The 54,998-nt window shown below is 72.6% G+C and carries 58 protein-coding genes, 1 tRNA gene and 1 pseudogene (1 of these 60 running past the window's edge); 31 read left to right on the top strand and 29 right to left on the bottom strand.

What is annotated here, in order from left to right:
- The 5 genes from DVA86_RS13155 to DVA86_RS13135 form a co-directional block, all read left to right on the top strand.
- Nucleotides 1-430: the 3' portion of a DUF881 domain-containing protein gene (locus DVA86_RS13155; RefSeq protein ID WP_208878340.1), read on the top strand. Its footprint begins 308 nt before the window's first position; only the last 430 of its 738 coding nucleotides appear in the window; its start codon lies beyond the left edge, outside the window; its stop codon occupies nt 428-430.
- Between the two features lie 91 nt (nt 431-521).
- On the top strand, nt 522-701 hold the full coding sequence (locus DVA86_RS13150; RefSeq protein WP_208878339.1) for a hypothetical protein: 180 nt from the start codon (nt 522-524) through the stop codon (nt 699-701).
- Entirely contained in the window at nt 701-1,330 is a 630-nt protein-coding gene (locus tag DVA86_RS13145; RefSeq protein ID WP_208878337.1) for an aminodeoxychorismate/anthranilate synthase component II, read from the top strand. Before DVA86_RS13150 ends, DVA86_RS13145 begins: the two co-directional genes overlap by 1 nt.
- On the top strand, nt 1,327-3,021 hold the full coding sequence (locus DVA86_RS13140) for a class E sortase (RefSeq protein ID WP_208878336.1): 1,695 nt from the start codon (nt 1,327-1,329) through the stop codon (nt 3,019-3,021). Before DVA86_RS13145 ends, DVA86_RS13140 begins: the two co-directional genes overlap by 4 nt.
- Nucleotides 3,022-3,335: 314 nt before the next feature.
- Complete coding sequence (locus tag DVA86_RS13135) at nt 3,336-4,004, top strand: class E sortase (RefSeq protein WP_245997614.1); 669 nt, start codon at nt 3,336-3,338, stop codon at nt 4,002-4,004.
- A 174-nt stretch (nt 4,005-4,178) separates the two neighbouring features.
- On the opposite strand, the gene pknB is transcribed toward DVA86_RS13135, so the two are convergent.
- The 6 genes from pknB to DVA86_RS13105 form a co-directional block, all read right to left on the bottom strand.
- Nucleotides 4,179-6,182, bottom strand: a complete 2,004-nt coding sequence (pknB, locus tag DVA86_RS13130) for a Stk1 family PASTA domain-containing Ser/Thr kinase (protein ID WP_208878333.1) — start codon at nt 6,180-6,182, stop codon at nt 4,179-4,181.
- A 144-nt stretch (nt 6,183-6,326) separates the two neighbouring features.
- Nucleotides 6,327-7,799 (bottom strand): peptidoglycan D,D-transpeptidase FtsI family protein, encoded by a 1,473-nt coding sequence (locus tag DVA86_RS13125; protein WP_208878332.1) that lies wholly within the window; start codon nt 7,797-7,799, stop codon nt 6,327-6,329.
- The gene (locus tag DVA86_RS13120; RefSeq protein WP_208878330.1) at nt 7,796-9,211 is read right to left on the bottom strand and encodes an FtsW/RodA/SpoVE family cell cycle protein; all 1,416 of its coding nucleotides are present in this window, start codon (nt 9,209-9,211) and stop codon (nt 7,796-7,798) included. Before DVA86_RS13120 ends, DVA86_RS13125 begins: the two co-directional genes overlap by 4 nt.
- 15 nt (nt 9,212-9,226) lie before the next feature.
- Nucleotides 9,227-10,774 carry a Stp1/IreP family PP2C-type Ser/Thr phosphatase gene (locus DVA86_RS13115; RefSeq protein WP_245996536.1) on the bottom strand — a complete coding sequence of 516 codons (1,548 nt, stop codon included), beginning with the start codon at nt 10,772-10,774 and terminating at the stop codon, nt 9,227-9,229.
- A gap of 72 nt (nt 10,775-10,846) precedes the next feature.
- Nucleotides 10,847-11,356: an FHA domain-containing protein FhaB/FipA gene (locus DVA86_RS13110; RefSeq protein WP_208878328.1), complete on the bottom strand. Its 510-nt coding sequence runs from the start codon at nt 11,354-11,356 to the stop codon at nt 10,847-10,849.
- Nucleotides 11,357-11,366: 10 nt separating this feature from the next.
- Complete coding sequence (locus DVA86_RS13105) at nt 11,367-12,206, bottom strand: FHA domain-containing protein (protein ID WP_208878327.1); 840 nt, start codon at nt 12,204-12,206, stop codon at nt 11,367-11,369.
- Nucleotides 12,207-12,559: 353 nt separating this feature from the next.
- On the opposite strand from DVA86_RS13105, the gene DVA86_RS13100 reads away from it, so the two are divergent.
- Together DVA86_RS13100 and DVA86_RS13095 are read left to right on the top strand one after the other, a co-directional pair.
- A tRNA-Leu gene (locus DVA86_RS13100) sits at nt 12,560-12,643 on the top strand.
- A gap of 289 nt (nt 12,644-12,932) precedes the next feature.
- Nucleotides 12,933-13,598 carry a DUF2867 domain-containing protein gene (locus DVA86_RS13095; RefSeq protein WP_208878325.1) on the top strand — a complete coding sequence of 222 codons (666 nt, stop codon included), beginning with the start codon at nt 12,933-12,935 and terminating at the stop codon, nt 13,596-13,598.
- A 130-nt stretch (nt 13,599-13,728) separates the two neighbouring features.
- On the opposite strand, the gene DVA86_RS13090 is transcribed toward DVA86_RS13095, so the two are convergent.
- On the bottom strand, nt 13,729-14,379 hold the full coding sequence (locus tag DVA86_RS13090; protein WP_208878324.1) for an FMN-dependent NADH-azoreductase: 651 nt from the start codon (nt 14,377-14,379) through the stop codon (nt 13,729-13,731).
- A gap of 116 nt (nt 14,380-14,495) precedes the next feature.
- Between DVA86_RS13090 and DVA86_RS13085 the strand changes: the two genes are divergently transcribed.
- From DVA86_RS13085 to DVA86_RS13070, 4 genes are all read left to right on the top strand, one after another.
- Nucleotides 14,496-14,900, top strand: a complete 405-nt coding sequence (locus DVA86_RS13085) for a winged helix-turn-helix transcriptional regulator (protein WP_208878323.1) — start codon at nt 14,496-14,498, stop codon at nt 14,898-14,900.
- A gap of 231 nt (nt 14,901-15,131) precedes the next feature.
- Nucleotides 15,132-16,520, top strand: a complete 1,389-nt coding sequence (locus DVA86_RS13080) for a DUF2252 domain-containing protein (RefSeq protein ID WP_208878321.1) — start codon at nt 15,132-15,134, stop codon at nt 16,518-16,520.
- A gap of 24 nt (nt 16,521-16,544) precedes the next feature.
- Nucleotides 16,545-17,435: a J domain-containing protein gene (locus DVA86_RS13075; protein ID WP_208878319.1), complete on the top strand. Its 891-nt coding sequence runs from the start codon at nt 16,545-16,547 to the stop codon at nt 17,433-17,435.
- 20 nt (nt 17,436-17,455) lie between these two features.
- The gene (locus DVA86_RS13070; protein ID WP_208878318.1) at nt 17,456-17,800 is read left to right on the top strand and encodes a rhodanese-like domain-containing protein; all 345 of its coding nucleotides are present in this window, start codon (nt 17,456-17,458) and stop codon (nt 17,798-17,800) included.
- A 19-nt stretch (nt 17,801-17,819) separates the two neighbouring features.
- Here DVA86_RS13070 and DVA86_RS13065 read toward each other — a convergent pair whose 3' ends face one another.
- From DVA86_RS13065 to paaA, 5 genes are read right to left on the bottom strand one after another with little or no spacing between them, the layout of a single operon-like run.
- A complete protein-coding gene (locus DVA86_RS13065) occupies nt 17,820-18,896 on the bottom strand; it encodes a 2Fe-2S iron-sulfur cluster-binding protein (RefSeq protein WP_208878317.1) in 1,077 nt (358 codons plus the stop codon).
- Between the two features lie 3 nt (nt 18,897-18,899).
- Nucleotides 18,900-19,526: a 1,2-phenylacetyl-CoA epoxidase subunit PaaD gene (paaD, locus tag DVA86_RS13060; protein WP_208884661.1), complete on the bottom strand. Its 627-nt coding sequence runs from the start codon at nt 19,524-19,526 to the stop codon at nt 18,900-18,902.
- The gene (gene paaC, locus DVA86_RS13055; protein ID WP_208878315.1) at nt 19,523-20,233 is read right to left on the bottom strand and encodes a 1,2-phenylacetyl-CoA epoxidase subunit PaaC; all 711 of its coding nucleotides are present in this window, start codon (nt 20,231-20,233) and stop codon (nt 19,523-19,525) included. Before paaC ends, paaD begins: the two co-directional genes overlap by 4 nt.
- Entirely contained in the window at nt 20,230-20,523 is a 294-nt protein-coding gene (gene paaB / locus DVA86_RS13050; RefSeq protein WP_208878313.1) for a 1,2-phenylacetyl-CoA epoxidase subunit PaaB, read from the bottom strand. Before paaB ends, paaC begins: the two co-directional genes overlap by 4 nt.
- Nucleotides 20,520-21,599, bottom strand: coding sequence for a 1,2-phenylacetyl-CoA epoxidase subunit PaaA (paaA, locus tag DVA86_RS13045; RefSeq protein ID WP_245996535.1), 1,080 nt, complete (start codon nt 21,597-21,599; stop codon nt 20,520-20,522). The genes paaB and paaA overlap by 4 nt, the downstream gene beginning before the upstream one ends.
- A gap of 134 nt (nt 21,600-21,733) precedes the next feature.
- Here paaA and DVA86_RS13040 point away from each other — a divergent pair, with 134 nt between their 5' ends.
- The 3 genes from DVA86_RS13040 (at nt 21,734) to DVA86_RS13030 (ending at nt 24,661) form a co-directional block, all read left to right on the top strand.
- A complete protein-coding gene (locus tag DVA86_RS13040; RefSeq protein ID WP_208878311.1) occupies nt 21,734-22,393 on the top strand; it encodes a DUF5819 family protein in 660 nt (219 codons plus the stop codon).
- 29 nt (nt 22,394-22,422) lie between these two features.
- Nucleotides 22,423-23,790: an HTTM domain-containing protein gene (locus DVA86_RS13035; protein WP_245997612.1), complete on the top strand. Its 1,368-nt coding sequence runs from the start codon at nt 22,423-22,425 to the stop codon at nt 23,788-23,790.
- A 70-nt stretch (nt 23,791-23,860) separates the two neighbouring features.
- Nucleotides 23,861-24,661 carry a TrmH family RNA methyltransferase gene (locus DVA86_RS13030; RefSeq protein WP_208878310.1) on the top strand — a complete coding sequence of 267 codons (801 nt, stop codon included), beginning with the start codon at nt 23,861-23,863 and terminating at the stop codon, nt 24,659-24,661.
- Between the two features lie 89 nt (nt 24,662-24,750).
- On the opposite strand, the gene DVA86_RS13025 is transcribed toward DVA86_RS13030, so the two are convergent.
- Complete coding sequence (locus DVA86_RS13025; RefSeq protein ID WP_208878308.1) at nt 24,751-25,386, bottom strand: TetR/AcrR family transcriptional regulator; 636 nt, start codon at nt 25,384-25,386, stop codon at nt 24,751-24,753.
- 122 nt (nt 25,387-25,508) lie between these two features.
- On the opposite strand from DVA86_RS13025, the gene DVA86_RS13020 reads away from it, so the two are divergent.
- Both DVA86_RS13020 and DVA86_RS13015 read left to right on the top strand, forming a co-directional pair.
- Nucleotides 25,509-26,405, top strand: coding sequence for an SDR family oxidoreductase (locus DVA86_RS13020; protein WP_245996534.1), 897 nt, complete (start codon nt 25,509-25,511; stop codon nt 26,403-26,405).
- The gene (locus tag DVA86_RS13015; protein ID WP_208878307.1) at nt 26,402-26,983 is read left to right on the top strand and encodes a carboxymuconolactone decarboxylase family protein; all 582 of its coding nucleotides are present in this window, start codon (nt 26,402-26,404) and stop codon (nt 26,981-26,983) included. Before DVA86_RS13020 ends, DVA86_RS13015 begins: the two co-directional genes overlap by 4 nt.
- A gap of 156 nt (nt 26,984-27,139) precedes the next feature.
- On the opposite strand, the gene paaN is transcribed toward DVA86_RS13015, so the two are convergent.
- The gene (gene paaN, locus DVA86_RS13010; protein WP_245997609.1) at nt 27,140-28,819 is read right to left on the bottom strand and encodes a phenylacetic acid degradation protein PaaN; all 1,680 of its coding nucleotides are present in this window, start codon (nt 28,817-28,819) and stop codon (nt 27,140-27,142) included.
- 277 nt (nt 28,820-29,096) lie between these two features.
- Here paaN and DVA86_RS13005 point away from each other — a divergent pair, with 277 nt between their 5' ends.
- The 3 genes from DVA86_RS13005 to DVA86_RS12995 all read left to right on the top strand — a co-directional run bounded on the left by DVA86_RS13005 (nt 29,097) and on the right by DVA86_RS12995 (nt 30,868).
- A complete protein-coding gene (locus DVA86_RS13005; RefSeq protein ID WP_208878303.1) occupies nt 29,097-29,696 on the top strand; it encodes a TetR/AcrR family transcriptional regulator in 600 nt (199 codons plus the stop codon).
- Nucleotides 29,697-29,824: 128 nt separating this feature from the next.
- Nucleotides 29,825-30,241, top strand: a complete 417-nt coding sequence (locus tag DVA86_RS13000) for an SseB family protein (RefSeq protein WP_208878302.1) — start codon at nt 29,825-29,827, stop codon at nt 30,239-30,241.
- Between the two features lie 90 nt (nt 30,242-30,331).
- A complete protein-coding gene (locus DVA86_RS12995) occupies nt 30,332-30,868 on the top strand; it encodes a hypothetical protein (RefSeq protein ID WP_208878300.1) in 537 nt (178 codons plus the stop codon).
- Between the two features lie 15 nt (nt 30,869-30,883).
- Here the strand turns inward: DVA86_RS12995 and DVA86_RS12990 are convergent, their stop codons facing one another.
- Together DVA86_RS12990 and DVA86_RS12985 are read right to left on the bottom strand one after the other, a co-directional pair.
- Nucleotides 30,884-31,183, bottom strand: coding sequence for a DUF397 domain-containing protein (locus DVA86_RS12990; protein WP_208878298.1), 300 nt, complete (start codon nt 31,181-31,183; stop codon nt 30,884-30,886).
- A pseudogene (locus DVA86_RS12985) lies at nt 31,176-31,969 on the bottom strand (helix-turn-helix domain-containing protein). The gene DVA86_RS12990 and the pseudogene DVA86_RS12985 overlap by 8 nt, the downstream one beginning before the upstream one ends.
- A gap of 436 nt (nt 31,970-32,405) precedes the next feature.
- On the opposite strand from DVA86_RS12985, the gene DVA86_RS36440 reads away from it, so the two are divergent.
- From DVA86_RS36440 to DVA86_RS12975, 3 genes are all read left to right on the top strand, one after another.
- The gene (locus DVA86_RS36440) at nt 32,406-32,561 is read left to right on the top strand and encodes a DUF7848 domain-containing protein (RefSeq protein ID WP_484421924.1); all 156 of its coding nucleotides are present in this window, start codon (nt 32,406-32,408) and stop codon (nt 32,559-32,561) included.
- Between the two features lie 532 nt (nt 32,562-33,093).
- A complete protein-coding gene (locus DVA86_RS12980) occupies nt 33,094-33,963 on the top strand; it encodes an AraC family transcriptional regulator (RefSeq protein ID WP_208884658.1) in 870 nt (289 codons plus the stop codon).
- A gap of 152 nt (nt 33,964-34,115) precedes the next feature.
- Nucleotides 34,116-34,640, top strand: coding sequence for a GNAT family N-acetyltransferase (locus DVA86_RS12975; protein WP_208878297.1), 525 nt, complete (start codon nt 34,116-34,118; stop codon nt 34,638-34,640).
- 37 nt (nt 34,641-34,677) lie between these two features.
- Here the strand turns inward: DVA86_RS12975 and DVA86_RS12970 are convergent, their stop codons facing one another.
- Nucleotides 34,678-35,493: a class I SAM-dependent methyltransferase gene (locus DVA86_RS12970; RefSeq protein ID WP_208878295.1), complete on the bottom strand. Its 816-nt coding sequence runs from the start codon at nt 35,491-35,493 to the stop codon at nt 34,678-34,680.
- Nucleotides 35,494-36,097: 604 nt separating this feature from the next.
- Here DVA86_RS12970 and DVA86_RS12965 point away from each other — a divergent pair.
- Nucleotides 36,098-36,694 carry an SMI1/KNR4 family protein gene (locus tag DVA86_RS12965; RefSeq protein ID WP_245996532.1) on the top strand — a complete coding sequence of 199 codons (597 nt, stop codon included), beginning with the start codon at nt 36,098-36,100 and terminating at the stop codon, nt 36,692-36,694.
- 132 nt (nt 36,695-36,826) lie between these two features.
- On the opposite strand, the gene DVA86_RS12960 is transcribed toward DVA86_RS12965, so the two are convergent.
- Nucleotides 36,827-38,320 (bottom strand): M20/M25/M40 family metallo-hydrolase, encoded by a 1,494-nt coding sequence (locus DVA86_RS12960; protein WP_208878293.1) that lies wholly within the window; start codon nt 38,318-38,320, stop codon nt 36,827-36,829.
- Between the two features lie 128 nt (nt 38,321-38,448).
- The gene (locus tag DVA86_RS12955; protein WP_208878291.1) at nt 38,449-39,273 is read right to left on the bottom strand and encodes an alpha/beta fold hydrolase; all 825 of its coding nucleotides are present in this window, start codon (nt 39,271-39,273) and stop codon (nt 38,449-38,451) included.
- Between the two features lie 204 nt (nt 39,274-39,477).
- Between DVA86_RS12955 and DVA86_RS12950 the strand changes: the two genes are divergently transcribed.
- Entirely contained in the window at nt 39,478-40,302 is an 825-nt protein-coding gene (locus tag DVA86_RS12950; RefSeq protein ID WP_245996531.1) for a pentapeptide repeat-containing protein, read from the top strand.
- Nucleotides 40,303-40,374: 72 nt separating this feature from the next.
- Here DVA86_RS12950 and DVA86_RS12945 read toward each other — a convergent pair whose 3' ends face one another.
- Nucleotides 40,375-41,016 (bottom strand): helix-turn-helix domain-containing protein, encoded by a 642-nt coding sequence (locus DVA86_RS12945; protein ID WP_208878287.1) that lies wholly within the window; start codon nt 41,014-41,016, stop codon nt 40,375-40,377.
- A 66-nt stretch (nt 41,017-41,082) separates the two neighbouring features.
- Here DVA86_RS12945 and DVA86_RS12940 point away from each other — a divergent pair, with 66 nt between their 5' ends.
- Both DVA86_RS12940 and DVA86_RS12935 read left to right on the top strand, forming a co-directional pair.
- A complete protein-coding gene (locus tag DVA86_RS12940) occupies nt 41,083-41,907 on the top strand; it encodes an AzlC family ABC transporter permease (protein WP_208878286.1) in 825 nt (274 codons plus the stop codon).
- Nucleotides 41,904-42,230, top strand: coding sequence for an AzlD domain-containing protein (locus DVA86_RS12935; RefSeq protein WP_208878284.1), 327 nt, complete (start codon nt 41,904-41,906; stop codon nt 42,228-42,230). Before DVA86_RS12940 ends, DVA86_RS12935 begins: the two co-directional genes overlap by 4 nt.
- A gap of 39 nt (nt 42,231-42,269) precedes the next feature.
- On the opposite strand, the gene DVA86_RS12930 is transcribed toward DVA86_RS12935, so the two are convergent.
- The 8 genes from DVA86_RS12930 to DVA86_RS12895 form a co-directional block, all read right to left on the bottom strand.
- On the bottom strand, nt 42,270-43,172 hold the full coding sequence (locus DVA86_RS12930) for a hypothetical protein (protein WP_208878282.1): 903 nt from the start codon (nt 43,170-43,172) through the stop codon (nt 42,270-42,272).
- Between the two features lie 152 nt (nt 43,173-43,324).
- Nucleotides 43,325-43,753 (bottom strand): pyridoxamine 5'-phosphate oxidase family protein, encoded by a 429-nt coding sequence (locus DVA86_RS12925; protein WP_208878281.1) that lies wholly within the window; start codon nt 43,751-43,753, stop codon nt 43,325-43,327.
- Between the two features lie 179 nt (nt 43,754-43,932).
- Nucleotides 43,933-44,877, bottom strand: coding sequence for a hypothetical protein (locus DVA86_RS12920; RefSeq protein ID WP_208878280.1), 945 nt, complete (start codon nt 44,875-44,877; stop codon nt 43,933-43,935).
- 210 nt (nt 44,878-45,087) lie between these two features.
- Nucleotides 45,088-45,864: a DUF4097 family beta strand repeat-containing protein gene (locus DVA86_RS12915; protein ID WP_208878278.1), complete on the bottom strand. Its 777-nt coding sequence runs from the start codon at nt 45,862-45,864 to the stop codon at nt 45,088-45,090.
- A gap of 119 nt (nt 45,865-45,983) precedes the next feature.
- Complete coding sequence (locus DVA86_RS12910) at nt 45,984-47,918, bottom strand: putative PEP-binding protein (RefSeq protein WP_208878277.1); 1,935 nt, start codon at nt 47,916-47,918, stop codon at nt 45,984-45,986.
- On the bottom strand, nt 47,915-48,550 hold the full coding sequence (dhaL, locus tag DVA86_RS12905) for a dihydroxyacetone kinase subunit DhaL (RefSeq protein WP_208878275.1): 636 nt from the start codon (nt 48,548-48,550) through the stop codon (nt 47,915-47,917). Before dhaL ends, DVA86_RS12910 begins: the two co-directional genes overlap by 4 nt.
- Before the next feature lie 152 nt (nt 48,551-48,702).
- Nucleotides 48,703-49,698, bottom strand: coding sequence for a dihydroxyacetone kinase subunit DhaK (gene dhaK / locus DVA86_RS12900; protein WP_208878273.1), 996 nt, complete (start codon nt 49,696-49,698; stop codon nt 48,703-48,705).
- Between the two features lie 163 nt (nt 49,699-49,861).
- Complete coding sequence (locus DVA86_RS12895) at nt 49,862-50,662, bottom strand: IclR family transcriptional regulator (protein ID WP_208878272.1); 801 nt, start codon at nt 50,660-50,662, stop codon at nt 49,862-49,864.
- Between the two features lie 106 nt (nt 50,663-50,768).
- Here DVA86_RS12895 and dhaM point away from each other — a divergent pair, with 106 nt between their 5' ends.
- Both dhaM and DVA86_RS12885 read left to right on the top strand, forming a co-directional pair.
- On the top strand, nt 50,769-51,161 hold the full coding sequence (gene dhaM, locus DVA86_RS12890) for a dihydroxyacetone kinase phosphoryl donor subunit DhaM (RefSeq protein ID WP_208878270.1): 393 nt from the start codon (nt 50,769-50,771) through the stop codon (nt 51,159-51,161).
- Nucleotides 51,145-51,441 carry an HPr family phosphocarrier protein gene (locus DVA86_RS12885; protein ID WP_208878268.1) on the top strand — a complete coding sequence of 99 codons (297 nt, stop codon included), beginning with the start codon at nt 51,145-51,147 and terminating at the stop codon, nt 51,439-51,441. Before dhaM ends, DVA86_RS12885 begins: the two co-directional genes overlap by 17 nt.
- Before the next feature lie 39 nt (nt 51,442-51,480).
- On the opposite strand, the gene DVA86_RS12880 is transcribed toward DVA86_RS12885, so the two are convergent.
- Nucleotides 51,481-51,990, bottom strand: coding sequence for an Lrp/AsnC family transcriptional regulator (locus DVA86_RS12880; protein WP_208878267.1), 510 nt, complete (start codon nt 51,988-51,990; stop codon nt 51,481-51,483).
- A 181-nt stretch (nt 51,991-52,171) separates the two neighbouring features.
- On the opposite strand from DVA86_RS12880, the gene pdhA reads away from it, so the two are divergent.
- The 3 genes from pdhA to DVA86_RS12865 all read left to right on the top strand — a co-directional run.
- Entirely contained in the window at nt 52,172-53,350 is a 1,179-nt protein-coding gene (gene pdhA / locus DVA86_RS12875; RefSeq protein ID WP_208878266.1) for a pyruvate dehydrogenase (acetyl-transferring) E1 component subunit alpha, read from the top strand.
- Nucleotides 53,347-54,459, top strand: coding sequence for an alpha-ketoacid dehydrogenase subunit beta (locus DVA86_RS12870; protein WP_208878264.1), 1,113 nt, complete (start codon nt 53,347-53,349; stop codon nt 54,457-54,459). Before pdhA ends, DVA86_RS12870 begins: the two co-directional genes overlap by 4 nt.
- Nucleotides 54,459-54,998: biotin/lipoyl-containing protein (locus tag DVA86_RS12865; RefSeq protein ID WP_342776356.1), on the top strand; the 540-nt coding region annotated here is incomplete at its 3' end. The genes DVA86_RS12870 and DVA86_RS12865, both read left to right, overlap by 1 nt.

Here is a 54,998-nt window from a genome sequence, read left to right as displayed (position 1 = left end):
GGCGCTGACCGTCACCCTGACCGACGCCCCGCCGGACGCCACCCCGCTCGTCCCGGGCGTACCCGATCCGCAGCCCAACGACCTGGTGATCCACCAGCAGGACCTGCAGGCCGTCGTGAACGCCCTCTGGAAGGGCGGCGCCAAGGGCATCCGTGTCATGGACCAGCGGCTGATCAGCACCAGCGCCGTCCGCTGCGTCGGGAACACCCTGATCCTGCAGGGCCGCGTCTACTCGCCTCCGTACAAGGTGACCGCAGTCGGCGACCAGGACGCACTGCGCCGTGCCCTGGACACCGCGCCCGCCGTGCAGAACTACCTGCAGTACGTGGACGCGTACGGCCTCGGCTGGAAGGTCGACGAGCACGGCTCCACGACCCTCCCCGGGTACTCCGGAACGGTCGATCTCCAGCACGCGTCCCCCTTGGAGTGAGCCTCGGCGTGCGCCCCTCGCCGGACCCGGCGGCCGTTAGTCTGGAGGGCGCGCCGTAGGGGCGCGTGATCGGAAGGGACGGCATCAGGGGATGTACGGCTGGATCTGGCGGCACCTGCCGGGCAACGCGTACGTGCGGGCGCTGATCTCTCTCGTGCTGGCGCTCGGAGTGGTCTTCGTGCTGTTCCAGTACGTGTTCCCGTGGGCGGAGCCGCTGCTGCCGTTCAACGACGTGACCGTCGACGACGGCGGAGGAGCTGGGGCGGGCTGATGGGCGCGCGGATTCTGGTCGTTGACAATTACGACAGCTTTGTCTTCAACCTCGTCCAGTACCTGTACCAACTGGGCGCGGAGTGCGAGGTCGTACGGAACGACGAGGTGACGACCGGGCACGCGCGGGACGGCTTCGACGGTGTGCTGCTCTCGCCCGGCCCCGGTACGCCTGAACAGGCCGGTGTGTGCGTCGACATGGTGCGGCACTGTGCGGGCAGCGGGCTGCCGGTGTTCGGGGTGTGCCTGGGGATGCAGTCGATGGCGGTCGCGTACGGCGCGGTCGTGGACCGTGCCCCGGAGCTGCTGCACGGCAAGACGTCGCCGATGCTGCATGCCGGCGCGGGCGTCTTCGAGGGCCTGCCGTCCCCGTTCACGGCCACCCGCTATCACTCTCTGGGCGTGGAGCGTGCCACGGTGCCGGCCGAGCTGGAGATCACGGCCTGGACGGAGACGGGCGTGGTGATGGGGCTGCGGCACCGCGAACACCGGGTGGAGGGCGTGCAGTTCCACCCCGAGTCGGTGCTGACGGAGTGGGGTCACCGCATGCTGGCCAACTGGCTGGCGGAGTGCGGTGATCCGGACGCGGTGGGCCGGTCCGCGGGGCTGGCGCCGGTCGTTGGCACGTGAACCACGACCGCCCGGAGTACGACGGCGCCTACGGGGGCCCGTACAGCGACCCGTACAGCGACCCGTACGGGGCCGAGCCGTACGGGGGTGAGGCGTACGGCGGCGAGGTGGACCCGTACGGCGCGGACGGGGGCGCTGAGGCGTACGGGGCGGCGTACGGGGCGCGGGACGCGTACGAGGCGGCGGTGGGCGCGCTGGCGGACCCGCTGACGGATCCGCTGCCGGGGCAGCGGGACGCGGGGCCGACGGGCGGTACGGGCGGCACGGACGGTGCCGAGGGGGAGTTCGAGCCGCACACGTCACCCTGGTTCCGTCCGCACCAGCAACCGCAGGCACCGCAGGCACCGCAGGCACCGCAGACGCAGCAGGCACACCAGGCGCCGCAGCAGGCACAGCAGCCCGTGCAGCCCGCCCAGCCGGTGCAGCCCGTCGAGCCGTCGCGGGGCGGCATGCCGTACGAGGGCGCCGCCGCGCCCACCGCCCCCACCGGGCAGCGCGGGGCGCCGAGTTGGGCCGTGGACGAGCGTGCCGCCGTCGAGCCGCCGCGCGTCGAGTGGGGCCGTACGGCTGGGGACGCCCCGGCGGCCGGCGCCGCCGCGCCCGGCGTGCCGGAGGTGTCCGAGACTGCGGCGCTGCCGACGGTGGACGTCCCGGGCACTCCGGGCGCTCCGGACCGTACGGCCCGCACCGACCGTCCCGACACGTCGACCATGCCCGTACGCCGCCCCGCGGGAGCGGAGCGGCCGGGCTCGCGCAGGGCGCGTGCGGCGCGTCCGGCAGGCGCGGAGCGCTCCTCCGGTATGGACGGAGGCGCGGACGACGACCGCCGTACGGTCGGTCTGCGGCGCCCGGACGAGGCCGAGTTGGGCCGCGCCGCGCGGCGCAAGGCGGCGAAGGGCGGGCGGGGCAAGGGCGGTAAGGGCGGCAGCCGGGGCCGCAAGGCGCCGCCGCCCGCGCCGCCGGTGCGGGCGGGCACGCGGCTGGAGGCGCGGCGGGCGGCGCGGGCGGCGAAGGACGGTCCGGTGGTGATCCTCAGCCGGTTCATCGGTGAGGTGTTCATCACGTTGGGCGTGTTGATGCTGCTGTTCGTGGCGTACCAGCTGTGGTGGACGAACGTGCTGGCGCACCAGAAGGCGGACAAGGCGGCGGACGATCTCGCGGACCGCTGGAAGGAACATCCGGAGCGGAAGCCGGGCAAGTTCACGGCGGGGCAGGGCTTCGCGATCATGTACATTCCGAAGCTGGACATCCGGGTGCCGGTCGCCGAGGGCGTGAGCAAGAAGGACGTGCTCGACAAGGGCATGGTCGGGCATTACGACGCGGACTCGGGCCTGAAGACGGCGATGCCGTGGGACAAGCAGGGCAACTTCTCGGTGGCGGGGCATCGCAACACCCACGGGGAACCGTTCCGCTACATCAACAAGCTGGTCGCGGGCGACGAGATCATCGTCGAGACGGCGGACACGTACTACACGTACAAGATGCACAGCCGGCTGCCGTCGACGTCGCCGTCCAACACGACGGTGGTGGATCCGGTGCCGCGGCAGTCGGGCTTCGAGAAGCCGGGCCGGTACGTCACGCTCACCACGTGCACTCCCGAGTTCACGTCGAAGTACCGTCTGATCGTCTGGGGCAAAATGGTCGAGGAGCGTCCGCGGAGCAAGGGGAAGCCGGACGCGCTGGTCGGGTAGCGGTGTCGGCAGTGGGACGGGGGTAGACGGTGGCTGAGAACGCCAAGGGCGCTGCGGGTGACGGGACTTCGGAGAAGTCGCCGGAGACACCCGTAGACGACGCCGGGGAGCGGGGCGAGGACACCGAAGCGCCCGTTGACGAGCCCGGTGACGGCGGGGAGCCGGACGGTACGTCTCCCGCCGAGCCTGACTCCGAGTCTGAGCCTGACTCCGAGTCTGAGCCTGACTCCGAGTCTGAGCCCGAGCCTGAGCCCGAATCCGACTCTGAGCCCGAGCCCGCCGCCGCGCCCGCGCGGTCCCGTACGCGGGGCCGAATAGCCGCGACGGTCAGCGTGCTCGGCGAGCTGCTGATCACCGCGGGGGTGATCCTCGCGCTCTTCGTCGTCTACTCGCTGTGGTGGACGAACGTGGTCGCCAACCGCGAGGCCGACCGCAAGAGCGAGCGCGTACGGGACGACTGGGCCGCGGACCGGGGCCAGGACGGGCCGGGTGCGCGCGACCTGAAGGACGGCATCGGCTTTCTGCACGCTCCGTCCATGACGAAGGACGACGTGCTGGTGACCAAGGGCACCGACGCCGACGAGCTGAACCACGGCACGGCGGGCTACTACACGAAACCCGTCAAGTCGGCGCTGCCCTGGGACCAGTCGGGCAACTTCGCGCTCGCCGCGCACCGAGACGGGCACGGCGCGAAGTTCCACAACATCGACAAGATCGGCAAGGGCGACCCGCTGGTGTTCGAGACGAAGAGCACCTGGTACGTCTACAAGGTCTACGAGATCCTGCCGAAGACCTCGAAGTACAACGTCGACGTCCTGGACCCGGTGCCGAAGGAGTCGGGCCGGAAGGAAGACAGCCGGTACATCACGCTGACGACGTGCACGCCCGTCTTCACCTCGAAGCACCGCTACGTGGTGTGGGGCGAGCTCGTACGCACGCAGGACGTCGACGAGGAGCGGACGCCGCCGGAGGAGCTGCGCTGAGCCCGAACGCGCGGCGCGGCAGGCCCCGTTGACCCGACTGGGAACCGGCGGCAACGCACTCCAACGCCAACACCAACGGCAGACGCAAGCGGCCCGGCGCCTCAGCGCCGGGCCGTTGCCGTTCCGCTTCCGTTCGCGGGACCGAAGTCGCCCCTCAGCCGTCCCTCAGTCGCCTCAGTCGAATCCGCCGATGATCCCGCCGTCGCCGCTGCCCGGGCCGCCGTTGCCTCCGTTGCCGCCGCCCGGGTCGCCTCCCGGCGGGCCGGGCCGGGCAATGATGGTGACCGTGTCGCCCTTCTTGGCCTGGGTGTTGGCGGGCGGGTTGGTGGTGATGACGGTGGCGTTGTTCTCGTCGGGCGCGCCCTGCACCTGGACGGTGAAGCCGGCGCCTTCGAGGGTCTTGCGGGCGTCCTTGACGAGCTGGTTGCTGACGTCGGGGACGCTGGCGGGCTGGTCGGCGGGCGCCTTGGCGATGGTCAGGGTGACCTGCCCGCCGTCGGGCGCCTTGGCCGGGGGTGCCGGGTCCTGCTTGAGGACCTGGTTGGCGGGGGTGTCGGGGTCTTCCTGCTCGACCTTGGCGACGGTGAAGCCGAGACCTTCGAGCTGCTTCTTGGCCTCTTCGAAGTCCTTGCCGACGACGGGCGGCACCGAGGTCTCGCTCTGGGTGGCGACGGTCAGCGTGACCTTGGAGCCCTTGCGTGCCTTGTCGCCGCCCGCCGGGTCCTGGCCGATGACGCTGCCTTCCTCCTCGTCGGACTCCTCGTTGTTCCGGCCGACTTCGAAGCCGGCGTCCTCGAGTTCCTGCTTGGCGTCTTCGAAGTCGTCGCCCTCGACGTCGGGGACGTCGACGGGGGCGGCGCCCTTGGAGATGGTGACGGTGACGGAGTCGCCGCGGTCTATCTCCTTGCCCGCCGCGGGAGTCGAGTCGCAGATGGTGCTCTTCTTCTGGGCGCAGAACTTGGTCTGGCCCTTCTCGACCTCGAATCCGCCGTTCTCGCCGAGCTCCTCGGCTTCCTGGAGGGTCTTCCCGGCGAGTTCCGGTACAGCGACGCTGCCCTCGTTGCCGCTGTCGGAGCTCCACAGGGCCTTGCCGATGAAGATCGCGCCGACGAGGACCAGGATCAGCGCGATGATCAGCAGGATGGTGGAGGTGTTGCTCTTCTTCGGCGGACGGCGCCGGCCGCGCGGCTCGTCGTCGTAGTACCCGCCGTCCTCCTCGCGCATCGGCGGCAGCATGGAGGTGTGGTTCTGGTCCTGCGACCGGAGCGCGGTGGTGGGCTGGTCGTCGGGGTAGCCGCCGTAGCCGACGGCGCCGAGCGCGGCGGTGGCGGCGACGGGCTGGCCGTCGAGGCACGCCTCGATGTCGGCGCGCATCTCGTCGGCGCTCTGGTAGCGGTAGTCGGGGTCCTTGACCAGGGCCTTGAGGACGATGGCGTCCATCTCGGGCGTGATCTCGGGGTCGAACGCGCTGGGCGGCTGCGGCTCCTCCCGTACGTGCTGGTACGCGACGGCGACCGGTGAGTCGCCGATGAACGGTGGCCGTACGGTGAGGAGTTCGTACAGCAGGCAGCCGGTGGAGTACAAGTCGGAGCGCGCGTCGACGGACTCGCCCTTGGCCTGCTCCGGGGAGAGGTACTGGGCGGTGCCGATGACGGACGAGGTCTGCGTCATGGTCATGCCGGAGTCGCCCATCGCGCGGGCGATGCCGAAGTCCATGACCTTGACCTGGCTGCTGCGCGTCAGCATGACGTTCGCGGGCTTGATGTCGCGGTGGACGATGCCGTTGCGGTGGGAGTACTCGAGGGCCTGGAGGATGCCGACGCACATCTCCATGGAGCGTTCGGGCAGCAGCTTGCGGCCGCTGTGCAGCAGCTCACGGAGGGTGGAGCCGTCGACGTACTCCATCACGATGTACGGGATGGAGACCTGGTCGACGTAGTCTTCGCCGGTGTCGTAGACGGCGACGATCGCCGGGTGGTTGAGCGAGGCGGCCGACTGGGCCTCGCGGCGGAAGCGGGCCTGGAACGACGGGTCGCGGGCGAGGTCGACACGGAGGGTCTTCACCGCGACCGTGCGGCCGAGCCGGGTGTCGTGCGCGAGGTACACCTCGGCCATGCCACCGCGGCCGAGCACCGACCCCAGCTCGTACCGGCCGCCGAGGCGACGCGGCTCTTCCATAAGTCTCCAGCCCTCTCCGTACGTCCGGGCCGCACCATTCGTACGGGCCGGCGGTGTGCTGCTCGGCATACGGTACCCGGCCGTGGTTACGCGCCTGGCCCGGCCGGGGTGACCGTTGTCACCTCGTGTTCTGCTGGCGCCGGATCACTGCTTTCCGTCGAGGATGGCCTTCATCACGTCCTTGGCGACGGGTGCCGCGAGCTTGCTGCCCGCGATCTCGTCACGGGAGGTGTCGGAGCTCTCGATGACCACGGCGACGGCGACCGGGGAGGAGCCGTCCTCGCCCTTGGCGTAGGAGATGAACCACGCGTACGGGTTCTTCTCGTTGTTCTCGCCGTGCTGGGCGGTGCCGGTCTTCCCGCCGACTGTGACGCCCGGGATCTGTGCGGTGGTTCCCGTGCCTTCCTTGACGACCGTCTCCATGGCCTCCTGGAGCTTCTGCGCGTTGTCGGAGGAGACGGGCTCGCTGAGCTCCTTGGGCTTGGTCTGCTCGACGACGTTGAGGTTGGGGGCGACGAGCTTGTCGACCATGTACGGCTTCATGAGCGTGCCGTCGTTGGCGACGGCGGCGGCGACCATCGCCATCTGCAGCGGGGTGGCGCGGTTGCTGGCCTGGCCGATGCCCGCCATGGCGTTCTGCGGCCGGTTGTCCTCGGGGTAGACGCTCTCGGCGGCCCGTACGGGGATGTCCAGTTCGCCGTTCCCGTAACCGAACTTCTCGGACATCTCCCGCATTTTGTCGTTGCCGAGCTCATCGCTCATCTTGGCGAAGACGGTGTTGCACGACCACTGCATGGCGACGCGGATCGAGGCGTTCTTGCAGGCCGGATTGTCGCCGTCATTGCCCAGATCGGTCTGGCTCTGCGGCAGTTTGTACGGGTCGGGGGAGTCCGTCTTGCTGTCCAGGTCGAAGTCGCCGCTCTCCAGCCCGGCCGCGGCGGTGACGACCTTGTACGTGGAGCCCGGCGGGTAGGTCTGCCGCAGCGCCCGGTTGAGCATGGGCGTGTCCTCGTTCTGCTCCTTCTGCAGCTTCGACCACGCCTCCGAGTCCTTCTCGCCGTTCCCGGCGAAGCTGGAGGGGTCGTACGAGGGGGTGCTGGCGAGCGCGAGCACGGCGCCGCTCTGCGGGTCGATCGCCGCGACCGCGCCCTTCTTGTCGCCGAGCCTCTTGAACGCCGCCTGCTGCGCCTTGGCGTCGAGCGTCGTGACGACGTTCCCGCCCTTCTGCGGCTTCCCGGTGAGCATGTCGATGGTGCGGTTGAAGAACAGCCGGTCGTCGTCGCCGGTGAGGATGCCGTCGTTGAGCGCCTCGAGCTGCGTCGCGCCGAACGCCTGCGAGGCGTAGCCGGTCACGGGCGCCCAGAGCTCGCCGTTCTTGTACGTGCGCTTGTACTTGAAGTCCGTGTCCTCGGTCTCCGTGGAGCCGGTGATGGGCTTGCCGTCGCTGGTGAGGATGTTGCCGCGGGGCTGCGCGTAGCGCTCGATGGCGACGCGGCGGTTGTCCTCGTGCTCGGACAGCTCGTCGGCCTGGACGAACTGGACGTAGTTGACGCGGGCCAGGAGGGCGAGGACGAGCAGGCCGCAGAACACGGCCACGCGGCGTAGAGGCTTGTTCACGGTCGGACCACCTGGGTCATCTCGGCGTCAGGGGATGGGGCTGGGGCGGGCGCCGGCCTGCGCGCAGTGTCGCTGATGCGCAGCAGGATGGCGATAAGGGCCCAGTTGGCGATGACCGAGGAGCCGCCCTGGGCCAGGAAGGGCATCGTCATGCCGGTCAGCGGGATGAGGCCGGTGACGCCGCCGGCGACGACGAAGACCTGCAGCGCGAACGCCCCGGCGAGGCCGACGGCGAGGAGCTTGCCGAACGGGTCGCGGGCGGCGAGCGAGGTCCGCATGCCGCGTTCGATGAGCAGCGCGTAGAGCACCAGGATGGCCATCAGGCCGGTGAGCCCCAGCTCCTCGCCGACGGTGGCGAGGATGTAGTCGCTCTTGGGCGCGATGCCGCCGATGAGGCGGGAGTAGCCCTGGCCGAGGCCGGAGCCGAGGATGCCGCCGGAGCCGAACGAGTACATCGCCTGCGCGGTCTCGGTGACACCGCCGTTGGCGGCGCGGGCGAGCGGGTCGAGCCAGCCGTCGACGCGGCTCTGGACGTGTCCCGCGAACGACGCGACGGCGACGGCGCCCGCGGCGCTCAGCCCGAGGCCGAACACGACCCAGCTGGTGCGCTCCGTCGCCACGTACAGCATGATCACGAAGAGGCCGAAGAAGAGCAGCGAAGTGCCCAGGTCGGTCTCGAAGATGAGGATCATCAGGCTGAGCGCCCAGATGGCGAGGATCGGCCCGAGGTCGCGGCCGCGCGGCAGGTACAGGCCCATGAAGCGGCGGCTGGCGAGGGCGAGGGCGTCCCGCTTGACCATCAGGTAGCCGGCGAAGAACACCGCGATGATGATCTTGGCGAACTCGCCTGGCTGCAGCGAGCCGACGCCGGGAATGGTGATCCAGATCCGGGCGCCGTAGCGGGCGGGGAAGAACATCGGCAGGATCAGCAGGATCAGCGCGACGACCATCGAGATGTACGTGTAGCGCTGCAGGACGCGGTGGTCCTTCAGGAACACCAGCACACCGAGGAAGAGCGCGACCCCGAGCGTGGACCACATCAGCTGGCCGGGCGCGAGCGCGCCGCCCAGCGCGGGCGTGGTGATGCCCGGCTCCTGGTCCAGCCGCCAGATCAGCACCAGCCCGAGGCCGTTCAGCAGGGTCGAGATGGGCAGCATCAACGGGTCGGCGTACGGCGCCCAGCGGCGTACGACCAGATGGCAGACCGCCGCGAGAAGGCCGAGCCCGACGCCGTAGCCGAGCATGCCCGCGGGCAGCGAACCGTCCTTCGCGAGGCCGACGTTGGCGTAGGCGAAGACGGGGATGAGCACGGCGAAGATGAGCATCGCCAGCTCGGTGTTGCGACGGCTCGGCAGGCCCCCGGGGGAGACCGTGGTGTTGCTGCCGGTGTTGATGTTGAGATTACTGCTCATCGCTGCTGCGGCCCCCTACGGTGCGGTGCACGTCTTGGCGAGCTCGCGCTGTTTCTCCGAGAGGCTGGGGCCGCTGGGCGTCGGAGAGCTGGAACTCGTGCTGGCGTCTTTGTCGGCGGGAGCGCCGGCCTTGTCGCCGGCTCCGGCGCCGCCCGTGGCGCTGCCGTCCGGAGACTTGTCCTGGCCCTTGTCCTGCTGGCCGCCGGCGTCACCGCTCGGCGGCTGCTGTTCCTTCTGCTCCGCGACGATCTTGCACACGTCGGCCTGTGCCTTGAGCTCGGCGACCTTGTCCTCCGCCTGCCCGAGGCTGTCGGAGGCGATGGTCTCCTCGACGCGCTCACGCTGGTAGAGCGGGAGGTACTTGAGTTCGATCTTGGGGTAGCTCTCCCGGACCTCGCTGAGGCTGATGCCCGCCAACTCCTGGCTGATGCCCTGGTACAGCGCGACGTGCTCGCCCTCGGAGCCGACGTAGTACTGCGACTGCGTCCACTGGTACCCCCCGTACAGCCCGCCGCCGACGAGGATCAGCGCGAGGCCGATGAACAGCGAACGCTTCGCCCACTTGCCCCGGTTGGAGGGCTTGACGAAGTCGTCGTCCGAGTACGAGCCGAAGGAGCCCGCCGGAGGCGGCGCGACGGCCGGCGCGGCGCCGCTGCCGGGCGGCCCGAAGCCGCCCTCGGGCGCGGTGCCGCCGGACGGCTGCGGCGGGACCTGGCGGCCGAGTTCGGCGGCGCGGGCCGCGGGCGTCTGCGCGTCACCGCCCAACTGGTGCTGGTTCTCGGCGACGGCGCCGACGATCACCGGGGTGTCGTTCAGCTGCTCGGCGAGGGTGTCGTTGCCGTCGACGTCGAGGACGTCCGCGATGATGCACGTGATGTTGTCCGGGCCGCCGCCGCGCAGCGCGAGCTGGATCAGCTCCTGCACCGTCTCGTGCGGGCCCTGGTAGCTGGCGAGGGTGTCCTCCATCGTCTGGTGCGACACGACACCCGACAGCCCGTCGGAACACAGCAGATAGCGGTCGCCGGCGCGTACTTCACGGATCGACAGATCCGGTTCCACGTGGTCGCCGCTGCCCAGCGCGCGCATCAGCAGGGAGCGCTGCGGGTGGGTGGTGGCCTCCTCCTCGGTGATACGGCCCTCGTCCACCAGCCGCTGCACCCAGGTGTGGTCCTGGGTGATCTGCGTCAACTGTCCGTCCCGCAGCAGGTACGCGCGCGAGTCGCCGACGTGGACGAGGCCGAGCCGCTGGCCTGTCCACAGCAGCGCGGTGAGGGTCGTACCCATGCCCTCGAGCTGCGGGTCCTCCTCGACCATGACGCGCAGTTGGTCGTTGGCGCGCTGCACGGCGCTGCCGAGTGAGGTGAGGATGTCGGAGCCGGGGATGTCCTCGTCCAGCTGCACGATGGTCGAGATCACCTCCGAGCTGGCGACCTCACCGGCGGCCTGGCCGCCCATCCCGTCGGCGACCGCGAGCAGCCGCGGACCGGCGTAGCCCGAGTCCTCGTTGTGCTCGCGGATCATGCCGTCGTGCGATCCGGCGGCGAAGCGCAGTGACAGACTCATGCGCACCTCGCCCGTCGGCTCCGGGTACATCCGCACGGTGCCCACCCTCCGGTCGTCATGTCTTCGGCCTGTCTATTTCCGCAGCTCGATGACCGTCTTGCCGATACGGATCGGCGCTCCGGGCGGAATCGGCGTCGGTGTGGTCAGCCGGGTCCGGTCGAGATACGTGCCGTTGGTGGACCCGAGATCCTCGACGATCCACTGGCCGTCACGGTCCGGATAGATCCTGGCATGCCTGCTGGAGGCGTAGTCGTCATCCAGCACGATTGTGGAGTCATGGGCCCGGCCGAGGGAGATCGTCTGGCCCTGGAGTGCGACGGTCGTGCCGGTGAGCGAGCCCTCGGAGACCACCAGCTTCGTCGGGGCGCCCCGGCCGCCGCGGCCGCGCCGCGCGGCCTGCTGCGGCGGGCGCTGCGGTGCCTGCTGCTGCCGCTGCGGGCGCGCGTCGTTCCGCCGGGCGGCGCGCTGGGTCACCCTCGTACCGAACAGGTCGCTGCGGATGACCTGCACCGCCACGATGACGAACAGCCACAGCACGGCGAGAAAGCCCAACCGCATGACCGTCAGGGTCAGCTCTGACATTGCCCCCGCTTCACCCTTCGGCTTGCCGGTAAATGATCGTGGTGCTGCCCACGACGATGCGTGAGCCGTCGCGGAGCGTAGCGCGAGTGGTGTGCTGTCCGTCTACCACGATGCCGTTCGTCGATCCGAGATCCTGGATCGACGACGGGTTTCCGGCGCGGATTTCGCAGTGCCGGCGGGAGACTCCGGGGTCGTCGACGCGCACGTCGGCCTCGGTGCTGCGGCCCAGGACGAGGGTGGCGCGGGAGATCTGGTGGCGGTTGCCGTTGATCTCGATCCAGCGCCGTGTCTCGGCGCGCGGCAGCGGCCCGGCGGCGCCCGGCGCGTACGACGGCGCCGAGGGCGCACTGGCCGGCATCGGCGGCGCGCCGGCGGGCCGGGCCGGAAAGCCGCTCTGACCGCCGGGGCCCGCGGGGCCGCCCGTGGCGCCGCCCTGGGTGGGTGCGGCGGGGCCGGCGCCCTGCGGCTGGGAGGTGCTGGAGGCGAGTGTGCGACTGCGTACGCGGTAAAGACCGGTGTCGAGATCCTCGGCCTTCTCCAGGTGCACCTTGACGGGGCCCATGAAGGTGTAGCGCTGCTGCTTCGCGTAGTCCCGGACCATGCTCGACAGCTCGTCGCCCAGCTGCCCCGAATAAGGGCTGAGCCGCTCGTAGTCGGGGGCGCTGAGCTCGACGATGAAGTCGTTCGGCACGACCGTGCGCTCGCGGTTCCAGATCGTCGCGTTGTTGTCGCACTCGCGCTGAAGGGCCCCGGCGATCTCGACGGGCTGCACCTCGGACTTGAACACTTTGGCGAAGGTGCCGTTGACGAGACCCTCGAGTCGCTGCTCGAACCGCTTCAGAACTCCCACGGTGCACCTCCTTCCCAGATGGCCGTCGCCCTAGTGCGACGGCTGCCGCTCCAGTGTCCCTGAACGCGCGCATGCCGCATTGCCGGTAGTGCTTACTGATCGTATCCACGCGTGGGGAAATCAGGTGGTTCCCCACGGTGCCCCCCTAGTCGAGTGTCACCCCTCACACCCTTGCACGGAACGCGCCGGGCGCAGGGTGATGCCCCTCCCAGTGTCCCTCAGCGCGGGCCGCCGGTGCGGCGATACGGATGTGATGACAGCCCGGACAGCGTGCTAATCTTTCGGATGTCGGCGGAGAGACAACGAGCTCCGGCCGGCGGCGTCCTTCCCCACAGTGGTGGGGGAGCACCCATGCGCGGGTGGCGGAATAGGCAGACGCGCTGGATTCAGGTTCCAGTGCCCGAAAGGGCGTGGGGGTTCAACTCCCCCCTCGCGCACAGCGGGAACGGGCGGCACCGTAATCACGGTGCCGCCCGTTTCGTGTGCGCGCTTCTTTCCGCGCGGGCCGCGGGCGTGCGTGGGCGCGAGGGCGGCGCGGGAGGCGTCCGTACGGCGAACGCGGTTGCCCCGTACGGCGGTTGCGGGCGCGTGCGGCGGCGCGGTGTATGCGGCTTCGCGCGAGTGCCCCGGCGGTGTGTCTCTCCTCACGTGATCCCCTGTCTATACGGCGGCGTACAGCAGCGTTAGCCTGAATCTATACGGCAGCGTATAGACAGGGGTTCGGCCATGAGACTCCCCAGGACCGCGCACACCTCCCGCCCGTGGCGGATTCACGAGATCGCCGGCGACTTCCGGCTGGAGGACGTGTGGGCGCTGCCCACGCCGGGTGGCCCCGACGACCTCGGGCGGCTGGTGCGCCAGTTCGCGGAGCCCGACCGGGCGCACGTCTCGAAGCCCGTGCCGCGGCTGCTGTTCGCCGTCCGCTGGAAGATCGGCGCCCTGCTCGGCTGGGACAAGCCCGGCGCGGGCGTCGGCTCCCGGGTGCCGACGCTACGGGACCGGCTCCCCGCGGACCTTCGCGACGGCGAACGCGGGCCCGACCTGAGCGACGTCCCGTTCACCTCCGTCTACCTGACCCAAGACGAGTGGGTGACCGAGACGGCCAACCGCACCGTGCACGGCGTCATGCACATCAGCTGGGTCCCGGACGGCGCCGGCGGCCACCGCGGACAGATGGCGGTGCTGGTGAGGCCCAACGGGCGGCTGGGCGCCGCGTACATGGCGGCCATCAAGCCGTTCCGGTACGCGGCCGTCTACCCGGCGCTGATCCGGGCCATCGGGCGCAAGTGGGAGGCGGGCTCCGCCTCCGGTACGGGCTCCGGTGCCGATTCCGGTCCCGATTCCGGTTCCGGCTCGGACAAGGGCTCGGGCCCGGGTGAGCGGGCGGCGTAGCGGCGCCGGCTCCAACATGCCGCGCCTGAAGGTGCGTTGGGGCCCCTCCGGGCGACGGGGGTGCTCGGAGGGGCCCGGAGGACGCCCCGTGTGCGCGGTGCGGCTCGTACGTGCCATGTGCGCCGTACGGTTACGCCGCGAGGCGGCCCGCCAGCGCCTTCGCCTTCGTCTCGGCGTCCTCGAACGCCTTCGCGCGCGACGCCTCGTACTTCGGCACGAGCGCGGCCATCGCCGGGACCTGCGGGGCCAGCGTCAGCTCCGGCACGATGAAGTCGGTCTCCAGGCCGAGCTTGTCGCGCAGAAGCATCTGCAGATACGGCTGCGCGTGGTCGTTGCCCTCCTCGGGGGTGCCCGGCGCGTACGAGCCGCCGCGGCTGGTGACCACCGTCGCGTGCTTGCCCGCGAGGGAGGGCTTCTCGGCGCCCGCGGTGCGGCCCATGGCGATGACGTGGTCGAACCACGCCTTGAGGCTGGAGCTGATCGAGTAGTTGTACAGAGGGGCGCCGATCAGAATCGCGTCGGCCGCCTCGGCCTCCTCGATCAGCCGCTCGCGCAGCTCGACCGCGGCGGCCTGCTCCGGGGTGCGGTCGGCGGGGGCGACGAAGCCCGCGTAGTAGGTGGGGGCGGTCATGTGGGGAAGCGGGTCGGACGCGAGATCGCGGTAGACGACCTTGCCCTCCGGGTGCTCGGCCTCCCACGCCTTGCGGAACGCGGCGGTGACGGCACGGGAGTGGGACTGGTCGCCGTTCAGCGAGGAGTCGAGGTGCAGGAGGGTGGCCATGTCGAGCTCTCCAAGAGTGTGTGGACGGGACGGAGATGAACTTCCGTACGTCACTATTGATAGCACAGTCACTTACTTTTCTGCACCCCCTTGTCTGTTTCTAGTACCCTGGGGGCATGGCAGAGCGGCGGCAAGCAACGGTCGAGGACGCGTCCACCGGCACGTCGGACTGCGACTCCATCTGCACCGAGCCGGAACCGGCGATCACCAGGGTCTTCCAGATGCTGGGCAAGCGCTGGACAGGGCTGATCATCGCCGCGCTCATGAACGGGCCCGGCCACTTCGCCGAGCTGCGCCGCGCCGTCCCCGGCATCAGCGAACGCATGCTCTCCGACCGCCTCAGCGAACTGGCGGCGCTCGACCTCGTCACCCGCGAAGTGGACGCCGGACCCCCGCTGCGCGTCAGCTACCGCCTGACCGACGCCGGCGCCGCCCTGCGCCCCGCGATGGCGGAACTGACCCGCTGGGCCGTCGAGCACCTGCCGGCGGAGGAATCAGCGCAGTGCCCCGAGTTCGACTAGCCCCTGCCTCCCTGACTCCCTTGCCTTCCCCAAGGTTCCCAAGGCCGCGGCGAGTCGCCCGGCCGCGTACGGCCCGTCTGCCGGAAGCCGCTGACCTGCGCTTTCCTGAGTTATCCACAGGGGTCGCGGTGTGGACTTGCCGCGGGTACCGTCATGGCAGCCGAGGTCAGGCAGCCCGCGCACGCGCCGGACGTCCGACCTCGTTCGTGAACGAGTGGAGGGGGCGGCCGCATGGAGCGGATCCCGGAGGTACGCGGCTTCGCGGCCCGGCAGAGCACGGAATCGCCCAAGCAGGCGGGCAAGGCACTGCGGCGCAAGCTGCCGCGGGCCGCACACGCACGGCTCGGCACGGCGGACGGCCGCCCGGACGCCGTGACCGCCGTCGAGGAGTCCAACCGCGGCCGGATCGAGGAGCTGACCCCCATCCGCGTCGGCCGCATGGCCGCCACCCCCTTCGCGTTCCTGCGCGGCGCCGCCGGACTCATGGCGTACGACCTCGCGCACTCCACCCCGGTCACCGGCATCGCCGCCCAGATCTGCGGCGACGCCCACGCCGCGAACTTCGGCCTGTACGGCGACGCGCGCGGCGGCCTCGTCATCGACCTCAACGACTTCGACGAGACCGTCCGCGGCCCCTGGGAGTGGGACCTCAAACGCCTTGCCACCTCACTCGTCCTCGCCGGACGAGAAGCCGGAGCCGACGAGGACCGGTGCGCCGCCGCCGCACAGGACGCCGCCGGCGCGTACCGCCGCACCATGCGGCTGCTCGCCAAGATGCCCGCGGCCGACGCGTGGAACGCCATCGCCGACGAGGAGCTCGTCTCCCACACCGACGCCCGCGACCTGCTCGGTACCCTGGAACGCGTCTCCGAGAAGGCCCGGCGGAACACCAGCGCCCGCTTCGCCGCCAAGGCCACCGAGGACGACGGAGCAGGCGGCCGCCGCTTCGTCGACGCCCCGCCCGTGCTCCGCCGCGTCCCCGACGAGGAGGCCGCGGGCGTCGCCGCCGCACTCGGCAGCTATCTGGAGACGCTGCCGGAGGACCGGCTGCCGCTGCTCGGCCGGTACGCGATCCACGACGTCGCCTTCCGCGTCGTCGGCACCGGCAGCGTCGGCGCCCGGTCGTACGTGGTGCTGCTCCTCGACCACCGCGGCAAACCGCTCGTCCTCCAGGTGAAGGAGGCACGGCCGTCCGCACTGCGCCCGTACCTCGCCGAAGCCGGCTTCGAGCCTGCGGAGGCCGCCCACGAGGGACGCCGCGTGGTGCTCGGGCAGAAGCGGATGCAGGTCGTCAGCGACATCCTGCTGGGCTGGACGAGCGTGGCGGGCAGGCCGTATCAGGTGCGGCAGTTCCGCAACCGCAAGGGAAGCGTGGACCCGGCGGCGCTCGCCGCCGACCAGATAGACGACTACGGCCGGATGACCGGCGCGCTGCTGGCCCGCGCTCACTCCCACAGCGCCGACCCGCGCGGCATAGCGGGGTACTGCGGCAAGTCCGAGGAGCTGGACGAGGCGGTGCGCGACTTCGCGCTGGCGTACGCCGACCGTACGGAACGGGACCACGCGGCGCTGGTCACGGCGGTACGGGACGGGCGGACAGCGGCCGAGCTGGGTGTGTGAGCGCGCGTTCCGTAGGCTGGCCCGGTGAGCAATCCGGAAGCCGAGCAGGCTGAGCACGCCGAGCACGTGGACCAGGAGGGCGCGACGGGCGCGGAGGACGCGTCCGGCGCCGCGGGCGACGCGGGCACCGAACGGCTCGAGAAGGCCGTGCGGGCAGCCGAGAACGCGCTGATCGAGTTCGAGATCGCGGTGGAGACCTTCCGGGTCGAAGTGGAGAACTTCTCCCGGCTCCACCACCAGCGCCTCGGCCCGATGTACGCGCGGCTCGACGAGCTGGACGCGCAGATCGCGGAGGCCACGGCCGCGCTCACCGGCGACCCGGAGGACCTGCGGAAGGCCGACGAGGCGCGGGCCATCGTGATGCCGATGCCGCGCGTGGAGGAGCTGTTCCACGGCTGGATCGACTCCGACGGGCTGTCCCCCGAGGGCGCGGCGATGCTCAACGAGCAGCCCGTGCAGCCGCCGAGCCGGGTGCGGCCCGACGAGGAGGCCCGCAAGGCGTACCGCGAGTTGGTCCGCAAGGCACACCCGGACCTGGCGCAGGACGAGGCGGAGCAGGAGCGCCGGGAGGCGTTCATGGTCCGCGTCAACAAGGCGTACACCTCGGGCGACACGGAGGCGCTGCGGCAGCTGGCCGCCGAGTGGGAGGCGGGCCCGGCGGAGGCGGAGCGGCCGCCGAGCCGCAGCGAGGAGCTGTACGCGCGGCTGGAGTGGCTGGCGGCACGGAAGGAGATGCTCGCGGCGGCCGTCGAGGAGCTGGAGGGCAGTGCGATAGGCGCCATGCTCCGGATGGCTCCGGACGACCCGGACGCGCTGCTCGAGGAGATCGCGGAGCAGCTGCTGGCACAGGTGTCGGAGCGGGAGGCGCAGCTGGCGGAGCTGCGGACGCCGCCGCCCGAGCAGGACGAGAAGTAGCCGTAGAGAGGCTGTTGTTGATGCAGTTGGGTCAGTTGCCCGAGGTGGGCGCCGCGGAAGTGCCCGCGGACGCTCTGCTGTTGGACGTCCGTGAGCAGGACGAGTGGGCCGCGGGGCACGCCGAGTCCGCGTTGCACATCCCGATGAGCGATTTCGTGGGCCGCTTCGGTGAGTTGACCGAGCGGGCCGGCGAGGGCGAGCGGATCTACGTGGTGTGCCGGGTCGGCGGCCGCTCCGCGCAGGTCGCGCAGTATCTGCTGCGGCAGGGCCTGGACGCGGTGAACGTGGACGGCGGAATGCTGGCCTGGGAGTCGGCGGGCCGGCCGCTCGTCGCCGAGGGCGAGGGCCCGGCCCAGGTGATCTAGCCGGCCGCGGAGCGCCGCGCTACGCGTCGAAGTCCACCGTCACGGCGGGCGTCAGGGGGTGGGACTGGCACGCGAGCACGTAGCCCGCCTCCAGCTCCTCCGGTTCCAGCGCGAAGTTGCGGTCCATCCGCACCTCTCCCGCGAGCAGCCGCACGCGGCAGGTGCCGCACACGCCGCCCTTGCAGGCGTACGGCGCGTCGCTCCGGTTCCGCAGCACCGTCTCCAGGACCGTCTCGCCGTCCTCCACCGCCCAGTTGCCCGAGCGGCCGTCCAGCGTCGCGGAGACCGTGGCCGACTCCGGCGTACCCGGCCCGGCGCCCGCCGCCGTGTGCCGTGCCGCCGCCACGGGCTCCTCGGCGTGGAAGATCTCCTGGTGGATGCGGTTCCGCGGCACGCCCAGCCGCCGCAGCGCCTTCGTCGCGCCCTCCACCAGCCCCAGCGGCCCGCACAGGTACCACCCGTCCACGCCGCCCACGCCGTCCTCGGAGAGCAGCGCGGGCAGCAGCCCCGTCAGCCGTTCCTCGTCGAGGCGGCCCGACGGCAGGCCCGTCTGCTGCTCCTCGCGGGACAGCGCATGGACCAGCTGAAGGCGTTCCGGATAGCGGTCCTTGAGGTCGGCGACCTCGTCCAGGAACATCGTCGACGCGGCCGAACGGTCGCTGCGCAGCAGGCAGAACCGCGCTTCCGGTTCGGCTCTCAGCAGCGTTCCGGCGATGGACAGTACGGGTGTGATGCCGCTGCCGCCCACGATCGCGGCGAAGTGTCCGGGGCGCGGTTCGAGGATGAAGCGCCCGGTCGGCGGCAGTACGTCCACGTGGTCGCCGACGGCGAGCTCCTTCAGCGCGTACGTGGAGAACTCGCCGCCCTCGACGCGGCGTACGCCGATCCGCAGCGTGCCGGGTGCCCGCGTGGCGGGCGCGCACAGCGAGTACGTGCGCCGGATCTCCTCGCCGCTGTCGCTGAAGCGGCGCAGGGCGATGTGCTGGCCGGGCGCGTAGGCGTACGTTTCCCGGAGTTCGGGCGGCACCGCGAAGGTGACGGCGACGGCGTCGTCCGTGAGCGGTTCGACGGCTGTGACCTGGAGCGGGTGGAACATGGTTCACAGCTCCTTGAAGTGGTCGAACGGCTCCCGGCAGGTCTCGCAGCGGCGCAGCGCCTTGCAGGCGGTGGAGGAGAAGCGGCTCAGCAGCGTCGTGTCGTCCGAACCGCAGTGCGGGCAGCGCACCGGGTCGCGTACGTCGCGCGCGTACGGTGTGCCCGCCGCCGTGTCGTCCGGCGTTCCGGTTTCGCGTCCGCGGGTGCGGGTGCGGGTCGGCCCCAGGCCGACCCGCACGGGGCCGCCGGCGCGGTCGGCTCCCGTACGCGGGGGCGCGACGCCGAACTCCGCCAGTTTGCGCCGCCCTTCGTCCGTGATGTCGTCCGTCGACCAGGGCGGCGAGAGGACCGTACGGACGGTGACGTCGGCCACGCCGTGTTTGTGCAGCACGCGTTCGACGTCGGCGGCCATCGTTTCGAGGGCGGGGCATCCGGTGTACGTGGGGGTCAGTTCGACCTCGACGCGTCCTTCGCCGGTCTCCCGTACGGACCGGAGCACGCCCAGTTCCGCCAGGCTGACCACCGGGAGTTCCGGGTCCGGGACGCCGCCCGCCAACTCGCGGAGAACGGCGACCCGTTCACCGCTCGTGGTGTCTGCCGCCGCGACAGCGTCCGTGCCCGTGCCCGTCACCACTTCGCCCCCGGGTGGCTCCGGTGCAGGTGCTGCATCTCCGCGAGCAGCCGTCCGAACGGTTCGGTGTGCAGCCCCTGCCGCCCCGCGCCCGCCGCCCAGCCGCCCTCCCGCGGCCCTTCGGGCACGCTGAGCGTCGCCCGCCCCAGGACGTCGGCGATGCGCTCGTCCCAGCCCGCGCGCAGCGCGGCCCAGTCGGCGTCGAGTCCGGGCAGCGGCTGGAACAGTTCGCCCGTGTACCGCCACAGGGCGTCCAGCGCGCGCTGCGTACGGGTGTGGCTTTCCGTGGTGCCGTCGCCGAGCCGCAGGGTCCAGTGTTCGGCGTGATCGCGGTGGTACGCGACCTCCCGTACCGCCTTGGTGGCCAGCGGGTGCGCGGTCAGTTGCCCGTACAGCAGCTCCTGCCAGGTGGAGAAGAACAGCTGCCGGACGATGGTGGCGGCGAAGTCGCCGTTCGGCTGCTCGACCAGCTGGCAGTTGCGGAAGTCGCGTTCTTCGCGGAGGTAGGCGAGTTCGTCCTCGTCGCCGAGTCCGGAGTAGAGGGTGCGGGCCTGCCCGAGCAGGTCCAGCGCGATGTTGGCGAGGGCGACCTCCTCCTCCAGGACGGGGGCGTGCCCGGCCCATTCGCCGAGGCGGTGGGAGAGGACGAGGGCGTCGTCGGCGAGGGCGAGTTCGGCCGTCGCGAGGGCGGTCACAGGTTCGCTCACAGGTTCCGCACCCCCTCCGGGACTTCGTAGAAGGTGGGGTGCCGGTAGGGCTTGTCGGCGGCCGGTTCGAAGAAGGGGTCCTTCTCGTCCGGCGACGAGGCGGTGATCTCCGTGGACGGCACCACCCAGATCGAGATGCCCTCCGAGCGCCGCGTGTAGAGGTCGCGCGCGTTGCGCAGCGCCATCTCCGCGTCGGGCGCGTGCAGGCTCCCGGCGTGCGTGTGGGACAGGCCGCGCCTGCCGCGTACGAAGACCTCCCACAGGGGCCAGTCGCTGCTCGCGCCGCTCATCGGGCCGCCACCTCCTCCGGCTGTGAACCCTGCGCCCGTTCCGCCGTACGGTCCCGTTCCGCCGTACGGTTCCGCTCCCGCGCCGCGTACGCCGCTGCCGCCTCGCGCACCCACGCGCCGTTCTCGTGTGCCGTACGGCGCTGGCTGATGCGCTGCTCGTTGCAGGGCCCGTTGCCCTTCAGCACGGCCTTGAACTCGTCCCAGTCGATGGGCCCGAAGTCCCAGCGCCCGTGCTCCTCGTTCCAGCGCAGGTCGGGATCGGGCAGTGTCAGCCCGAGTGCCTCGGCCTGCGGGACGCAGATGTCGACGAAGCGCTGGCGCAGTTCGTCGTTGGAGTGCCGTTTGATCTTCCAGGCCATGGACTGGGCGCTGTGCGCCGACTCGTCGTCCGGCGGCCCGAACATCATGAGCGACGGCCACCACCAGCGGTTCACGGCGTCCTGCGCCATGGCGTGCTGTGCGTCCGTGCCGCGGCTGAGCTCGAGCAGCAGCTCGTACCCCTGCCGCTGGTGGAACGACTCCTCCTTGCAGATGCGCACCATGGCGCGTGCGTAGGGGCCGTACGAGCAGCGGCACAGCGGCACCTGGTTGGTGATCGCGGCGCCGTCCACGAGCCAGCCGATGGCGCCGACGTCGGCCCAGGTGAGGGTGGGGTAGTTGAAGATCGAGGAGTATTTCTGGCGGCCGTTGTGGAGCTTGTCGAGGAGCTCGTCGCGGCCGGTGCCGAGGGTTTCGGCGGCGCTGTAGAGGTAGAGGCCGTGGCCGGCCTCGTCCTGGACCTTGGCCATGAGGATCGCCTTGCGGCGCAGGGAGGGGGCGCGGGTGATCCAGTTGGCTTCGGGCTGCATGCCGATGATCTCGGAGTGCGCGTGCTGCGCGATCTGCCGTACGAGAGTGGCGCGGTAGGCGTCGGGCATCCAGTCGCGGGGTTCGATCCGTTCGTCGGCGGCGACGGCGGCGTCGAACGCGGGACCGTACGTCCGCGCTTCCGTTTCCGCTCTCGTCTGCGCCGTCTCCGCTTCCGCCGCCCTCGCGGCCCCCGCGTCGCCGGGTGTGCCCGGTAGCACCGTCGTCATGCGAGGCTCCTCGAGTCAGCCGACCGACCGATCGTTCGGTTCAATGGTGGGCCGGTCTGCCACACGGTGTCAAGACCGGCCTGACAGTGGCTAACCTCTGGGGGGCGGTACAGCGAAGAGGGAGCGGGGAGGGCATGGAGCCTGACGAGGAACGGCGGAGCGGCGGCATCGCCGCGCTGTCGGCGCCGGGGCGGGTCACGGTGGCGATAGCCGTGGCGGCGGTCGCGGTGGCCGTCGCCGTGCATGTGACGATGGTCTTCCTGCACGTCGCACCCGAGAACACGCTCAGCAAGGAGCACAGCGAGACCATCGACGACTACGTTCTGCCCGAGTTCGAGCAGAACTGGAAGCTGTTCGCTCCCAACCCCCTCCAGCAGAACATCCACGTGCACGCCCGTGCCAAAGTCACCAAGGACGACGGCTCCGTCGAGACCACCGGCTGGGTCAACCTCTCCGCCATGGACGGCGAGAACATCCGCGGCAACCTCCTCCCCAGCCACACCGTGCAGAACGAGCTCCGCCGCGGCTGGGACTTCTACACCGGCTCCCACGACAACGAGCACCGTCCGGTCGGCCTGCGAGGCGAGCTGTCCCAGGCGTACATGATGCGGATCGTCCTGGAGCGCTTCGGTACGGAGCTCAACGGCGGCACCGTGGACCGCATCCAGCTCCGCTCGGCCGTCACCAGGGTGGCGCCGCCCGCGTGGAGTGACGAGAAGATCGACACCAAGACCGAGTACCGGGTGCTGCCCTGGTGGAGCGTCGGAAGCGACGACCTGAGGGGGAGCCGGTGACGGACGACAGCCGCCCCGCCGAGGCGCCTATGCTGCGGCCCTCGCAGTGGAAGTCCCGTGTGGAGACCACGCTCAACACCGGCCTCGAGCGCGTCACCGGCGGCGCGCTCGGCCCGTACCAGACGGCCGTCGTCCGCATCGGCTTCGCCGCCACCTGGCTGCTGTTCCTGCTGCGCGAACTCCCGCACCGGCAGGAGCTGTACGGCCCGGACAGCCCGTGGGGCTGGGACCTCGCCGAGCGGCTGAACGGCTCCAACGAGGCGTTCAGCGTGCTGATGTGGACGGACAGCAACGCGTGGTTCGAGTTCGTGTACGCGCTCTCGATCCTCGCCAGCGCCGCCCTGCTGCTCGGCTGGCGTACCCGCACCATGTCGGTCCTCTTCATGGTCGGCGTCCTGTCGATCCAGAACCGCAGCATCTTCATGGGCGACGGCGGCGACAACGTCATCCACCTGATGGCGATCTACCTCGTGCTCACCCGCTGCGGCCGCGTGTGGTCACTGGACGCGCGGCGTGCGGCCCGGCACCGTACGCGTACGGGCGGGGGCGCGGATACGGGCGCGGGCGCCGGTACGGCGTACGGCATGCCCGCCGCGCCGCCCCGTGACGTGACCGGCGTCGTCCTGTGGTCCCTGGCCGGGCTGAGCCTCGCCGCCGCCACCCTGCTGTCCGGGCTGACCGCCGGCTGGGCCGTGATCTTCTGGGGCCTGTGGGCCGTACAGGGCCTGTGGTGGGTGGTGAACCACCGCGCGCCCGGCGAACCGCGCGCCGTCTGCGACATCATCGCCAACCTCGTGCACAACGCCGCCCTCGCCGTGATCATGATCGAGGTCTGCTTCGTCTACGCGACGGCGGGCTGGTACAAGATCCAGGGCTCGCGCTGGCAGGACGGCACCGCCGCCTACTACCCGATGCACCTCGACTACTTCGCGCCCTGGCCCGAGCTCAACGAGATCTTCGCGGGCAACGGGCTGGCGATCATGATGATGACGTACGGCACCGTGATCGTGCAGGTCGCGTTCCCGTTCACCCTCTTCAACCGGCGGGTGAAGAACGTCCTCCTGTTCATCATGATCATGGAGCATCTGAGCATCGCCGTGCTGCTCGGACTGCCGTTCTTCTCGCTCGCCATGATCGCGGCGGACGCCGTGTTCCTGCCCACGGCGCTGCTGGTCTGGCTCGGAGCCCGCTCCTCCGGCCTCGCCGGGCGGCTGCGGCGCGGTACGGGATTCGGGAGCCGCGGCGACGCGGGTCCGGGCGGTCCGGGAGGGCCGGACGGGCCCGGGGAGCGCGCCGAGGGGCCGCACGGCGCGGCGGCCGTGCCGTCGCCGCCGGGACCCGTGCCGATCCCGACCTCCACCTCCACCTCTGCCGGCGAGCGGGCGTCGCGCGACTGACGGCCGTACGGGCGGGGGCTCGCGCCGTACGCGTGCGCCCGCCCGTCCGCACCGCGCATACGCTGGCCCGGTGACCCACGACCGCGACGCGCACGCCCCCGGCGGCGACGGCCCGGCGTCCGGCGCGGCGGCCGACCCCGCGCGCCGCTGGCGCGAACTGGCCCCGGAGACCGTCCTGCTGGACGGTTTCCACGCGCTCAAGCACGCCCTCCGCTTCGGCGCGCGCGTACCGCTCGCGCTCACCGAGGACCGCCCCGGCGCGCTCGCGCTCGCCGCCGACCTGGCCCCCGACCTGACCGCGACGCTCGACGCGCTCCTCGAGCCCGTACCGTCCGGCACCCTCGCCCGGCTCGTGCCGCGCCCGCACCCCACCGGAGTCGCGGCGCTCGCCGTACGCGCCAGCGGTCAGGCCGCCGCCCTGCGCGCCGATGGGCCCCGCACCGCCCCGCTCGTCGTGCTGGACGATCCGCGGCACCTCGGCAACATCGGCGCCGTCATCCGCGTCGCCGCAGGCTGCGGCGCCGCGGGCGTGCTCACCACCGGCACCGTCGACCCCTGGCACCCCAACGTGCTGCGCGCCGGCGCGGGCCTCCACTTCGCCACCGCCGTGGAACGCCGCACCGTCGCCGGACTCCCCGCCGGCCCCCTCTACGCCCTCGACCCGGACGGCGCCGACCTGCGCACCCGCACCCTGCCCGACGACGCCCTGCTCGCCTTCGGCTCCGAACGCCGCGGCCTCTCCCCCGAACTCCGCGCCCGCGCCGACCACATCGTCGCGCTCCCCATGCGCCCGCAGGTCTCCAGTTACAACCTCGCCACCAGCGTCGCCATCACCCTCTACCACTGGCTCGCACAGACCCCGCCCGCCTAGGCGCGCGCACCGCGTGTGCCCGCGTACCCGCCGGAGCTGTCGGAGCTGTCGGAGCTGTCGGAGCTGTCGGAGCCGCCAGAGCCGGTCCGTCAGCCGTGCCGTGCGAAGCGGGCGAGCGCCGCGGTGGCGTCCGTCAGCCGCCGTGGCGTGAACGTCCCGGGCTGTTCCAGCAGCAGCCGGGCGAGGTGCTCGGCGTTGTCCCGTACGAGGTGGGAGATCAGCTCGGCGTCGAGTTCCGCCGCGCCCTCGCGCTCGAGCAGGGTACGGACGACGGCGAGTATCCGGCGGCGCACCTGTTCGCGGCCGTCGCGTATGGCCTCGCGGACGCTGTCCGGGGCCCCCTCGATCGGCAGGAGTACGAGCCGGGAGATCTCCGGTTCACGCGCGACGCTCTCCAGATAGACGCCCAGTCCGGCGTGGAACGCGGCGGCGATCCCGTCCGCCTCCCGCGCGGCCGCGAGAGCCCTGGCGACGCGGTCGCCGGTGACCTCTTGGGCGCGCAGCAGCACGGCGCGCTGCAGCCCTGCCTGCGATTCGAAGATCGCGTAACTGACGGACTTGGCGACGTCGGCCTCCGCGGCGACGCGTTCCATCGTCATCCCGCGCCAGCCGTGCTCGGCGATGAGCCGCGCGGCGGCGTCGATGATCTGCGCGCTGCGCACTTCGCGCGGCCGGCGCGGGGCGTAGCGGCGCCGCTGCGTACGGGAGGCGGGGGAACGGGTCACTCCACGGTTATACCGGACCGAATATTCCCGGTGGTACATTCAGTCGGCCGTCGCCGCGTTGCCTGCCCGCGCGCAGGGCAGGACCGCGTCCCCGTCCCAGCAGCCAGCGAGGTGAGCCGGTCGTGAGCGGTATCAAGGACCTTGGGAGACGCCGGGTGTTCATCACCGGCGCGGCCGGCGGCATCGGCCGCGCCACCGCCGAGCGGGCCGCCGCCGAGGGCGCCGTGCTGCTCCTGACCGACCTGGACGCCGAGGGCCTGGACGCCACCGTCGACGCCGTACGCGCCGCCGGCGGCACCGTCGCCTACGCCAGGGCCGCGGACATCTCCTCGTACGAGCAGGTGCGGGCCATGGCCGACGAGATTCACGACAGTGGTCCAGGTGGTCCGGTCGACGTCGTGATGAACATCGCCGGGATATCGGCCTGGGGCACCGTGCAGACCCTGGAACACCGCCACTGGCGCGCGCTGGTGGAGGTCGACCTCATGGGGCCCGTCCACGTCATCGAGTCGTTCCTGCCCGCGATGGTCGCCGCCGGGCGCGGCGGCCACCTGGTGAACGTCTCCTCCGCCGCCGGACTCATCGGCCTGCCCTGGCACGCGGCGTACAGCGCTGCCAAGTTCGGGCTGCGAGGCATCAGCGAGGTGCTCCGCTTCGACCTGCGCCCGCACCGTATCGGCGTGACCCTGGTGTGCCCCGGCGCGGTCGCCACACCGCTCACGGAAACCGTGGAGATAGCCGGCGTGGACCGCGACAGCCCGAGGATGCGGAGGCTGCGCGCGGCGTTCCGCGCGCGGGCGGCCAGCCCCGAGCACGTGGCGGGCCGGATCCTCGACGGCGTACGGGACGGGCGCTACCTCGTGCACACGTCGCGCGGCGTCCGCGTCCTGTACGCCCTCCAGCGCGTGGCGCCCCCGCTGTACGTACTGGCGATGCGGGCCGCGAACCGTGCCGCGACGCGGCTGCTGCGCCCCGCCGTACGCACCGCCCCGCGGCCCGCGGGCGGAGACGCCCCGTGACCGCGCCGGAGCGCGCCCGCGACGCCGCGGCACCCCGTATAGCTCCCGGCACGCGCGCCGAAGTCGGTCTCCCCGTATGGCTGTTGAGCCACGCCGCAGGACTGGTCTCCGGGACACGGCCGCCCGCCCTCTTCCTCACGCTCGGCCGCCACCGCCGGCTGTTCCGCGGCTGGCTGCGCTTCGCCGGGCGGCTGATGCCGCGCGGCACCCTGCCGCGCCGGGAGACCGAACTCGTCATCCTGCGCACCGCCCATCTCTGCGGCTGCGCCTACGAGTTCGAGCACCACAGGCGCCTCGCCCGCCGCGCCGGGGTGACCCGTACCGACCTCGAACGCGTCGTCTCGGCGCCCGGACACGAGGCCTGGAGCGCGCGCGAACGGGCGCTGCTCGCGGCCACGGACATGCTGTACGAGCAGCAGGACCTCGACGACGCCATGTGGCGGCGGCTCCGCGCGCACCTCGACGAGGCCGCCGCGATCGAGTTCCTGCTGCTGGCCGGCCACTACCGGATGCTCGCCACCACCATCACCGCCCTGCGCCTGAGCCCCGACGCGCCCCGGGGGAGGCGGCGCGGCTGACGGCTGCGCTGCCGCTGCGACCAAGCCCGTCCGGCGTTTGAGGACGGCCGTCGGCCACGGAGCGCGTGCACTGTGCCAGGGGCTTTTCGGCCCACTGGCGGTCGGTGGCCGCTCCGGGCCGTCCTCAAACGCCGGACGGGCTGGATGAGCCCGGTGTCAGGCCGGGCGCCGGACCTCCACCGTGCGGAAGCGGTTCGAGACGAACGCCCCGTCCACCAGCGCCGCGTTCGCCGCCGGGTTGCCGCCCGACCCGTGGAAGTCCGAGAACGCCGCCGTCTGGTTCACGTACACCCCGCCCGTCAGGTTGAGCGAGAGCTGCGCGCACTCCTCCAGGCACGCGTCCTCGATCAGCCGCTCCATGTCCGGCGACGTCGTGTACGCGCCGACCGTCATCGCGCCCTTCTCCCGCACCGTGTGCCGCAGCAGCGCCACCGCGTCCGGCGTGGACTCGACGGCGACGGCGAAGGACACCGGCCCGAAGCACTCCGACAGGTACACGGCCTCCGCGTCCGGCTTCGCCGACTCCAGCTTGATGATCACGGGCGTACGCACGGTCGCGCCGGGGAAGTCCGGGTTGGTCACCGAACGGGACGCCAGCGCCACTTCGCCCAGGGAGCCCGCCGCGTCGATGCGTTCGCCGACCTGCGGGTTGACGATGGCGCCCAGCAGCGCGTTCGCCCGCGCGTCGTCGCCCAGGAGCTTGCCGACGGCGCCCGCGAGGTCCGCGACGACCTCGTCGTACGACTTGTCGCCGTCGTCCGTGCTGATGCCGTCGCGGGGGATCAGCAGGTTCTGCGGGGTGGTGCACATCTGGCCGCTGTAGAGGGAGAGGGAGAAGGCGAGGTTGCCGAGCATGCCGCGGTAGTCGTCCGTCGAGTCGATGACGACGGTGTTGACACCGGCCTTCTCCGTGTACACCTGCGCCTGCCGGGCGTGCGTCTCCAGCCACTCGCCGAACGCCGTCGAGCCGGTGTAGTCGATGATGCGGACCTCCGGCCGTACGGCCAGCTCCTTCGCCAGGCCCTCGCCCTCGCGCTCGGCGGCGAGCGCCACCAGGTTCGGGTCGAAGCCTGCCTCGTGCAGGACCTCGCGGGCGATCCGTACGGTCAGCGCCAGCGGCAGTACGGCGCGCGGGTGCGGCTTGACGAGCACCGGGTTGCCGGTGGCGAGGGAGGCGAAGAGGCCCGGGTAGCCGTTCCAGGTGGGGAAGGTGTTGCAGCCGATCAGCAGGGAGATGCCGCGGCCGACGGCCGTGAACTGCTTGCTCAGGTTCAGCGGATCGCGCTTGCCCTGCGGCTTCGACCAGTCGGCGGCGTCGGGGGTGCGGACCTGCTCCACGTACGCGTACGCCACCGCCTCCATGCCGCGGTCCTGCGCGTGCGGGCCGCCCGCCTGGAACGCCATCATGAACGCCTGCCCGCTGGTGTGCATCACCGCGTGCGCGAACTCGTGCGTGCGCGCGCTGATCCGCGCCAGGATCTCCAGGCACACCGCGGCCCGCGCCTCCGGCCCGGCCTCGCGCCAGGCGGGCATCGCCAGCCGCATCGCGGGGAGCAGCCGGTCGGGGTCGGGGTGCGGGTACTCGATGCCCATGCCGAGCCCGTACGGCGACGACTCGGTGGCCGTCCAGCCGTCCGTGCCGGGCTGCCCCGGCAGCTCGAAGCGGGTGCCGCGCAGCGCGTCGAACGCCGCCTGGCCCTCCTCGGCACCGAGGCTGCCCTCCTTGCCGGAGGCCGCGCCGTACGCCTTGGGGTGCTCGGGGTGCGGCGACCAGTACGCGCGGCTGCGGATCGCCTCGAGCGCCTGGTCCAGGGTGTCGCGGTGCTTCTCGAGCAGCTGTACGGGGCTGTTGCCGCCGGCGGTGGCGGGCGGGTTGGCCGGTCCGGTGGTTTCGGCGGTCACGATGACCAACTCCTCGTTGAGCTGGGGCTCTGGCTCTGGCTCTGGGCTGCTGCTGGTGGCGGTGCGGTGGCGGCACGTGCGCGGGGTGGCAGGACGCGGGGGCCGGGTTAGATACTGCTACCGAACGATCGGTCGGTGCAAGAGGGGCCGTGATCCGGTGACCGCACACGCGCGGGGGCCCGCCCCCGTACCCACGGATAGCATCGGCGGCATGCCCACTGTGCCCGCCAAACGCGACACCTACACGCCTGACTCCCTGCTCACGGTCGCCGTCCGGGTCTTCAACGAACGCGGCTACGACGGCACCTCCATGGAGCACCTCTCCAAGGCGGCGGGCATCTCCAAGTCGTCGATCTACCACCACGTACGCGGCAAGGAGGAGCTGCTGCGGCGCGCCATAAGCCGGGCCCTGGACGGCCTCTTCGGCATCCTCGACGAGCCCGCCGCGGTGGACGGCCCGGCCATCGACCGGCTGGAGCACGTCGCTCGGCGGACCACCGAGGTGCTGATGAGCGAGCTGCCGTATGTCACCCTGCTGCTGCGCGTCCGGGGCAACACCGACACCGAACGCTGGGCCATGGCCCGCCGCCGCGACTTCGACCAGCGCGTCACCGCGCTGCTCAGGCAGGCGGCGGCGGAGGGCGACCTCCGTACGGACGTCGATCCGCGGCTGGCCACCAGGCTGCTGTTCGGGATGATCAACTCGCTGGTGGAGTGGTACCGCCCGGACCGCGGTGGCCGCACCCCCGGACCGGACCCGGAGGTCGCGGACGCGGTGGTGCGTACGGCGTTCGCGGGACTGCGCACGTGACGGTCTCCGCGCACCGCCGGTGACTGTCCGTACGGGTGCCATACGGGTGCTGTACGCGTGCCGTACGGTGGCGCGGAGAGCGGCGCGTGCGCGCGCCGGCAGGTGTCTGCGGGGGCCGGGGGCGGGACATGGATCTGCCGGAGGAGATAGCGGCATGCCGCGCCGGGGACGGCGACCCGGCGGCGCTGCTCGGGGAGTTCCGCCGTACGGCCGTGCTGGTGCCGGTCGACGGCGACGTACCGCGGGCGGCGGTGTACGGCGGCATCCGCTGGATCTACGCCTTCACGGACGAGGCCGCCCTCCACCGCTTCGCGGACGCACGCGACGCGGACGCCCGTACGGACGCGCACGGCACGGCGCCGCCCGAACCCCGCGACTACCTCCCGATGCCGGGCGCCCGGCTGCTCGACCACGTGATCCCCGCGTCCGACGGCCCGACGGGCGTGGCCCTGAACGTGGCCGACGAGCACGGCTCGATGCTCTTCCCCCCGGTCCGCGGCATAGTCCCGCCGGAGGCGGCGGTGGACCGGGACCCCTCCCGGTGAGGGGCCGCTAGCGTACGGGCGCTGTGGCCGGGCGCGGGGTGGGTGTGCCGTCGTCCGGGGCGAATCGGCGTCTGGCGTAGGGAGCTTCACGTGGTCACCAGGGCGAGCCTGAGTCCGGAACCGTCCGTGTGGCGGGGGGCCGTCGCGGGCGTGGCCGCCGCGGTCGTGCTCACGCTGGCCGGTTGCGGTGGGAACGGCGGGGACGACTCCGCGGAGAGCCCGCCGAGCAAGACGCCGTCGCCCCGTACGGAGACGCCCCGTACGGAGACACCTCGTACGGAGACGCCCGGCACCGAAACCCCCAGCACGCGGCCGCCCCGTACGGAGACGCCGCCCGCCGACGACCGGATGCCCGCGACCGATCTGCCGCCCGACATGAGCGACCGGACCCAGCAGGACATGCTGGCCCTGAAGACGCTCGAACTGCAGGTCGCCCTGCGCGAGATCGACTCCTCCCTCGGGTCCGCCGAGGACGTGGACAAGGCCGGGAAGCAGTGCGCGGAGCTGTCGCGGGGGAGCAGCGACGCGGGGGCCGCCGCGCGGCGGTTCAGCACGCCGGGGCACCGGCTGACGGAGGCCGACGGCAAGCGGATCAACACGATGCTCAGCGAGCGCTTCTGCCCCTGAGCCGCCGGGGAGAGCTCAGGCGGGGAACTCCCCGCGCTTGACGGCGCTGACGAACGACGACCAGGCGGCCGGTTCGACGACGAGCGCCGGGCCGTGCGGGTCCTTGGAGTCGCGGACGGGTATGCCGGACGCGTACCCGTCGATGACCTCGACGCAACTGTCGTTATCGGGGCTGCTGTACGACGACTTGCGCCAACCGGTCAGCACGGACGCGTCCCCGATGATGACCTCGACGCAACTGTCGTTATCGGGGCCGCTGTACGAGGACTTGCGCCAGCCACTCAGCGCGGACGCGTGTTGGATGTGCTCAGCCATGTCTCTCGTATTCCTCCGCTGTCGCCCTGATGATCGCCAGGGACTCTTCAAAGGGCCTCGCGTCGCTCAAGGCTTGATCGTATGCGCCTGTGATGCGTTCGACTACAGACGGAGAGTCATGGACTCCCCCCAGGCGATGCCCCTCCGAATAGGCAATGGGCGGCTGATCCTCGAACCACATCAGCGACACCATCCCCTTCACGAGCAGACCCCCAGCGCCGAACGGCAGCACGTGCACGCGGATGCGCTCCCGCTCGCCTAGTGCCGCCACGTGACGCAGCTGTTCCGCCATGACGGCGGGCCGCCGAACGGGCGTCGTAGCACCCCCTCATCGAGCAGCGCCCACACGACGGGGGTTACGGGGTCCTCCAGCATCTTCCCTCGCTGGAGCCTTGTCACAACGTCTTTGTGTCGCTGCTCTTCACTCGTCGGAGGGTACGCGCGCCGCAGCACCGCATCCGCGTATGCCTCCGTCTGCAAGATGCCCGGCATAAAGGACAGGCCGAATTCACGGATGACCGTGGCCTGCTGCTCCAGTTCGAGAGCCTTGCCGAACCAGTCCGCGACTTCCCCCTTCACCGCCCCCGGCCGGAACGTCGACAGCACATTCCCCGTACCCAACGCCGCATCCAGCGCCTTGGCGTCGTCCTCGGTCGGGTGCCGTACCCCTCGCTCAATCGCGGCGATCAGGGAACGGGACATGAACGCCTTGTCCGCCAGTTCCTGCTGGCTCCACCCCTTGCCCTCCCGTGCTTCCTTCAGCCACTCCCCATAGCTCTTGGCCAAAGCACAACACTCCCTTGTCACAGCGCCATTGTGCCAATGGTGGCACTACCGAAACCGTCCCGTCCCGCCGTTATCTGACATGAGATCAAGAACGACGAAAGGGAGGGACCACGGAATGGCGGCACAGCGGCAAGTGGCGAAGAGGACCAGGGAAGCCGAGGAGGGGGCGGGAGGCGCTGCGGGCGGCGTTGCGGTGCGCGGGTATCCAACTGCCGTCGATGGACGTGCGTCCGGCGACTCGTGCGGATGGCTCCGGGTACGCGTTGGTGAGCCTCGGTGACTGCGCTCCGGTCGTGGCGAGCGACTTGGCGGCGGTCATCGCGAGGGGAGCGGCGCGGTGACTTCGGGTGCGTACGCCGGTCACGTCCCGTACGCAGTCGTACGTGACGTGGCTTCGGAGGCCACGTACGAGGCGGAGTGTGCCTCGTAAGAGGTCCTGTGCTGTGAGGACTCCGGGCCGCATCGGGACCCGGGACCGGTGGAGGCGTGGATGCTCAGCCACGCGGAGGTCACCGGCCACCACCGTTACCTGCGCACCTTCTCGGAGTACGCGGTGGTCCTCAAGCCCACGGCGGCGGAGATGACGCGATGACCAACTCGAAGGCCGGGCCGAAGCCCCGCACCGAGACGTGTGAGCACCGCCGGCTTGAGAAGCGCGACGGCAAGACCATCTGCCGCACTTGTCACCGGCAGATCTATCTGTAACGAGGAGCCCGCTCCTGCGGCGGGTGGTCGAACCGAACGTGCACACAAGAAGACCCCGCGACGGCTGGCCCCCGTTAGTGGACGGCCTCAGCTCGGTACGCCCGTACGCCCGTACGCCCGTACGCCCGTACGCCCGTACGCCCGTACGTCCTCATGCGACCGCGACGGCACCCGCAGACCCCGCAGCGGCAGGCGCGGGCCGAACGGCGCTGGGCGTTGGACATGGCGCTGCGCGGCATCGCTGTAGGACCTGCCACCATCCATGGCGTACACGTCCGCCCCGCCTACCACACCCCGCACATGGCGGTGAGCGCATGAGTGCCGCCATCAGGCCCGACCGCGCCGGGCACAGGATGTCGGGTACGGCGCGACGGCCGCCCCTAGCGTGAGTGTGGGTAAGGCAAGGAAGGAGGCCCGTGGTGCTGGAGCGGCTCAACGAGGCCATGGACCACATCGAGCGCCGCCTCGACCAGCGGATCGACGTGGCCGAGCTGGCGCGGATCGCCGTCACGTCGGAGTACCACCTGCGGCGGATGTTCTCCGCGCTGGCCGGTATCCCGCTGTCCGAGTACATCCGCCGCAGGCGGCTCACCGTCGCCGGCGCCGAGGTGCTCGCCGGGGAGCGGACGCTGCTCGATGTCGCGGTGCGGTACGGCTACGGCTCGGGCGAGGCGTTCGCGCGCGCCTTCCGCGCCATGCACGGCGTGGGGCCGGGCGAGGCCCGGCGTACCGGCGCTGCGCTGCACTCCCAGCCGCGGATGTCCTTCCGGCTCGTTGTCGAAGGGAGCAGCAGCATGCGGTACCGGATCGTGCACAAGGACGAGTTCCGGGTGGTCGGCAGGAAGGTACGGGTGCCCCTCGTGCACCTCGGAATGAACCCGGCGATCGCCGAGTTCGTACGGAGCATCCCGCCGGAGACACTCCGGCGCCTGGAGGAACTCTCCGACCAGGAGCCCGAGGGCATCCTCGGCGTCGCCGACAACCCCGAGAACGACACCGGGGAGGAAGGCACCGAACTCGACTACTACCACGCCGTGGTGACCGGTTCCCGGGCACCCGAGGACATGGACTCCCTCACCGTCCCGGCGGGGATGTGGGCGGTCTTCGAGAACTCGGGCGAGTTCCCGCAGGCGATGCAGTACCTGTGGCGGGACGCGTACACGGAGTGGTTCCCGTCCAACCCGTACCAGAGCAGGCCGGGCCCCCAACTCTCGCGGGCACGGCTGTCGGAGGACGGCGCGGAGGCGGACGCGGAGATCTGGATTCCGGTGGAGCGGACGGAGGGCTGAGCCGGGTCGTGTACGTACGGGGACGGGCGCGGGCGGCGGGTAGGGCTCGTACGGCGCGTACGTGCCGTACGCGCTTATCCCGTTGAGGCTCCCGGACGGCCCGTGCTACCCCTTGCGGGTCCGCGACGCCGAACGGAAGGGCCGGTCACGGCATGGTGCTCGGAGAGCTGGTGCGGCTGCGCCCGATGGAGCCGTCGGACGCGGAGGCCATGTGGCGCTGGAGCCACGACCCCGAGGTGATGCGCTGGATGAGCGACGGCCACCGCCAGTCGCTGCACCACGTACGCCAGCGCCTGGAGGAACGGCCGCGCAACGCGTACGGCGACGTCCTCTACGGCATCGAGGTCCGCGCCGACGCCCGCCTCATCGGCCTGGTCACGCTCCGCGACGCCGAACCGGAGACCGGCCGCGCCGAACTCGACCTCTACCTCGGCGAGAAGGACTGCTGGGGCCGCGGCTACGCCACCGACGCGATGCGCACGATGTGCCGCTACGGCTTCGACAAGATGCGCCTGCACAAGATCACCCTGACGGTCGTCACGGAGAACCACGCGGCCCACCACGTCTACCGGAAGGTCGGCTTCGTCGACGAGGGGGTGCTGCGCCAGGAGTTCCGCCGCGACGGCGAGTGGTACGACATGTACACGATGGGCCTCCTGGAGGGCGAACTCCGCTGACGGCGGCTCATGGCGACTCACTGCGGCTGACGGCGGTTCACAGCCGCCGGACGCGCAGCACCCCCGTCAGCAGCGGGAGCGTGAACTCGCCGTCGGCGGTCTCCGGGCGGCTTGCGAGGAAGGCGCGGATGCGGGTCAGGGTGGCTTCCCGTTCCTGCTGCGGCATGGTCAGCATGCCCGCGCGCGTCGCGAGGGTGGCGGCCAGGGAGTCGGCGGTGCGGCGTTGACCGTGCGGGAATTCGGCCTGTTCCGGTGAGCCGAACCGGGCGGCCTCGCCGGTCTTCGGAAGGTGCGCGGAGGCCGTCTCGGCGCGCCAGGCGGCGGGGGTGTCACGCGGGCCGATGGCCGCGCTTCCGCTGACCCGTGCGAGCCCGGCGACCCAGGCGACGCCGTCGTCCATGAGGTTCCACAGGCCGGCCAGGACGCCGCCCGGTGCGAGGACCCGGGCGATCTCGGGGCCCGCGGCGGCCATGTCGAACCAGTGCATGGCGTTGCCGGCGAGCACGGCGTCGACGGACGCGTCCGGCAGCGGTATCGACTCGGCGCTGCCCGGCAGGGCTCGGGCGTACGGCAGCGAGCGGCGCAGTTCGGTCAGCATCGCCGGATCGGGCTCGACCGCGGTGACGTCGGCGCCGGGCCCACCCGACACGCCTGATACGCACGACGCGCCCAGAGCGGCGAGCGTGGCGGTGAGTTTGCCGGTTCCGGCGCCGAGGTCGAGCACGCGCGGGCCCGGTGCGGCCGCGAGCGCCCAACGCACCGCCGCCTGCGCGTAGTCCGGCCGGTGCGCGGCGTAGGCGACCGCCGCCGCGCCGAACGACGAGGCGTGCCGCAGCCGTTCGTCCTGGTCCACGCGGCCACGCTACGGGTGCCGCCGCCGGCCGGCCACCCCGCGTCACCGCTGGGCCGGGCGCGATCGCCGACGAGCCCGCGCTGTTGGAGACGATGGCGCTGCGCGGGACGGCCCCCGCACATGGCGCTGCTCGTCGACATCGAGTACGCCGACGGCGGCCGGTTCTCCACCCACGTGCACCGGACTGTCCGCGCCGGGGCCGCCTCGCGGTACGCGGCCCGTCGCGCTGCTTCCACGCTTGGCCGCAACCCCCGGACGAGACCGCGCTCGTGGCGGCGGGCAGCGGGGTGACGCTCACGATGAACGCCGCTGGATCACCGGCCTGTCCTCCGCCCGTAAGACCCGGCGGAGCGGACAGCACCGGGACGGCGACGACCGTGCCGCAGGCGATGACCGTCGAGGAGGAGGGGCACAGCGTCGGCACGGCGGTCGTCGAATCCGGGGCAGACGCTGCTCGCCGCGGGACTCGCCGCGGGGCTGCCGATGCCGTGACGGCGGCCCCGTGACCGCCGACCCCGTGACCGTCGACCCCGTGATCGCGGACCGGTGATCGCGGACCGGTGATCGCGGGCCGCTGTCAGTGGCGGGTGGCAGCATCGGAAGCGTGACGATCTCCATTGCCGAATCCTGGGAGCGGGCGGAGAGTTGGCTCGTCCACCACGCCCCCGCCACGTACGCCGCGCTGGCTCCGCCCGCCGACCGCGCCGCCATCGCCGAGGCGGAGCGGGCAGTGGGGCTGCCCTTCCCCGACCCGCTGGTCGAGTCGCTGCTGCGGCACGACGGGACGGACCACCTCACGCTGCTCCCGCCGTTCTGGTCGCTGCTCAGCGCCGAGGGCATCGCGGACCACTGGCGGCTGCGCTCCCGTATCCACGGGAAGGGTGCCGAAGCGGCGGAGCCGGAGGCGGAGTCCGAGCTGGACGAGTCGGAGCACGGGCCGTGGTGGCACCGGCTGTGGATACCGTTCGCGGCGGACGGCTGCGGCGACTACCTCGTGCTGGACCAGCGCCCGACGGCCTGCCGCGGCCGGATCGGTGACGCGGACCACGAGCAGGGCGCGTTCTTCGAGAGCCACGCGATGTGGGCCTCGCTGCCCGCGCTCTTCGAGGCGTCCGTGACGGCCATGGAGACCGGCGAGGTGCTGGACTCGTACGAGCGGACCGTCACGGAGGAGGGGGAGCTGGACTGGGAGATCCTCTAGCTGCGCCCCGGCACGAGGCGCCCCGTACGGGCGGTCGCCACGCGTCGGACGACCGGCGCGCCCCGTCGGCGGGACGGCACCGGACGCGTCAGCGGGATGGCACCGGGTGTGTCAGCCGGACGGCACCGGGTGTCAGCGGGACGGCACCGGGAACGCGACCGGGCTGCGGTGACCCGCGCGGTTCACCGCGCGCACGCCGAAGAAGACGTTGTCCTTCGACAGGTCCACCGTGTGCCGCGTCGTGTCACCCGCCTCGGCCACGTGCGTCCACTCCGGCTCCGTGGTCTCGCGCCACACCACCTCGTACCCGGCGAGGTCCGGCTCGTCGCCCCGTTCCCACACCAGTTCCGTGGAGTTGGTGAGGGCGCTCGTCACGATCTTCACGCCCCGCGGCGTGCCGGGCGCCTGCGCCAGCGTCCAGAGCGCGGCTCCGTTCACGCGCGCCACCCGCGCGATGTAGCGGAAGTCGCAGAACTCGGCGAGGTCGCCGTACTGCTTGCCGTCCTCCACCCGTACGTCCTGGTGCTGGTGCGCGTAGTCCTCGGCGGGCTCGGTGAAGCGGGCGCCGGGATAGCCCTGTTCGAGGAACGGGATGTGGTCGCCGCCGCGCAGGTAGCGGTCGCGCCGGTAGATCACCCGTACGTCCATGCCCGTCGCGTCGTTGACCGCGACGTCCCGGACGAAGCGGGCGAGCTGCCGGGACGGCGAGTCGTTCTCGCCGCCGACCGACCGGCGGATGTCCGCCTCCTCCTCCGTCTCGGAGGTGGGCACGCCCTCGGCGAACAGCCGCACCGTGTACGGGTCGCGGGTGCCGTCGTCGGCGGTGGGGCTGCCGATGATGTCGTTGGTGAACATGGCCTGCACGTCGGTGTCTCCGGCCTTGAACCGCTCCGCCATGTGCCCCGCCCCGTACAGCCCCTGCTCCTCCCCCGCGACGGCCGCGAACACGACGGTCGCCGCCGTCCGCCGGGTGGCCATCAGCCGCGCCAGTTCCATGACGACGGCGACGCCCGACGCGTCGTCGTCGGCGCCCGGCGCGTCGCTGGTGGCGTCCATGACGTCGGACGCGCGCGAGTCGTAGTGGCCGGAGACGACGTACACGCGGCCGGGCGCGGTCGTGCCGCGCAGGGTCGCCAGCACGTTGGTGATGCGGGTCGGTTCGGGGATGCGCTCGGCGGGCTCCTGGACGTACGACTGCAGTTCGGCGGTCATGCGGCCGCCGGAAGCCGCGGCGTACCGGCGCAGCTGCGCCAGTATCCAGTCGCGTGCGGCGCCGATGCCGCGCTCCGGGTCGTCCTGCGCGGAGAGGGTGTGCCGGGTGCCGAACGAGGCGAGCTTGCGTACGGTCGCCTCGATCCGCGCCGGGTCGATCTCCTTGAGCAGCGCGCGGAGTTCGCGCCCGGGCGGCTGCGCGGTGGCCGGCCGCCCGCCGTGGCCCCCGCGGTCCGCGGGCGCGGCGGCGGCCGGCGCCGCTCCGGCGCCGGTGAGGGCGAGGCCGCCGGCCGCGGTGGCGGCGGCCGCGGAGAGGACGGTCCTGCGGTCCGTTCGCGCCGTTCGGTCGGCTCGGGGCGTACGGTTCGATTGCGTCGCACGGTCCGTACGGTCGGTACGGTCGAAGTCCGGCATGGGTGCCTCCAGCACGCTCCGGCGTGGTGACGCTGCGGTGCCCCCGTGGTGACGGGGACATCGTTACGGGCGCGGGGCGCCCTGGCAAGGGGCGCTCGGCGAGCGGCGCTCGGCGGGGGCGGACGCGTTCAGCCGCCGTCCCCCGCGTCCACCGCGCCGTGGTGCCGGTCCAGGAACGAGCCGATGGCTCGCGCGAAGCCGTCCGGGTCGTCGTCGTACAACCAGTGCCCGCAGCCCGGCAGTTCGACGAGTTCGGTGTCCGTACGGCCGGCCGCCATCCGCTCCGCCGTGCTCCGGCTGAGCATGAAGCTGTGCTCGGCGCGCAGCAGCAGCGCGGGCTGCCCGGACGCGTACCAGGAGGCGGAGTGGTCGCCGGTGAAGGCGCGTTGGGAGACCATCATCTCGTCCGGGTCGAACAGCAGCCGCCAGCCGTCCCCGTCCCGGACGGCGCTCTCCAGGAAGTAGCCCGCGTCGGGCACGCCCCGCTCCTCGATCGCCCGGCGCAACTCGTCCGGCGACCCCGCGCGGCGCGGCCACCCGGAGACGTCCAGCACGGGATGCGTCTCGGGCTCGGCGTTCAGCACCGTCATGTCGGCCACCACCAACGCGCCGACCAGCTCCGGGTACCGCTCGGCGAGCCCGAACGCGACGACGCCGCCCATGGAGTGCCCGACGACCGCCGCCGGCGCGAGGCCGAGCGCACGCAGGAAGGCGGCCGCGTCCTCGACGTAGTCGCCGGGGCTGAAACCCCCACCGTGCCCGGATAGCCCGTGCCCGCGCTGATCGAGCGCGACAACGCGGTACCGCCCGCCGAGCGCCGCGGCCAGCGCCCCGAACGCGCGCCCACGCCCGAAATGCCCGTGCAGCGCGAGTACGACGGGGCCGGTACCCCCGAAGTCCAGGTAGGCGAAACGGCGTTCGCGGAGGGTGAGGAACGTCTCGACAGGCAGCATCAGTCTGATTCCGTGGTGGGAGTGGCGGCAGCGGGGGACGGACCATCGTGCCAGCCGGGCCGTACGGCTGCCGAACGGATTACGGGCGCTCGCCCCCCGTACGCGGTGCTCCGCCTCCGCGTACGGGGAGCCCACCGGCGGCCGGTTCCGTTCGGTGTCCGGGAGAATGGGGGTGACCCGCACCCGTACCCCGGCAGGAGATCCGTGTCCCCGACCCCCGCCGTACCCGAGCGCGCCGACCTGCGGGCCGACTGCGCCGGCTGCTTCGGTCTGTGCTGTGTCGCGCTGCCCTTCGCGGTGTCGGCGGACTTCGCGCGGGACAAGGCCGCCGGGGAGCCCTGTACGCATCTGGACACGGACTTCGGCTGCGGTATCCACTCCCGGCTGCGGCAGGAGGGCTACCGGGGCTGCACCGTCTACGACTGTTTCGGTGCCGGGCAGAAGGTCTCCCAGGTCACCTTCGGCGGACGGGACTGGCGGCAGGCGCCGGAGACGGCGGGGGCCATGTTCGCGGTGCTGCCCGTCATGCGGCAGCTGCACGAGCTGCTCTGGTACCTCACCGAAGCCCTCACCCTCCCCGCCGCCGCTCCCGTGCACGGGGAGCTCCGTGCGTCACTGGAGCACACCGAGCACCTCACCCTCGGCGGCCCGGACGAACTCGCCTCCCTCGACGTGGCCGCCCACCGGGACGGCGTCAGCGCGCTGCTGCTGCGCGTGAGCGAGCTCGTACGGGCCGGGGTGCCGGGGGCCCGGCACCAGAACCGCCGCGGGGCGGACCTGATGGGGGCCCGGCTGCGGCGCGCGAACCTGCGCGGTGCCAGCCTGCGCGGCGCGCTGCTGATCGCCGCCGACCTCACGGGCGCCGACCTGCGTACGGCCGACTTGCTCGGCGCGGACCTGCGGGACGCGGACCTGAGCGGCGCAGACCTGACGGACTGCCTGTTCCTCACCCAGTCCCAGCTCAACGCCGCGAAGGGGGACGGCGCGACGCGGGTGCCGCGGGCGTTCGTACGGCCCGCGCACTGGTAGCCGTACGCCCGCGCCCGTATCTCACGCACCCGTACGCCCGTACAGGCCGGGTCGGCGTGCCCGTACGCGCCGTCAGTTGTGCTCGGAGACAAGCACCGCCCGCGTGTCCGGCTCCAGCGCCCTGAACACGTGCGGCACATCGCCCGGATAGGCGGTGTAGTCGCCGGGGCCCAGCTCGACGGGGTCCGCGGAGAGGCCGACGTACGCGCGCCCCGAGCACAGCACGACGTGCTCGACGACGCCCGGCATGTGCGGCTCCGACTCGCGCGGCGTGCCGGGCTGGGCGGTGACGAGGAACAGGTCGCGGCGCGCGTTCGGGGGTGCGGACGACAGGAGGGTGGCGAGGTAGTCGGAGCGTTCCGAGGCGAACGCCGGCCCCTCGCCCGCCCTGATCACCTGGACCGTGGGCCGCGGCGGGTCGACGAGCCGCGCGAAGGGCACGTCGAGGGTGACGCTGAGGGCCCAGAGGGTCTCGACGCTCGGGTTGCCGGTGCCGGACTCCAGCTGGGAGAGCGTCGACTTCGCGATGCCCGCCCGCCGCGCCACCTCCGCGAGGGACAGCCCGGCGCGGCGCCGTTCCTGCTGCAGGGACGCGGCGATGGCGGCGAGCGGGGCGCGGGACTCCGTACGGCCGGTGCGCGCGCCGCCGGCGCGGGTGTCGGCGCCGGTGCCTGTGCCGTCGTCTTCGCTGCCGGGGCCTGGCCGCTGTGCCATTCGTTCGCTCCAGAAGTCGACTGTTCGGTTTGACGGACCGATGCGGTCTCGTTCAGTCTAGAAGGCATGCGTTCGATATGGCGAACCCTGGACCGCCGGCTCCGCTGGGAGATCGGCCTCGTCTGCCTGGCGGACGGCGTCGTCGGCATGTCCTACGGCGCGATCTCCGTGGGCCTGGGCCTCGACCTGTGGCTGCCGCTCGCGCTCTCCGTACTCGTACTCGCCGGCGCCTCCGAGATCCTGTTCGTCGGGATCGTCGCCGCCGGTGGCAGCCCGGTCGCGGCGGCCGTCGCCGGGCTGCTGGTCAACTCCCGGCACCTGCCGTTCGGGCTGGCCGTCAGCGAGGTGATCGGCCGCGGCAGGCAGCGCGTCCTCGGCAGCCACGTCATGAACGACGAGTCGATCGTCTTCGCGCTCGGCCAGTCCGACCCCGCCCGCAAGCGCGCCGCGTACTGGGCCTGCGGCATCGGCATCCTCGTCTGCTGGCCGCTGGGCACGCTCGCCGGCGGGCTGCTCGGCAGCGTCATGGGCGACACCGACACGTACGGGCTGGACGCGATGTTCCCGGCCGTGCTGCTGGCGCTGGTGTTCCCGTCGCTACGGGACGCCCGTACGCGCCGTACGGCGCTCGCCGGGGCCGTCCTCGCGCTGGCCGCCACACCGTTCCTGCCCGCCGGGCTGCCCGTGCTGCTGGCGCTGACGGCGTTGCTGCTGCCGCTCGGGGGCGGAAGGCGGCGGCGCGGGCACAAGCCGGAACAGCCGGACGGGCCGGGTGAGCAGGACGGGCCGGGTGAGCAGGACGGGCCGGAACAGCCGGACGGGCCGGAACAGCCGGACGCACCCGGTGCGCCGGGCCGTACCGGGTGCGGGCGAGAGGAGCCGGTCCGATGAGCGCGCACACGGCCCTGGTGCTGGGCGCGGTCGCCGTACTGGCCGCCGGGACGTTCACGTTCCGGTTCGCCGGGCCGCTGCTGCGGGCGCGGCTGCACGTGACGGAGCGCGCCGAGCGGCTGATGACGACCTCCGCCGTCGTCCTGCTCGTCGCCCTGGTGGCGACGACGGCACTGAGCGAGGGCGCGGAGTCCGCCGGGGTGGCGCGCCCGGCGGGGGTCGCGATGGGCGGCGTACTGGCGTGGCGGCGGCTGCCGTTCGTGGTCGTCGTCCTGGCGGCGGCGGCCACGGCGGCGCTGCTGCGCCTGCTGGGCGTGCCGTGACCGGGCGCCGCAGCACTCGCCTGGGCGGTAAGTGGCCCGTTAGAGACGGCCGTTGGCGCGGAGCACGGTCACCGCGCCCACCGTGGCGTAGCCGCGCCACTCCAGCGCCCCGGCCGGTGACTGCGCCGCGAAGTCGACCGCCCAGCCGCCGTCGTGCTGCTGTCCCGCGGCCAGCCGGTCCAGCTCCGCGCTGATCACCTCGGCGTCGATCAGGCGCCGTAGCGGGCGGTCCGGGAGCGGGGCGAAGTCCAGCGGGCGCATCGACTCGCCCTCCGCGCCGCCCTCGACCGCCATGCGGCCCGTGTGTGGCAGCCACGCCGCCAGCCGCTCCAGTTCGGGCCCGGCCCAGTCGTGTGTGCCGTGCAGGGTGTCCAGCAGGTCGAGGACGAAGCGGAACTCGATTGCGTGCGGCGGCGCGTCCAGCGCGGCGATCGCGCGCCGGCAGAAGTCCGTGGCCCGCGCCAGCCAGCGGTGGTCCCGTACGGCCGGGTCGTGGCGGCCCACGCGGTGGGCGGCGCCGGCCACGACCGCGGTCATGTGGAGCGACGGCGCGGCCGGGTCGGCCGCCGCCCAGAACGGCGCCGCGCCCGCCAGGTCCGGGCCCTCCATGGGCAGCGCGAACGGCATGCCGCCGTCCGGCAGCGCCACCGACTCCAGCCAGTCGCACACCGCCTTCGCCTGCGGATACGTTTCCGGCCCGCACTCCGCCAGCGGTTCGAACGCGTGCAGCGCCGCGACCGGCTGGCTGCCGCGCGCCCGCAGGTCGGGTTCGAGGCCCCAGCCGTAGCCGCCGTCGGGGTTGCGGTACGCGTCCAGGGCGGCGATCACCGCGTCCGGCGTGCAGCGGCCGAGCAGCAGTTCGAGGCGCCGCCGGTCCAGGAGGCGGGCGTGCGTGGTCATGAAGGCGGTGGCGGCGGTGAGGTCGGGCTTCTTGGTGTCCATGTGCCCAGCCTCCGCCCCCGTCGGCCCCGCGGTCTTGAACGAAACGGACTCGCCGCCGGTACGCGCCGTACGGCCGCCCCGCGCGCCGGCGACCGTACGCGGGGCCGTACGCCCAGGACCGTAGGCGGGTCGTACGCCCGCGCCCGTACGGCTCAGACCTCGCCGAGGTCCGAGCTGACCCAGCGCTGCGGGCGCATGTGGAGGACCACCATGTCGCCCTCCTCCGCCTCCATGTGCGCGACATAGCCGTCGACCTTGTCGGCGGGCAGGTAGCGGGAGGAGATCTCCACCAGGTCGTCATGGGTGCCGGCGGCCGTCTCGATCACGGCGCCCTCGACGGAGACGTAGCGGACGGTCGGCTCCAGACGGTCGACCAGCAGCGTGAACCGGCCCGCCTTGGCGATCAGTTCGGCCTTGCGCGAGTCGCGGCCGGTCAGCACCCAGACGTCGCCGCCGGGCGCGTACTGGTACCAGACGGGGACGGTCAGCGGCGCCCGCCCCCGCTGCCCCGAGTCCACCGACAGGGCGGCGACGTGCGGCTCGGCAAGGAACTGCTCACGTTCTTCACGGCTCAGGGCCATGGTCTGCTCCTCGGTAGGTGACGTCGGGCGCCGCATACGCGCGCCCCCCGTACACCTAGCGGAAGTGAGCGCCGCCGACCGTTATTCCGCGCCCCGCGGCTCCGGCCCGTCACCCGGTCGCCGTCCGGTCGCCGTCCGGCCGCCGCGCGCTCGCGCCGCGGGCCGCCCGCTCGCCGGGGTCAGCCGGCCGGTACGCGGACCTCGTCGCGCACCTTGGCGGTCTTCCGCGCGAACGCCTTGAGGTCCACCTCGGCCGGGTCCATGCCCTGGGTCGCGGGGCTGCTGTCCATGACGATGCCCTGCGTGTGCGGGTCGATCCAGGAGCACATCGGGAACGTACGCTGACCGTCCCCCTGCGCCGAGTTGCGGTGCACCTCGCACGCGAGCTTGCCGCCCTCCAAGGTGAACAGCCGGCGCGCGACGGCGACACGGACGCCCGGGTCGTCGGTCATGCCGTCGAGCATTCCGTAGCGCGGGAACGTCGGATCGGGCTCCGTCGAACTCAGTCCCTGGAAGATGAACTCGTCCCCGCCGCCCTCCGCGCCCTCGGCGGCGGGACCGGATGCCGTGTACAGGCCGGCCTTCGCCTGCAGCTGATCGGCGAAGTCGGTGCCGCGCGGGCGGTCCCGTTCGGTGTTCTCGGTCAGGTCGCGGGACAGCTTGTAGCGGCCGCCCTGCAGGGTCTCGGGAAGGGACAGCTTGTAGACGGGGCCCATGGTCTCCTCCGAGGCGGGGGAGGACCGTTGGGGCGCGGCGGGGTCGGACGAGCCGTCGGACGGGTCGTACGCCTCCCAGACGATCCACGCGACCATGGCCAGCGCCAGCACGCCCGCCACGACGGCGACGGCCGCCAGCCGCCCGGAGTTGTTCCCCCGCGGCGGCGGCCCGCCGGGCGGCGGCGGGCCGTGCGATGGCCCGTGCGACGGTCCGTGCGATGGCCCGTGCGGCCCGTGCACGCCGTGCTGTCCGTGGCCGCCGGGCATCCCCTGCTGCCCGTGACCGCCCTGCGGCGGCCCGTACGGTCCGGGCTGCGCGGGACCGTACGAGCCGCGCTGCGCGTACGGACCCGGTCCGCCGGGTCCGCCCTGGCCGCCGTGCGGCCGCGGCGGTGGTGGCACGGACATCGTCGTCCTCCGTCGTCGTCCTCCGGCGTCTGCCTTCGTAAGCCGACGAGCGTACCGAACGGACCACGGCGCCCGCCCCTCGGGCCGGGAACGGCTGAACGGCCGGGCGCCCGCGGCCCGTTGCCCGGACGACGCCCAAGTCCCACCCATGCCCCCGTACGCGCTGTGCCCCTGCGCCCCCTACGAGCCGTGCCCCTGCGAGCCGTGCCCCTACGAGCCGCGCAGCGTGATGCTCCCGTCCTGCGCCGTCGCCTCGATGCTCCGCGGGCTGGACTTCCGCCGCGGCAGCGACACGTCCACTGAGCCGTCCGCCGTGTCCGTACGTATGCGGTACGGCGTGCGCGGCGCGGTCACGGTCGTGCTGCCGTCCTGGCTCTCCGTACGGACCGAGGTCGGCGGCTCCCGGAAGCCCAGCGTCAGCGAGCCGTCCTGCGAACGGGCCGACACCGAACGCGAACGCAGCTTTTCCGCCCGTATGTCCCCGTCCGCCGTACGGAGCTTCAGGTCCGCGCCCGCGCCGCGCACCTCGACGTCCCCGTCGGCCGTACGTATCGACAGCGGCGTGCTGAAGCCGCTCGCGCTCACCCGCCCGTCCTGCGACCGCACGTCCACCGCCACGTCCCGTGGCACCTCGACCCGGTGCCGCGCGCTGCAGTCCACCATGAGGCCCTTGCACGTGACCTTGAGCCGCAGGGTGTCGCCGCCCTCCAACTCCCAGTCGGCACCCACTTTTCCGTTCAGCTTGGACGCCTTGAACCAGCGCGTGACATCGAGCTGCCGCGTGCCGGCGGCGTCCGCCTCGCGGTCGACGGGCACCAGCTCCAGCCGGCTGTCGCCGGTGACCACGGTCAGCTGCCGCCCGGTCAGCGCGAAGCTCTTGTGCTTCGCCTTCCCGTCGCTGACCTGCTCCATCGAGCAGCCGGACAGCGTCGCGGCCACGGCGATCAGGGCCAGTGCCAGCGCGGCGCCGGCGGTCGTCTTCGTCATGCCCTCAACCTACGAACGCCCCCGCCCGCCCGTAATGCGGCAAGCCACCGAACGGGGGTGGGGAAAGCCCCCGGTAGCGACTCGACCGTCCGTTCACCAGCCGGCGGCCGCGGCCGCTCTTACGGGCAGTCCCGCCGCACCAGCGCCCACACCTCTTCGGCTGTGGACAGGGTCAGTGCCTCCGCCGCCAGTGCGGCGCAGTCGTCCCGCGCGAGACCGCGTACGCGGGCGCGTACCTCGTCCAGCGCGCCCGACGCCACCGACAGCGCGTCCACGCCCAGCCCGATCAGCAGCGGCGTCACCAGCGGGTGCGCCGCAGCGTCGCCGCAGACCGACACCGAACGGTGGTGCCTGCGGGCGGCGTTGACGACCTGCCCGATCGCCTCCAGCACCCGTGGGTGCGCCGCGAGCGCGGGTGTCGCGGAGGGGTCGCGGCGGTCCAGGCCCAGCAGCTGGCAGGTGAGGTCGTTGCTGCCGATGGACAGGAACGCTGCCGTGCGGGCCAGTTCGTCCGCAGCCGCGACAGCCTCCGGGAGCTCGACCATGACGCCCAGCGGCGGTGCCTCGACGCCGAGTTCGGCTGCGGTGCGGTAGAGGATGCCGCGGCAGGCGTGGAGTTCGCTGACGTCGGCGACCATCGGGATCATGATGCGCAGGTCCGGTGCCGCGCCGCCGCCCGCCTTCGGCCCCGCGTCTCTACGCGTTGGTCCCGCGTCCTTGCGGGTCGGCCCCGCGTCCGTACGGGCCGCCTCCAGCAGCGCGCGGAACTGGTCGCCGAACGCCTCCGGTGCCGCCAGCATCAGCGGCAGCCCGCGCCCCAGCGCCTGCCCCTCGGGGCGCTCCCCCACGAGGAACGGCGGCAGCTTGTCGTCCGCGAAGTCCAGCGTCCGTACGGTGACCGCTCCGCCGCCCAGCCTGCGCAGCACGGGCGCGAGTGCCGCGGTGTGCTGTGCGCGCGTCGGCCAGGAACGGGCGGTGAGGAAGGGGAGTTCGGTGCGGAGCAGCCCGACGCCGTCGGCGTTCGCCTCCAGGGCGGCGCCGGCCTCGGCGGCGGTGGCCACGTTGGCGTTGAGCACCATCCGGTGGCCGTCGACCGTCTCGGGCGGCAGGTGCCGCTGTGCGGCGACCGCCTCGCGGCGGGCGCGTGCGGCGTCCATCGCGGCGAGCGCGGCGGCCCGCTCGGACGGTTCTGGGCGGCTGACGGCGAGCGACGCGGAGGCGTCGACCAGCAGCTGCTCCCCGTCGGGGAGTTCGGTGAGCGCCGGATCGACGTCAAGCAGCAGCGGGATGCCCAGGGAGCGGGCCACGATCGCGGCATGCCCGTTGGGCCCGCCGGTGACGGAGGCCGCGGCGACGACCGTACGGCCCGGTTCGAGCAGGTCGGCCGCGCCGATCTCGTGCGCCACCAGGACCAGCGGCTGGCCGGGCGGCGGCAGCGTACTGCCGGACAGTTCGGCGAGTACGCGGCGGCCGACCTGGCGTACGTCGGTGGCGCGTTCGGCGAGCGTCGGGTCGCTGAGCGAGCCGATGACCGTGGCGTACGCCTCGGCCGCCTCCCGTACGGCGGCCGCCGCGGCCGTGCCGCGCCGGGCGCCGGCGACGGCGCGGGACCGCAGGTCGGGGTCCTGTGCGAGGAGGGCGGTCACCTCCATGATGTCCGCCTGGTCCTCTTTCCCGTCGGCGCGCAGTGACGCGGACAGGCCGAGCAGCCGGTCGGCGACGGCGTCGAACGCCTCCGTGACGCGCCGCTCCGCCGTCTCGGCCGGCTCCGCCGCCGGCTCGGGCCGTGCCAGCGGCCGGTCCGTACGGTGCAGGATGCCCAGCGCCGTACCGTCCGCGGCGGGCTTCCCGGCGAAGCCGCACCGTACGGCGGCCACGCGGGACGGCGTACGGGGGGCCGGCATACGGGGCGCCGCCTCCGTACGGCTCCCGGCCGCCGTACGGTCCGCGGCCGACTCCGTACGGTCCCCTCCGGCCGTACGGTCCGCGGCCTCCGTACGGTGCGCGATGCCCTCCGTACGGTGCTCGCCCGGCGGTCGCTGGGCGGGCGTCACTGCGCGGCCGCCGCGGCCGCCGTGTCCGCGAGGGCACGGAACACCAGCGCGGTGGACGTCGCGCCCGGGTCCTGGTGCCCCACGCTGCGCGTGCCGAGGTACGACGCCCGCCCCTTGCGCGCCTGGAGCGGCGTGGTCGCGCGCATGCCCTCCTCCGCTGCGTCGGCGGCCGCGGCGGCCGCCTCCGCGAAACCGCCGTCCGCGTCGGCGATCCGCAGGAACGCCTCCAGCGCGGGCCCGTACGCGTCGACCATCGTCTTGTCGCCCGGTGCCGCCGCGCCGAGCCGCTGCAGGTTCTCCAGCCCGGCGGCGAGCGCGTCGGCGAACTCCCGGGTGCCTGCCGTGGGCTCGTCCAGTTTCTTGCCGATGGCGCGGAAGACGCTGCCGTACAGCGGCCCGGAGGCGCCGCCCACCTTGGACACCAGCGTGCTGCCCGTCTTGACGAGTACGTCGCCGACAGTGGCGGGTTCCTGCCCGTCCAGCACGTCGAGGACGGCGGAGAAGCCGCGGTGCATGTTCGCGCCGTGGTCGGCGTCGCCGATGGCCGAGTCGAGCTGCGTGAGCTGGTCCTTCTGTTCGTCGACGGCTGCGGCGACGGCCTGCACCCAGCTGCGGGCGAGGGAGATGTCCACCGGATCTCCTTTGTGTGGCAGGGCGGTTGAGGGTGGGTGGGAGCGTGCCCGACGGTTGGTTGCCCACGTCGGGCACGCTCCCGGCTTGTGACCGGTGCGCTCCCGGCCGGTACGGCTCCGGTCGAGGTGCCGGCTGCCGCCGGTACGGCGGATCAGCCCCAGTGCAGGGCAGGCGTGTCCACCGGCGCGTCCCACAGGGCCAGCATGTCGGTATCCGTCCTGCACAGGGTGAGCGAAACTCCGGCCATGTCCAGGCTGGTGACGTAATTGCCCACCAGACGGCGGGCGATCCGCACCCCGCGCTCGGCGAGGGCGTCCGCCACCTCCTTGTAGACGACGTACAGCTCGATCAGCGGCGTCCCGCCGAGCCCGTTGACGAGGACGAGCGTCTCGTCGCCCGCGGCGAGCGGCTGGTCCTCGAGGACGGCGTCCAGGGCGGTCGCCACGATCTCGCGCGCGGGGCGCATCTTCTCGCGCCGCCGGCCCGGTTCGCCGTGGATACCGACGCCCACCTCGATCTCGTCGTCGGGGAGTTCGAAGCCGGGACGGCCGGCGGCGGGCGTTGTACAGGAGGTGAGGGCGACGGCGAACGAGCGGGAAGCGCCGTTCACCGCGCGCGCGGCCTTCGCGACGGCCGCCAGGTCGGCGCCCTGCTCGGCCAGCGCGCCGGCGATCTTCTCGACGAACAGGGTGGCTCCGGTGCCGCGCCGTCCGGCCGTGTGGGTGGAGTCCCGTACGGCCACGTCGTCGTCGACGAGGACGGTCTCGACGCGGATGCCGTCGTCCTCCGCGAGTTCGGCGGCGACCTGGAAGTTGAGGACGTCTCCGGTGTAGTTCTTCACCACGAACAGCACGCCCGCTCCGGCGTCCGCGGCCCGTGCGGCGGCGACGATCTGGTCCGGGACGGGGGAGGTGAACACCTCGCCGGGACAGGCGGCGGCGAGCATGCCCGCGCCGACGAAGCCGCCGTGCAGCGGCTCGTGCCCGGATCCGCCGCCGGAGACCACGGCGACCTTCCCGGGCCGGGTGCCGGAGGCGCGGGTGATCACCCGCGCCTCCGTGTCGACGCGGAGCCCGGGGTGGGCAGCCGCCATCCCGGACAGGGCGTCGTCCAGGACCGTCTCGGGTGAGTTGATGAGCTTCTTCACGGCGCGGCTCCCGGGTCCGTGTTCACAATGAATGAACGATGTTCGGAAGCTAAGTGTCGTGCTCGTTACTGTCAAGAGTCCGGCGGCAGCACACGCGCCGCGCACCCGGCGGCACGCAGCGGCGGCCCGCCGCGTACGGAGGCCCCCGGATCAGGCCCCCGGATCAGGCGCCCGCCCGGCGTGCGGTGCCCCGCGGCGCCCCCAGGTCGCGCGAGAGGCTGCGCGCCGTCTCCCGTACGGCGACGGCGAGTTCCTGCCGCGGCTCCTGCCGGGCCCCCTGCCCCGCCGGGTCCGCCAGCAGCCGCTCCACCGGGCCCACCACGCCGATCGCGCCGGCCACCCCGCCGGACCGGTCGAACACGGGCGCCGCGATCCCGGCGTCGCCGAGCGCGGACTCCTGGTCCTCCACCGCGTACCCCAGCCGTCTGGCCTGGTCGAGCTGCTCGCCGAGCGCGCCGGCGTCGGTGATGCTGGCGCCGGTCAGCACGGCGAGCGCCGCCGACAGCAGCCGCTCCCGCTCCTCCTCCGGCGCGAACGCCACCACCGCCTTGCCCAGCGCGCACGTGCTCCACGGGATGCTCGCGCCCACCTCGAGGATCTGCACGGCGCCCTCCGGCCGGAACGCGTGGTGCACGACCAGCATGTGGTCGCCGTTGAGCACCGCGACCCACACCGCCTCGCCGGACTGGGTGGCGAGCAGGTCGGCCCAGGTGACCGAACGGGTGCGCAGCTCCTGCGTGTCCAGGTACGCGTTCCCCAGCAGCACCAGGTCCGGTCCGAGCTGGTACTTCGCGCTCTCCCTGTCCTGTACGACCAGGCCCTCGGCCTCCAGGGTGCGCAGCAGCGCGTGCGCGGTCGGCTTGGCGACGCCCATGCGGTCGGCCAGCTCGGTCACGCCCAGGCGGGGACCGCTCGTCGCCAGCTCCCGCAGGATCCGCGCCGCCCGCTGCACCGCCTGCACCATGGAAACTCCTCGCCGTGGTCGTGCGGCGTGGCCGCGGATGGCGTTCGGTCATCTGTTTGTCGTTCGGTATTGCTGAACGGGATTCCGGAATCTAGTATCCCCGTTCATGACCAGTTCAGTCGGCATCGTACTCGTGTCCCACAGCGCCGATCTCGCGCTCGGGCTGCGCGGGGTCGCCCAGCAGATCGGTTCGGACACCGTTCCCGTCGTGGCCGCCGGAGGCACCGACGACGGCCGGATCGGGACGAGTTACGACCTCGTGCTGGAGGCCGTACGCCAGGCCGACCAGGGCGCGGGCGTACTCGTGCTGCCGGACCTCGGCAGCTCCGTGCTCACCACCCGCACCGTCCTGGACGACCACCCGCGGGACGACGTGCGGATCGTCGACGCGCCGTTCGTGGAAGGCACCGTCGCGGCGGTGGTCACCGCGGCGGGCGGCGCCGACCTGGACACCGTTGCCCACGCCGCCGAGGAGGCCCGCCATGTCCGCAAGCTCTGACACCGCACCCCACGAGACCGCCGCACCCCGGCACGAGTCCACCGTCGTCCTCCCCGCCGACCTGCACGCGCGCCCGGCGGGCAAACTCGCCCAGGCCGCGGGCCAGTTCAGCAGCGCCGTCGAACTCGACCACGACGGCCGCACCGTCAACCCCACCGGCGTCCTCGCCGTCATGGCGCTCGGCGCCACCGCCGGCAGCACGGTGGTCGTACGCGCCGAGGGCGCGGACGCGGAGGAGGCCGTCGCCACCCTGGCCGGGCTGCTCGCCACCGCGGAGTAGCGGCCTCCGCGAGCCCGCCGCCGCTCCTCGACTCGCCGGTCAAGGTTCCGGATCGAGGTCCGTTTCCTCGAAGACCAGCAGCGTGCGCGTGCTCAGCACTTCCGGGATCGCCTGGATGCGGGTCAGCACCAGGTCCCGCAGGGACCGGTTGTCCGCCGTGTGCACCAGCAGCAGTACGTCGAAGTCGCCGCCCACCAGCGCCATGTGGGCGGCGCCGGGCAGCTCACGCAGACGCTCCCGTACGGCGCGCCACGAGTCCTGGACGATCTTGAGTGTGACGTACGCGGACGTGCCGTGCCCCGCCCGCTCCTGGTCGATACGGGCGCTGAAGCCGCGGATCACCCGGTCGTCGATCATCCGGTTGATCCGCGCGTACGCGTTGGCCCGCGACACGTGCACCTGCTCGGCGACGGAACGTATCGACGCGCGGCCGTCCGCGCGCAGCAGCCGCAGGATCTCTCGGTCGACGGAGTCGAGCGGGCGGACGGGCGGACGACGGTCCTCCGGTTCGTCGGGCGCGGGAGGACTGGCCATTTGTTCGTCGGGCATACGGTCAGGCTTCCCCGTCGTGGACGTCCTGCACCCGCGGATCGGCTTACCGGACCGTTTGTCCACAGCGTGGGGGTGCCGGTAGCCAAAATGTGCCAGCGACCGAACAATCGGTAGGGAACCCAGAAGGTTCGCGAAGGTTCATCCTGCCTGTAGCGACCCCTACGAGGAGGTGCTCACCGTGACGGTCCTCGAGCAGCCCGGTGCCTACCGTCTCGCCCCGCCGCCCGGCTGGCGCCCCCGTCTCGATCCCGCGCCGCTGCTCCCGGACGCCGAACCGTTCCGGCTGCTGGGGACCGACGCCGACCTCGACCCGGAGACGCTCACGCGGCTCTACCGCGAACTGGTCCGCGGCAGGCGGTACAACGAGCAGGCCACCGCCCTCACCAAACAGGGCAGGCTGGCCGTCTACCCGTCGTCCGCCGGCCAGGAGGCCGCCCAGGTCGCCGCCGGGCTGGTGCTGGCGGAGCGGGACTGGCTGTTCCCCAGCTACCGCGACACCCTCTCCGCCGTCGCGCGCGGCCTCGACCCGGTCGAGGTGCTGTCGCTGCTGCGCGGCGACTGGCACAGCGGCTACGACCCGCGCGCGACCCGCGTCGCCCCCCTCTGCACGCCGCTGGCCACGCACCTGCCGCACGCCGTGGGGCTGGCGCACGCCGCGCGGCTGAAGGGCGAGGACGTGGTCGCGCTCGCGCTCGTCGGCGACGGCGGCACCAGCGAGGGCGACTTCCACGAGGCGCTCAACTTCGCCGCCGTCTGGCACGCGCCGGTCGTCTTCCTCGTACAGAACAACGGCTTCGCGATCTCCGTGCCGCTCGCCAAGCAGACCGCCGCGCCCTCCCTCGCGCACAAGGCCGTCGGCTACGGCATGCCGGGCCGGCTCGTGGACGGCAACGACGCCGCGGCCATGCACCGCGCGCTCGGCGACGCCGTCGCGCACGCCCGCCGGGGCGGCGGACCGACCCTGGTCGAGGCCGTCACGTACCGCATCGAGGCCCACACCAACGCGGACGACGCCACCCGCTACCGCACCGACGACGAGGTACGGGCGTGGCGCGAGCACGATCCCCTCGCGCTGCTGGAACGTGAGCTGCGCTCCCGCGGCCTGCTCGACGACGCCGGGGCGGAGGAGGCCGCGCGGGACGCGGAGGAGCTGGCCGCGGGCATGCGCGACCGCATGAACCAGGACCCCGAGCTGCGTCCGATGGACCTGTTCGCGGACGTCTACGCGGAGCCGACCGCCCAGCTGGACGCGCAGGCCGCGCAGCTGCGGGCGGAGCTCGACGCGGAGGCGCAGGCCGCGGCGGAGTCCGATACGGAATCCCAAGCGGAGGCCCGTGGGGAAGGCGGCGCCCGATGAGCACCGTCGACGCGGCCGCCCCCGGCGGCACGGACACGGACCCGGGCGCGGCGGCCGCGCGCAAGCCCGTCTCGATGGCGCAGGCCATCAACCGCGCGCTGCGCGACGCCATGGCCGCGGACCCCGCCGTACACGTCATGGGCGAGGACGTCGGCGCACTCGGCGGCGTCTTCCGGGTGACCGACGGGCTGGTACGTGAATTCGGCGAGGACCGCTGTACGGACACGCCGCTGGCCGAGGCCGGAATCCTCGGTACGGCGGTCGGCATGGCGATGTACGGGCTGCGGCCGGTCGTGGAGATGCAGTTCGACGCCTTCGCGTACCCGTCGTTCGAGCAGCTGATCTCGCACGTGGCGCGGATGCGGAACCGTACGCGCGGCGCGCTCCCGATGCCGGTCACGATTCGCGTCCCGTACGGAGGCGGAATCGGCGGTGTGGAGCACCACAGCGACTCGTCCGAGGCGTACTACGCGGCGACGCCCGGCCTGCACGTCGTCACGCCCGCGACGGTCGCGGACGCGTACGGGCTGTTGCGCGCCGCCGTCGCCTCCGACGACCCGGTCGTCTTCCTGGAGCCCAAGCGGCTGTACTGGGCGAAAGAGGAATGGTCACCGGAAGCCCCCGAGGAGGTTCCGGGCATCGGCCGCGCGGTGGTACGCCGGCGGGGCGGCTCGGCGACGCTGATCACGTACGGGCCGTCGCTGCCCGTCTGCCTGGCGGCGGCCGAGGCCGCCCGCGAGGAGGGCCGGCACCTGGAGGTCGTCGACCTGCGCTCGCTGGTGCCGTTCGACGAGGAGACGGTCGCGGCGTCCGTACGGCGCACGGGCCGCGCCGTCGTCGTCCACGAGTCGGCGGGCTTCGGCGGGCCCGGCGGGGAGATCGCGGCCCGGGTCACCGAGCGCTGCTTCCACTTTCTGGAGGCGCCGGTGCTGCGCGTCGCGGGCTTCGACATCCCGTACCCGCCGCCGATGCTGGAGCGGCACCACCTGCCGGGCGTGGAACGCGTTCTGGACGCGGTCGCGCGGCTGCAGTGGGAGAGTGGCTGGACGATGTCCGGCGATGGCGGCGGCGACGGCGGTACCGAAGGCGGCGAAGGCGGCGGTAAGTGATGGCGGAAGTCCGCGAATTCACCCTCCCGGACCTGGGCGAGGGCCTGACCGAGGCCACCATCGTGCGATGGATGGTCGCGGTCGGCGACGTGGTCGGCGTCGACCAGCCGGTGGTCGAGGTCGAGACGGCAAAGGCGCTGGTGGACGTCCCGTGCCCGCACGGCGGCGTCGTCACCGCGCGGTACGGCGAGGAGGGCGACGAGGTGCCCGTCGGCGCGCCGCTGGTGGCGGTCGCGGTCGCGGGCCGCGCGGGGGACGCCCCCGCTCCCGCCGCGGCTTCCGCTCCGGCCTCCGCTTCCCGCCCGGCCGCCGCCGCTTCCGGGGCTGCCGCGTCCGGGGCCGCCGCGTCCGGCGCGGAGCAGGAGGGCTCCGGCAACGTGCTCGTCGGCTACGGCACCCAGGCCCCCACGGCACGCCGCCGCGGCCGCGTCCGCGGCGCCGGCACGGTGCCGGGCCCCGGCGCGCGCCCCGATACGGGCCCCGGCACGGACCCCGGTACGGGCGCGGGCCCGTATCGGGGCCGTGCGTTATACACATCC

The organism is Streptomyces armeniacus (genome assembly GCF_003355155.1).
GTDB lineage: Bacteria > Actinomycetota > Actinomycetes > Streptomycetales > Streptomycetaceae > Streptomyces > Streptomyces armeniacus.
This window is presented reverse-complemented; position numbering and strand designations above follow the sequence as displayed.

Coding starts and splice junctions, on each gene's coding strand:
- DVA86_RS13150 (WP_208878339.1), top strand. CDS start 522: ATGTACGGCTGGATCTGGCGGCACCTGCCGGGCAACGCGTACGTGCGG.
- DVA86_RS13145 (WP_208878337.1), top strand. CDS start 701: ATGGGCGCGCGGATTCTGGTCGTTGACAATTACGACAGCTTTGTCTTC.
- pknB (WP_208878333.1), bottom strand. CDS start 6,182: ATGGAAGAGCCGCGTCGCCTCGGCGGCCGGTACGAGCTGGGGTCGGTG.
- DVA86_RS13120 (WP_208878330.1), bottom strand. CDS start 9,211: ATGAGCAGTAATCTCAACATCAACACCGGCAGCAACACCACGGTCTCC.
- DVA86_RS13115 (WP_245996536.1), bottom strand. CDS start 10,774: ATGAGTCTGTCACTGCGCTTCGCCGCCGGATCGCACGACGGCATGATC.
- DVA86_RS13110 (WP_208878328.1), bottom strand. CDS start 11,356: ATGTCAGAGCTGACCCTGACGGTCATGCGGTTGGGCTTTCTCGCCGTG.
- DVA86_RS13095 (WP_208878325.1), top strand. CDS start 12,933: ATGAGACTCCCCAGGACCGCGCACACCTCCCGCCCGTGGCGGATTCAC.
- DVA86_RS13090 (WP_208878324.1), bottom strand. CDS start 14,379: ATGGCCACCCTCCTGCACCTCGACTCCTCGCTGAACGGCGACCAGTCC.
- DVA86_RS13085 (WP_208878323.1), top strand. CDS start 14,496: ATGGCAGAGCGGCGGCAAGCAACGGTCGAGGACGCGTCCACCGGCACG.
- DVA86_RS13080 (WP_208878321.1), top strand. CDS start 15,132: ATGGAGCGGATCCCGGAGGTACGCGGCTTCGCGGCCCGGCAGAGCACG.
- DVA86_RS13070 (WP_208878318.1), top strand. CDS start 17,456: ATGCAGTTGGGTCAGTTGCCCGAGGTGGGCGCCGCGGAAGTGCCCGCG.
- DVA86_RS13065 (WP_208878317.1), bottom strand. CDS start 18,896: ATGTTCCACCCGCTCCAGGTCACAGCCGTCGAACCGCTCACGGACGAC.
- paaB (WP_208878313.1), bottom strand. CDS start 20,523: ATGAGCGGCGCGAGCAGCGACTGGCCCCTGTGGGAGGTCTTCGTACGC.
- paaA (WP_245996535.1), bottom strand. CDS start 21,599: ATGACGACGGTGCTACCGGGCACACCCGGCGACGCGGGGGCCGCGAGG.
- DVA86_RS13040 (WP_208878311.1), top strand. CDS start 21,734: ATGGAGCCTGACGAGGAACGGCGGAGCGGCGGCATCGCCGCGCTGTCG.
- DVA86_RS13035 (WP_245997612.1), top strand. CDS start 22,423: ATGCTGCGGCCCTCGCAGTGGAAGTCCCGTGTGGAGACCACGCTCAAC.
- DVA86_RS13005 (WP_208878303.1), top strand. CDS start 29,097: ATGCCCACTGTGCCCGCCAAACGCGACACCTACACGCCTGACTCCCTG.
- DVA86_RS13000 (WP_208878302.1), top strand. CDS start 29,825: ATGGATCTGCCGGAGGAGATAGCGGCATGCCGCGCCGGGGACGGCGAC.
- DVA86_RS12990 (WP_208878298.1), bottom strand. CDS start 31,183: ATGGCTGAGCACATCCAACACGCGTCCGCGCTGAGTGGCTGGCGCAAG.
- DVA86_RS12975 (WP_208878297.1), top strand. CDS start 34,116: ATGGTGCTCGGAGAGCTGGTGCGGCTGCGCCCGATGGAGCCGTCGGAC.
- DVA86_RS12960 (WP_208878293.1), bottom strand. CDS start 38,320: ATGCCGGACTTCGACCGTACCGACCGTACGGACCGTGCGACGCAATCG.
- DVA86_RS12955 (WP_208878291.1), bottom strand. CDS start 39,273: ATGCTGCCTGTCGAGACGTTCCTCACCCTCCGCGAACGCCGTTTCGCC.
- DVA86_RS12945 (WP_208878287.1), bottom strand. CDS start 41,016: ATGGCACAGCGGCCAGGCCCCGGCAGCGAAGACGACGGCACAGGCACC.
- DVA86_RS12940 (WP_208878286.1), top strand. CDS start 41,083: ATGCGTTCGATATGGCGAACCCTGGACCGCCGGCTCCGCTGGGAGATC.
- DVA86_RS12935 (WP_208878284.1), top strand. CDS start 41,904: ATGAGCGCGCACACGGCCCTGGTGCTGGGCGCGGTCGCCGTACTGGCC.
- DVA86_RS12930 (WP_208878282.1), bottom strand. CDS start 43,172: ATGGACACCAAGAAGCCCGACCTCACCGCCGCCACCGCCTTCATGACC.
- DVA86_RS12925 (WP_208878281.1), bottom strand. CDS start 43,753: ATGGCCCTGAGCCGTGAAGAACGTGAGCAGTTCCTTGCCGAGCCGCAC.
- DVA86_RS12920 (WP_208878280.1), bottom strand. CDS start 44,877: ATGTCCGTGCCACCACCGCCGCGGCCGCACGGCGGCCAGGGCGGACCC.
- DVA86_RS12915 (WP_208878278.1), bottom strand. CDS start 45,864: ATGACGAAGACGACCGCCGGCGCCGCGCTGGCACTGGCCCTGATCGCC.
- DVA86_RS12895 (WP_208878272.1), bottom strand. CDS start 50,662: ATGGTGCAGGCGGTGCAGCGGGCGGCGCGGATCCTGCGGGAGCTGGCG.
- dhaM (WP_208878270.1), top strand. CDS start 50,769: ATGACCAGTTCAGTCGGCATCGTACTCGTGTCCCACAGCGCCGATCTC.
- DVA86_RS12885 (WP_208878268.1), top strand. CDS start 51,145: ATGTCCGCAAGCTCTGACACCGCACCCCACGAGACCGCCGCACCCCGG.
- DVA86_RS12880 (WP_208878267.1), bottom strand. CDS start 51,990: ATGCCCGACGAACAAATGGCCAGTCCTCCCGCGCCCGACGAACCGGAG.
- DVA86_RS12870 (WP_208878264.1), top strand. CDS start 53,347: ATGAGCACCGTCGACGCGGCCGCCCCCGGCGGCACGGACACGGACCCG.